The 57,671-nt window shown below is 37.0% G+C and carries 57 protein-coding genes and 1 pseudogene; 51 read left to right on the top strand and 7 right to left on the bottom strand.

What is annotated here, in order from left to right; all coding sequences use genetic code 11:
- The first annotated feature begins 21 nt into the window (after window positions 1-21).
- The 31 genes from DFQ00_RS05050 to DFQ00_RS05195 all read left to right on the top strand — a co-directional run bounded on the left by DFQ00_RS05050 (window position 22) and on the right by DFQ00_RS05195 (window position 36,801).
- Window positions 22-2,598 (top strand): RNA dependent RNA polymerase, encoded by a 2,577-nt coding sequence (locus DFQ00_RS05050; RefSeq protein ID WP_110895100.1) that lies wholly within the window; start codon window positions 22-24, stop codon window positions 2,596-2,598.
- A gap of 191 nt (window positions 2,599-2,789) precedes the next feature.
- Window positions 2,790-3,113, top strand: a complete 324-nt coding sequence (locus DFQ00_RS05055) for an HU family DNA-binding protein (RefSeq protein ID WP_110895102.1) — start codon at window positions 2,790-2,792, stop codon at window positions 3,111-3,113.
- 125 nt (window positions 3,114-3,238) lie between these two features.
- Entirely contained in the window at window positions 3,239-3,433 is a 195-nt protein-coding gene (locus DFQ00_RS05060) for a YonK family protein (RefSeq protein ID WP_110895104.1), read from the top strand.
- Window positions 3,434-3,444: 11 nt separating this feature from the next.
- A complete protein-coding gene (locus DFQ00_RS05065) occupies window positions 3,445-4,731 on the top strand; it encodes a hypothetical protein (protein WP_110895106.1) in 1,287 nt (428 codons plus the stop codon).
- A gap of 169 nt (window positions 4,732-4,900) precedes the next feature.
- Window positions 4,901-5,542, top strand: coding sequence for an AP2/ERF family transcription factor (locus DFQ00_RS05070; RefSeq protein WP_167433608.1), 642 nt, complete (start codon window positions 4,901-4,903; stop codon window positions 5,540-5,542).
- Between the two features lie 191 nt (window positions 5,543-5,733).
- Complete coding sequence (locus tag DFQ00_RS29760; RefSeq protein WP_244213691.1) at window positions 5,734-6,789, top strand: hypothetical protein; 1,056 nt, start codon at window positions 5,734-5,736, stop codon at window positions 6,787-6,789.
- 168 nt (window positions 6,790-6,957) lie between these two features.
- Entirely contained in the window at window positions 6,958-8,658 is a 1,701-nt protein-coding gene (locus DFQ00_RS05080) for a terminase (protein WP_244213692.1), read from the top strand.
- A gap of 16 nt (window positions 8,659-8,674) precedes the next feature.
- Window positions 8,675-10,252: a hypothetical protein gene (locus DFQ00_RS05085; RefSeq protein ID WP_110895110.1), complete on the top strand. Its 1,578-nt coding sequence runs from the start codon at window positions 8,675-8,677 to the stop codon at window positions 10,250-10,252.
- A complete protein-coding gene (locus tag DFQ00_RS29055; RefSeq protein ID WP_167433609.1) occupies window positions 10,249-10,425 on the top strand; it encodes a hypothetical protein in 177 nt (58 codons plus the stop codon). Before DFQ00_RS05085 ends, DFQ00_RS29055 begins: the two co-directional genes overlap by 4 nt.
- Window positions 10,412-11,851, top strand: a complete 1,440-nt coding sequence (locus DFQ00_RS05090; protein ID WP_110895111.1) for a coiled-coil domain-containing protein — start codon at window positions 10,412-10,414, stop codon at window positions 11,849-11,851. Before DFQ00_RS29055 ends, DFQ00_RS05090 begins: the two co-directional genes overlap by 14 nt.
- A gap of 25 nt (window positions 11,852-11,876) precedes the next feature.
- Window positions 11,877-12,326, top strand: a complete 450-nt coding sequence (locus DFQ00_RS05095; protein ID WP_110895113.1) for a hypothetical protein — start codon at window positions 11,877-11,879, stop codon at window positions 12,324-12,326.
- Window positions 12,327-12,353: 27 nt separating this feature from the next.
- Window positions 12,354-13,343: a hypothetical protein gene (locus DFQ00_RS05100; RefSeq protein ID WP_110895114.1), complete on the top strand. Its 990-nt coding sequence runs from the start codon at window positions 12,354-12,356 to the stop codon at window positions 13,341-13,343.
- Between the two features lie 65 nt (window positions 13,344-13,408).
- Window positions 13,409-14,083 carry a hypothetical protein gene (locus DFQ00_RS05105; RefSeq protein ID WP_110895116.1) on the top strand — a complete coding sequence of 225 codons (675 nt, stop codon included), beginning with the start codon at window positions 13,409-13,411 and terminating at the stop codon, window positions 14,081-14,083.
- A gap of 53 nt (window positions 14,084-14,136) precedes the next feature.
- Window positions 14,137-14,583: a hypothetical protein gene (locus DFQ00_RS05110; RefSeq protein ID WP_208643748.1), complete on the top strand. Its 447-nt coding sequence runs from the start codon at window positions 14,137-14,139 to the stop codon at window positions 14,581-14,583.
- A 5-nt stretch (window positions 14,584-14,588) separates the two neighbouring features.
- A complete protein-coding gene (locus tag DFQ00_RS05115) occupies window positions 14,589-15,797 on the top strand; it encodes a hypothetical protein (RefSeq protein ID WP_110895120.1) in 1,209 nt (402 codons plus the stop codon).
- Window positions 15,798-15,809: 12 nt separating this feature from the next.
- Complete coding sequence (locus tag DFQ00_RS05120) at window positions 15,810-16,319, top strand: hypothetical protein (RefSeq protein ID WP_110895122.1); 510 nt, start codon at window positions 15,810-15,812, stop codon at window positions 16,317-16,319.
- A 19-nt stretch (window positions 16,320-16,338) separates the two neighbouring features.
- Window positions 16,339-16,809 (top strand): hypothetical protein, encoded by a 471-nt coding sequence (locus DFQ00_RS05125; protein ID WP_110895124.1) that lies wholly within the window; start codon window positions 16,339-16,341, stop codon window positions 16,807-16,809.
- Window positions 16,810-16,820: 11 nt separating this feature from the next.
- Window positions 16,821-17,537 carry a hypothetical protein gene (locus DFQ00_RS05130; protein ID WP_110895126.1) on the top strand — a complete coding sequence of 239 codons (717 nt, stop codon included), beginning with the start codon at window positions 16,821-16,823 and terminating at the stop codon, window positions 17,535-17,537.
- Window positions 17,538-17,546: 9 nt separating this feature from the next.
- Complete coding sequence (locus DFQ00_RS05135; protein ID WP_110895128.1) at window positions 17,547-18,356, top strand: hypothetical protein; 810 nt, start codon at window positions 17,547-17,549, stop codon at window positions 18,354-18,356.
- Window positions 18,357-18,411: 55 nt separating this feature from the next.
- Window positions 18,412-19,191 (top strand): glycosyltransferase family protein, encoded by a 780-nt coding sequence (locus tag DFQ00_RS05140; protein ID WP_110895130.1) that lies wholly within the window; start codon window positions 18,412-18,414, stop codon window positions 19,189-19,191.
- On the top strand, window positions 19,154-20,161 hold the full coding sequence (locus DFQ00_RS05145; protein WP_110895132.1) for a glycosyltransferase family protein: 1,008 nt from the start codon (window positions 19,154-19,156) through the stop codon (window positions 20,159-20,161). Before DFQ00_RS05140 ends, DFQ00_RS05145 begins: the two co-directional genes overlap by 38 nt.
- Entirely contained in the window at window positions 20,151-21,122 is a 972-nt protein-coding gene (locus DFQ00_RS05150) for a CgeB family protein (protein ID WP_110895134.1), read from the top strand. The genes DFQ00_RS05145 and DFQ00_RS05150 overlap by 11 nt, the downstream gene beginning before the upstream one ends.
- Window positions 21,123-21,136: 14 nt before the next feature.
- Window positions 21,137-21,619 (top strand): hypothetical protein, encoded by a 483-nt coding sequence (locus DFQ00_RS05155; RefSeq protein WP_110895136.1) that lies wholly within the window; start codon window positions 21,137-21,139, stop codon window positions 21,617-21,619.
- The gene (locus DFQ00_RS05160; protein ID WP_110895138.1) at window positions 21,609-22,034 is read left to right on the top strand and encodes a hypothetical protein; all 426 of its coding nucleotides are present in this window, start codon (window positions 21,609-21,611) and stop codon (window positions 22,032-22,034) included. Before DFQ00_RS05155 ends, DFQ00_RS05160 begins: the two co-directional genes overlap by 11 nt.
- Window positions 22,035-22,103: 69 nt before the next feature.
- A complete protein-coding gene (locus tag DFQ00_RS05165; protein ID WP_244213693.1) occupies window positions 22,104-23,105 on the top strand; it encodes a tyrosine-type recombinase/integrase in 1,002 nt (333 codons plus the stop codon).
- A gap of 50 nt (window positions 23,106-23,155) precedes the next feature.
- The gene (locus DFQ00_RS05170; protein ID WP_110895140.1) at window positions 23,156-23,569 is read left to right on the top strand and encodes a hypothetical protein; all 414 of its coding nucleotides are present in this window, start codon (window positions 23,156-23,158) and stop codon (window positions 23,567-23,569) included.
- 82 nt (window positions 23,570-23,651) lie between these two features.
- Window positions 23,652-25,103, top strand: a complete 1,452-nt coding sequence (locus DFQ00_RS05175) for a phage tail tape measure protein (protein WP_110895142.1) — start codon at window positions 23,652-23,654, stop codon at window positions 25,101-25,103.
- 473 nt (window positions 25,104-25,576) lie between these two features.
- Window positions 25,577-26,617 carry a PDDEXK family nuclease gene (locus tag DFQ00_RS05180; protein ID WP_110895144.1) on the top strand — a complete coding sequence of 347 codons (1,041 nt, stop codon included), beginning with the start codon at window positions 25,577-25,579 and terminating at the stop codon, window positions 26,615-26,617.
- 617 nt (window positions 26,618-27,234) lie between these two features.
- Window positions 27,235-32,415, top strand: a complete 5,181-nt coding sequence (locus DFQ00_RS05185) for an NlpC/P60 family protein (RefSeq protein WP_146236109.1) — start codon at window positions 27,235-27,237, stop codon at window positions 32,413-32,415.
- A 48-nt stretch (window positions 32,416-32,463) separates the two neighbouring features.
- Window positions 32,464-35,964 (top strand): phage tail spike protein, encoded by a 3,501-nt coding sequence (locus DFQ00_RS05190; RefSeq protein WP_167433610.1) that lies wholly within the window; start codon window positions 32,464-32,466, stop codon window positions 35,962-35,964.
- Between the two features lie 90 nt (window positions 35,965-36,054).
- The gene (locus tag DFQ00_RS05195) at window positions 36,055-36,801 is read left to right on the top strand and encodes a stalk domain-containing protein (protein ID WP_244213694.1); all 747 of its coding nucleotides are present in this window, start codon (window positions 36,055-36,057) and stop codon (window positions 36,799-36,801) included.
- A 36-nt stretch (window positions 36,802-36,837) separates the two neighbouring features.
- On the opposite strand, the gene DFQ00_RS05200 is transcribed toward DFQ00_RS05195, so the two are convergent.
- Complete coding sequence (locus DFQ00_RS05200; protein WP_167433611.1) at window positions 36,838-37,089, bottom strand: helix-turn-helix domain-containing protein; 252 nt, start codon at window positions 37,087-37,089, stop codon at window positions 36,838-36,840.
- Between the two features lie 136 nt (window positions 37,090-37,225).
- Between DFQ00_RS05200 and DFQ00_RS05205 the strand changes: the two genes are divergently transcribed.
- Together DFQ00_RS05205 and DFQ00_RS29060 are read left to right on the top strand one after the other, a co-directional pair.
- Window positions 37,226-37,600 (top strand): hypothetical protein, encoded by a 375-nt coding sequence (locus DFQ00_RS05205; protein ID WP_110895150.1) that lies wholly within the window; start codon window positions 37,226-37,228, stop codon window positions 37,598-37,600.
- On the top strand, window positions 37,597-38,412 hold the full coding sequence (locus tag DFQ00_RS29060; protein ID WP_167433612.1) for a phage antirepressor N-terminal domain-containing protein: 816 nt from the start codon (window positions 37,597-37,599) through the stop codon (window positions 38,410-38,412). Before DFQ00_RS05205 ends, DFQ00_RS29060 begins: the two co-directional genes overlap by 4 nt.
- Before the next feature lie 55 nt (window positions 38,413-38,467).
- On the opposite strand, the gene DFQ00_RS05215 is transcribed toward DFQ00_RS29060, so the two are convergent.
- Window positions 38,468-38,965 (bottom strand): hypothetical protein, encoded by a 498-nt coding sequence (locus DFQ00_RS05215; RefSeq protein ID WP_146236110.1) that lies wholly within the window; start codon window positions 38,963-38,965, stop codon window positions 38,468-38,470.
- Window positions 38,966-39,359: 394 nt separating this feature from the next.
- Here DFQ00_RS05215 and DFQ00_RS29065 point away from each other — a divergent pair, with 394 nt between their 5' ends.
- The 18 genes from DFQ00_RS29065 (at window position 39,360) to DFQ00_RS05295 (ending at window position 53,997) form a co-directional block, all read left to right on the top strand.
- On the top strand, window positions 39,360-39,527 hold the full coding sequence (locus tag DFQ00_RS29065) for a hypothetical protein (protein ID WP_167433613.1): 168 nt from the start codon (window positions 39,360-39,362) through the stop codon (window positions 39,525-39,527).
- A complete protein-coding gene (locus DFQ00_RS05225) occupies window positions 39,527-39,955 on the top strand; it encodes a type II toxin-antitoxin system PemK/MazF family toxin (protein WP_091014540.1) in 429 nt (142 codons plus the stop codon). Before DFQ00_RS29065 ends, DFQ00_RS05225 begins: the two co-directional genes overlap by 1 nt.
- An 81-nt stretch (window positions 39,956-40,036) precedes the next feature.
- On the top strand, window positions 40,037-40,651 hold the full coding sequence (locus tag DFQ00_RS05230) for a phage tail domain-containing protein (RefSeq protein WP_244213695.1): 615 nt from the start codon (window positions 40,037-40,039) through the stop codon (window positions 40,649-40,651).
- A gap of 15 nt (window positions 40,652-40,666) precedes the next feature.
- The gene (locus DFQ00_RS05235) at window positions 40,667-41,302 is read left to right on the top strand and encodes a hypothetical protein (RefSeq protein WP_110895156.1); all 636 of its coding nucleotides are present in this window, start codon (window positions 40,667-40,669) and stop codon (window positions 41,300-41,302) included.
- A gap of 8 nt (window positions 41,303-41,310) precedes the next feature.
- Window positions 41,311-41,949 (top strand): phage tail family protein, encoded by a 639-nt coding sequence (locus DFQ00_RS05240; RefSeq protein WP_110895157.1) that lies wholly within the window; start codon window positions 41,311-41,313, stop codon window positions 41,947-41,949.
- Window positions 41,950-41,957: 8 nt separating this feature from the next.
- Entirely contained in the window at window positions 41,958-42,431 is a 474-nt protein-coding gene (locus tag DFQ00_RS28725) for a hypothetical protein (protein WP_146236111.1), read from the top strand.
- A 12-nt stretch (window positions 42,432-42,443) separates the two neighbouring features.
- The gene (locus tag DFQ00_RS05245; RefSeq protein WP_110895159.1) at window positions 42,444-43,598 is read left to right on the top strand and encodes a hypothetical protein; all 1,155 of its coding nucleotides are present in this window, start codon (window positions 42,444-42,446) and stop codon (window positions 43,596-43,598) included.
- Window positions 43,599-43,624: 26 nt separating this feature from the next.
- Entirely contained in the window at window positions 43,625-44,167 is a 543-nt protein-coding gene (locus DFQ00_RS05250) for a hypothetical protein (protein WP_110895161.1), read from the top strand.
- Window positions 44,168-44,243: 76 nt separating this feature from the next.
- Entirely contained in the window at window positions 44,244-44,855 is a 612-nt protein-coding gene (locus DFQ00_RS05255; protein WP_110895163.1) for a hypothetical protein, read from the top strand.
- Window positions 44,856-45,422, top strand: a complete 567-nt coding sequence (locus DFQ00_RS05260; protein ID WP_110895165.1) for a hypothetical protein — start codon at window positions 44,856-44,858, stop codon at window positions 45,420-45,422.
- A 13-nt stretch (window positions 45,423-45,435) separates the two neighbouring features.
- A complete protein-coding gene (locus DFQ00_RS28730; protein WP_146236112.1) occupies window positions 45,436-45,696 on the top strand; it encodes a hypothetical protein in 261 nt (86 codons plus the stop codon).
- A 28-nt stretch (window positions 45,697-45,724) separates the two neighbouring features.
- The gene (locus tag DFQ00_RS05265; RefSeq protein WP_110895166.1) at window positions 45,725-46,414 is read left to right on the top strand and encodes a discoidin domain-containing protein; all 690 of its coding nucleotides are present in this window, start codon (window positions 45,725-45,727) and stop codon (window positions 46,412-46,414) included.
- Between the two features lie 58 nt (window positions 46,415-46,472).
- Window positions 46,473-47,732, top strand: coding sequence for an SPRY domain-containing protein (locus tag DFQ00_RS05270; protein WP_110895169.1), 1,260 nt, complete (start codon window positions 46,473-46,475; stop codon window positions 47,730-47,732).
- 47 nt (window positions 47,733-47,779) lie between these two features.
- The gene (locus DFQ00_RS05275; RefSeq protein ID WP_110895171.1) at window positions 47,780-49,876 is read left to right on the top strand and encodes an SPRY domain-containing protein; all 2,097 of its coding nucleotides are present in this window, start codon (window positions 47,780-47,782) and stop codon (window positions 49,874-49,876) included.
- A 32-nt stretch (window positions 49,877-49,908) separates the two neighbouring features.
- Window positions 49,909-52,173 (top strand): DNRLRE domain-containing protein, encoded by a 2,265-nt coding sequence (locus tag DFQ00_RS05280; RefSeq protein ID WP_110895173.1) that lies wholly within the window; start codon window positions 49,909-49,911, stop codon window positions 52,171-52,173.
- 56 nt (window positions 52,174-52,229) lie between these two features.
- Entirely contained in the window at window positions 52,230-52,676 is a 447-nt protein-coding gene (locus DFQ00_RS05285) for a phage holin family protein (RefSeq protein WP_110895175.1), read from the top strand.
- A 4-nt stretch (window positions 52,677-52,680) separates the two neighbouring features.
- The gene (locus DFQ00_RS05290; RefSeq protein WP_110895177.1) at window positions 52,681-53,595 is read left to right on the top strand and encodes a peptidoglycan recognition protein family protein; all 915 of its coding nucleotides are present in this window, start codon (window positions 52,681-52,683) and stop codon (window positions 53,593-53,595) included.
- Between the two features lie 24 nt (window positions 53,596-53,619).
- Complete coding sequence (locus DFQ00_RS05295) at window positions 53,620-53,997, top strand: hypothetical protein (RefSeq protein WP_110895179.1); 378 nt, start codon at window positions 53,620-53,622, stop codon at window positions 53,995-53,997.
- 42 nt (window positions 53,998-54,039) lie between these two features.
- On the opposite strand, the gene DFQ00_RS05300 is transcribed toward DFQ00_RS05295, so the two are convergent.
- The 5 genes and pseudogenes from DFQ00_RS05300 to DFQ00_RS05320 all read right to left on the bottom strand — a co-directional run bounded on the left by DFQ00_RS05300 (window position 54,040) and on the right by DFQ00_RS05320 (window position 57,578).
- Window positions 54,040-54,768 carry a hypothetical protein gene (locus tag DFQ00_RS05300; protein WP_110895181.1) on the bottom strand — a complete coding sequence of 243 codons (729 nt, stop codon included), beginning with the start codon at window positions 54,766-54,768 and terminating at the stop codon, window positions 54,040-54,042.
- Between the two features lie 63 nt (window positions 54,769-54,831).
- Window positions 54,832-54,963, bottom strand: a pseudogene (locus tag DFQ00_RS05305) (GerW family sporulation protein); the annotation flags it as partial.
- 188 nt (window positions 54,964-55,151) lie between these two features.
- Entirely contained in the window at window positions 55,152-55,934 is a 783-nt protein-coding gene (locus tag DFQ00_RS05310; RefSeq protein ID WP_167433614.1) for a DUF2953 domain-containing protein, read from the bottom strand.
- A 179-nt stretch (window positions 55,935-56,113) separates the two neighbouring features.
- Window positions 56,114-56,809, bottom strand: coding sequence for an SMC-Scp complex subunit ScpB (scpB, locus tag DFQ00_RS05315; RefSeq protein WP_244213696.1), 696 nt, complete (start codon window positions 56,807-56,809; stop codon window positions 56,114-56,116).
- Window positions 56,778-57,578: a segregation and condensation protein A gene (locus tag DFQ00_RS05320; protein ID WP_110895184.1), complete on the bottom strand. Its 801-nt coding sequence runs from the start codon at window positions 57,576-57,578 to the stop codon at window positions 56,778-56,780. Before DFQ00_RS05320 ends, scpB begins: the two co-directional genes overlap by 32 nt.
- Window positions 57,579-57,671: the final 93 nt, after the last annotated feature.

Here is a 57,671-nt window from a genome sequence, read left to right on the forward strand (position 1 = left end):
AAATCAGCAAAGGGTGTTTGAATGGCATTGGATAAGCAAGTCTACATATATAGCGTTGACACAAGCGCTTTCTTCACAAGAAAGGAAAGCTTACTTCGTAAAGAAATCAACAAAGCAAAATTAAAAAAAGAAACAGAGAAAGTTAAAGAGCTTGATAAGAGTTTTCGTAATATCATCGATTCTAATGTACATTTAAAACGTAAACTTAATCCAAATAGTTTATCCATAGCCAATAAAGTCTCATTATTTGAGTCCTCACTCACAAGAACGCTGGGACTTAAAGAAAACAATACATACGAAGATGTAATTATTGTAGAGACACACTACTACAGCATCTTTGACAGTCTCATTGAGAACGGCTTTACTCTTAATGATGAAGAGTATGTACCATTTACAGCTTCAGCAGGACAAATTAGAACTAAAAAAACCGTATTTATGAAAAAAAACACTTGGGATGAGGTTAAGCAAACTCTGATGTGTGGTCTCTCAGAGGACAGAATTAACAATCATTACGATATTAGCAAGAATGATAAAAGACTATACGGTGTAAGTATAAATAAATACTTGGCATATTTAGCGCTATGCTCAAGCGCAACTGACTTATGGGAAGGATTCAACATAGATCGTTCAATTGTTGTAGATGATTTCGAAACTTCGATCAATACAACAGTTGATTATGTAGATGATGTCACCTACACAGTTAGTCGCAGAAAAATGGATGTACCCATAAATCATACCGATGGTTGCGGAATGATTTTACCGAAGAAAAGTAAAAAAGCATTCATGGTTCGCCTACCATGGGTTAAAGGATTGCTAGTCCCATTCCCCTTCAATAAATTCGTCGATGAGAAGAATAGGTTCTTGATAGACATTTATGGTAAGAAACACGATGTAATTAAAGAAAAAATAGAGGTTATTTTTACCAAGAGTCAATTTAAGATGTGGAAGTATTATCAAAGCTGGGATGAATATAAGTCTCTATATAAGCAACACAATTGTCATGCAAGCTTAACCAATACAGAAGAGGATGAATTAAGCTCAGCGCGACTTTGCTATCAAATGTTGCAAACTCTGACCCTTATCTCCGAAGAAGAATTAGATAAATTAGTATCAGTTACGCGTAATGAAATTCAAGAAACGGTCAGCAATCCAGAGGAAATGCTCAACTTATTGGGGGCAACTAAGGGAAAGTTTGAAGATAAAAACAATTTACAACAATCATTATACATATATCCTGAACTTTTATTGGACCCACATGTAAAAAACAAACTTAAGGAAGCAAAAGCTAGTTTGATGAGGAAGGTGTATACAGGAAAAGTTAAGGTCGATGGTTGTTACACTTTTATCGCTCCAGACTTGTATGCTTTTTGTGAGTATTTATTTGAGGGAAATAGCAATCCAATGGGTATCTTGAAGAATGGAGAAGTGTCATGCGTTGCAATTCAGAATGGCGAGAAAGTTGATTGTTTGCGGAGCCCTCATCTTTATAAGGAGCATGCTGTTAGATTAAATGTTAAAAATGATCAAACTCAAGAATGGTTCATTAGCAAAAGCGTTCATACCTCTATTCACGATCCCATCAGTAAAATACTTATGTTTGATTGTGATGGTGATAAGGTAACAGTAAGCAATGATAATACATTAGTAAGTGTTGCCGAAAGGAATATGGCAGACGTTGTACCTCTGTACTATGACATGAAAAAAGCGCCAGCAGAAAAAATCAACAGAAATAGCATAAAGCAGAATCTAAAAAGAGCCTTTAGTGGCAACATTGGTATCATTAGTAATGATATAACGAAACTCTGGAATAGCGATTCCGTAGATATTGATCTTGTTAAAATTAGAACGATGGAAAATAACTTTGAAATTGACGCTGCTAAGACAAACTATAAGCCAGTTCGACCAAAGCATATCAAGCAATTATTTAAACCATTCAATAAAATGAAAATGCCACACTTCTTTTCTTATGAAAAATACAGACTCAAACCACAGGACAGAAAAAACAAGAAATCTAAGCGAACCACTGAGCCTTGGACTAACACTACAACAGTTAACAGACTTAAAGGGATGTTTCCAGATGTCCGTATTAGATTTAAAACAGTGTCCGACAAGTATGAGTTCGACTATAAGAACATGATACACCAAGAAAGAACAAAGGATGATTTATACTACACCATACTAGATAAGTATAAAGAGTTAAATGATATTAAGTGGATGCTGTCTTCTAGAAATAAAAGTAGTGACATTAACAATGCCGACCACCTCCCTGTTTATAGCTACATAAGAAATGAGCTTTTGAAAATACATAATGATCCATACTATATTGCAGATGTAATTATTGAATATCTCTATAGTGGATCAAACACAGGATATAAAACAACTCTTTGGTCTAGTTTCGGAGACATAATTGTCGATAATCTTAAAAAAAATCTTGAGTCTAGGATAAAAACATGTGAAAGATGCAATACAGTTTTTTCAAATGTACGAGACAAGAGCACAAACTCTAGGAAGTATTGTGATTCATGCTCTTTGGATGTAAGAAAAGATAAAGTTAGAGAAAATGTGAAAAATTTAAGAAATAAGAAGAATATCATATAATTATTTTTGTGTAATCATTTCAAAGAACCACTATTTCTGACAAACCCTTGATACATAAGGGTTTTCTGAAAAACACGACTATTTTAGATGGGTGTTTTAGGGAGGGTATGCTATTGCAGCTTAATGACAAGTAATAGAAGTTTTAACTGGCATACTTTCACCAAAAAAACAATTACAAGGGAGATATTTAAATGAATAAATCAGGATTGGTAAACGCAGTAGCAGAAAAAACAGGATTGACTAAAAAAGATACGGAACAAGTTATTAACGAAACTCTAGCAGCTATTACTGAAACTCTAGCAAATGGAGATAAGGTTCAACTCATTGGATTCGGTAATTTTGAAGTTCGCGACACAAAAGAACGTAACGGTGTAAATCCGAAACTCTTGAAAGAGCTAAAAGAACAAGGCGTAGATGAAGCGACCGCAAAAGCACAGGCAAGTGTATATATCCCTGCCTCCAAGAAACCCGCCTTCAAAGCCGCGAAAGCACTAAAAGATACTGTAAAAGAGTAATTCCATACAATATCATATAATTTTAACAATAAAAAAATACATAAATATACTTATCGGATGGGAGAGGTAATTCCTCTCTCCTATCCTCTTTCTATTACAATAAAATAATTTGGGGGCAATATAATATGGCAAAGAACAAGGATAGTAAAACAGTTAATCGTACGGGTACGTTTGATATGGATAAAATGCAAATCGTAGCCGAAAGTAAGGATGGATTTCAAACATATGACCTAAAGGCTCTACTTCAAGAATTTGATGGTGAGCAACTTTCTTTCACCCTTGCTTCAGATTTTAACCCGAGTCATTTAGTTAAAGAATAAGGGGTGATTAAATGACTACAACCCCAGAAAAGCTTCTTGAAATTGGGATTAAAAAGAGAAATGGAGATATTGTAGATAGTTGGTCTTCCCTTGCAGAAAACTTTGGTGACGGAATGTTTTCTGATGGTGAACAATATCGTTTATGGGTTAAGAATCGACTCAGGAATGAAGATAGAAATAAAAATAAAACTTTGTCTATTAAAGAAGACTTTAAAGAGTCTATTGAGATCAACAAAGATGGTTCACAAAGCAGCATTAAGCTCATCAAAATGTCTATTGAAGACTCTAAAGATGTAAATTATCTACTAAAGGCACACGGCTATGATACTGACCTGTGGGAGCTGACTTCTGCACGTTCGAATATTTGGAATTCATATTCTAAAAAAGATGGAATTATGCAACTATACTCCAGTAAAATATCCGTCAAGCCTAAGAAAGATGAACTATCGCTTGAGTCAATTCGTTCTGTATTCAAAGAAATGTCAGATATGTACGTTCGACCTTCACACAATCCTGTTCGTTATAACAAGAATGGTATGATGCTCGAAGTCTCCATTGCTGATATTCATCTTGGAAAACTAGCTTGGATGGGTGATTCAAATGATACATATAATTGGGAAATTGCGAGAGAGCGATTCTTCCATATCATTAATGATGTTCTAACTAGGACACAGACTTATAAATTCGAGAAGATTCTATTCTGTTGGAGCAATGATTTCTTCCATTACGATGGTTTAACTAAGACTACAACTGGCGGAACTCCTCAAGACACTGATTTAAAATTCGCACAAATGTATAAAATCGGAACCCAGATGTTGATTGAAGCAGTTGATTTGTTATCACAGTTTGCCCCAGTAGAAACTTTCTATGTCGGAGCCAATCATGATAAGTTGACAAGTTATGTCGCAACTGAGCATCTTGCTGCATGGTTTAGGAATGATACAAATGTAAAAGTGGACACTGACCCTAAGATTAGGAAATATATTGAATTCGGTAAATGCCTAATTCAATTTTCCCATGGACACGCTGAGGGTAAGCGAATTGGCGAAGTGATGCCCGTAGAAGCCAGAGAAGCGTGGGGAAGAACTGTTTATCATGAGGTTCATGCTGGACATTATCACTCAGAAAGAACTGTTACAAAAGATAATGGAGTAATTGTTCGCTATCTGAATTCACCTACTGGAGCTGACACTTGGCATTACGAGTCAGGATACGTTGGGGCATTAAAGGTTGGTCAATCGTTTATTTGGGACAAAGAATTGGGTCTGATGGATGCAATCTATACAACCGTAGAATAGATATAATTGGGTGACTCATTCTAGGGTGCACTCCTACTACCCTCCTATTTAATTTGTTTAGGAGGACGTAATCATTAAAAAGAATTATCGTATTGGTGAAATTGGTTACACAAACAATGGACAGAAAATGATAATAGTCTCATATAACAATGCGAAGAGTATTGGAGTAATGTTCGATGATGGATTCGTTTTGGAAGATGTATATTACGTAAATTTCAAAAGGGGAAGTATTACAAACCCGTACACTCCAAGTTTGTGTGGTGTTGGATTTATGGGATATGGAGAATTTGATTCAAATTACAAAGCTCACAATATATGGCGAGGGATGATAGAGAGATGTTACGGTACTAATAAGACTCGCGTAAAAGATACATCGTACTCTGATTGTAATGTTTCATCCGACTGGCATAATTATCAAAATTTCGCAAGATGGTATAACGACAATTACTATCAAATTGATGGACAAGTGATGATGCTAGATAAAGATATATTAACTAAGGATAACAAAACATACTCGGAAAATCATTGTATAATTGCACCAAATTCTATAAATATGCTGATCAACGGAAGAACAAGAACGGATAGTGGTGATACACCACTGGGTGTTTCGTATCATAAAAAAACAAAAAAATATCAAGCTAGTTGCAATAAAAACGGAAAACCGATTTATCTTGGGATATACGATACGCCACAAGAAGCACATACAGTATATAAACAATACAAAGAAAAATTAATTAAAGATATTGCCATCTCACTGCAAAGTAAAATTCCAGATAAACTATTTTCTTCTCTTATGGAATATGTAGTGTGATCTCAATTCTTATCACCTATAACATTAGATTGTAAACTATAAAAGAATACATAAATCGACTACCTGATTAAGTAAAGAATCGGGTTTTTTCTTATTTATTTTTACATGGGGAGATCCTGCCATAAGGTTCTTTAAACCGGACGCTCCCTCCTACCCCATGGTTTTTTAATCTACCTCAAGGAAGGTGAAATATGGGAGACACGAAAAAGACATGTGCATCTTGTAAAAGAAATATCACTATTTCGTCTAATTTTTATAAATCATACAGTAAATTCGATGCCGACAATCATATGCAAATCTGTCGCAAGTGTCTACGTGAAAGCATCGATTACAATAATATTCAGACAGTTAAAGACACTCTAACACAGATAAACCGCCCATACATTCACTCTATCTGGATTTCATCATCAGAAGAGGCTAAAAATAAGAATCAAGATCATTTTGGATTGTACATTAAAACAATTCAGATGAAAGATTTTCGAGATTTGACATGGAAAGATAGTGATGATGTTGAGGCGACTAAAAAAGCTTCCTCTTCTCCCACTCCCTCGAAAGAAAAAGAATCAGTTAATGATGAACTAAAAATTGAGCAGATTGAATCCGAACTACAAGACAATAATCGCCTCGATGTTATCAAAATGCTTGGTTATGACCCTTTTGAATTTGAAAATGATAGAGATAGAAGACACCTTTATAATAAGTTAGTCGATTTTCTTGATGAGGGAACATTGGAAGACGGCTTTAAATTACCTACAGTTATTGAAATTGTTAAAACTTTTAATCAACTCGATAAGATAAACAACACCATATCAAACATGACCACAGATGTTCAATCACTAACAACAAATGCAGGAACAATCAAATCACTCATCGACGCCAAAGATAAACTATACAAATCTGTACTTGCACTTGCCAAAGATAATGGAATTTCTGTAAACCACAATAACAATAAGAGCAAAGGTTCAGGAACGCTTAGCGGTATTATCAAGCAACTTCAGGAAAAAGGATTTGAGGAATCTAGCGTCAACTTATTCGATATAGAGACTTGTGCAGGGATGAGTCAAGTTGCTGATATTAGTAATGAAAGCATCTTCAAACAGCTTCAATTTGATGAAAATGACTACTCTGCAATGCTAATAGAGCAAAGAGAAATTATAGGTGATCTGAGTGGGAAAGTAACCAAATACGAAGAGGAAATAAGAGTTTTGAAAAAAGAACTTCTAAAGTTAACAGAGAAAAACATTTGACAATTACAGAATGAGGAAAGAATCTCCCTGTAATATTGGGGGTGATATGCTCTATGGATAATAAAAATATGTCTACACGTAAAATTGAAGGCTACTTAAAACTAGCTCAGATTATTCAATGGGGACGATAGCAAGAATCCTGTACGTTTTGTTGAGAGATTTTTCGGCATGGAGCTATTGGACTATCAAAAGTATGTATTTATGCAAAGCTGGTCTACTCCATTTGTATTGTGGTGCATGGGTCGTTCGAGTGGTAAAACCACTTTGGGTTCCCCGTTTATTATGGCAAAATCATTGCTAATTCCTAATTTTGAAGGATATATACTTGCTGGTGTAGGTTCACAATCTCAAGAAATGTTCATGAAGATTGAAAAGATTGCAAAACGCGAAATCGCCTCTTTTACTGGACTCACTGATATATTCTACAATGAGACAGTGAAGAGCTCTGCTAATACGGATGGATTCACTCACAATCCCGCATCATTCTCGTATAAGCTCTATAACGGTAGTGTTATAAGATCTCTAAATGGTTCCTTTGATAATAACAGGAGTAAGCGTAGTAATTTAAACTTTTACGATGAATCTGGCTTTGCCCCTGATGAGTTATTTACTACTTCTGAGCCATTTACCACACAAAATAGTGACTTTAGACTAGGTGGAGATGTAGACGTTACTCTCCTACCTAAACAATTCCCCAATCAACTGATATACGCCTCCTCTGCATCCTCTACTGACACATACTTCTATAGAAAGTATAAAGATTTTGCTAAGAAGATGTTTCTGGGTGACAAGCGCTATTTTGTTGCAGATATTAGCAGCGATGTTGTTATTAGCGCGACCTACAACGGCATTCTATACCCAGTATCCCTCCTCTCGCAAGAAAAAGTAGATACAGCCATGAGAGACAATAAAGAAAAAGCTATGCGTGAGTATAAAAACATTTTCACAACCGAGGGCTCCGATCAGCAAATTATTAAACGAGCAGCTATCATACGAAATTCCAAAGTGAGTGTTCCCGTGCTTGCAAATGAGGGGAAGAAAAAATTCGTGCTTGCTGTTGACCCTGCAAGACAACACGATAATTCGATCTGTACCCCTGCTGAGTTCTATTTTGATGAGAATGTTGGTTGGAAGATGAGTTTAAGTAACTCGGTAAGCTTTGTAGATATCGCCAAGAAGAAGAAGACACCAATGAAAACACCGGATCAAATCAAACATTTCAAAAACTTATTGCTAGATTATAATGGCAAGCAAGCTGCTGATTATGAAAATGTTATGCAAGTACTCATTGACTCTGGTGCAGGTGGATCTGGCGTTTCCTCTTGGGCTGATGGACTATTGGACGACTGGATTGATGAGCGAGGAGTTACCCATAAAGGACTAATCGACTCGAAGCACGATGAATACAAGATACATAATAGTAAATATCCAAACGCAAGCGAGATTTTAACTCTGGTTTCTCCTCAGAAATTCAAGAAAGACATGTTTGATGCGCTAATTGAAATGATGAGCTTAGATTTAATTACATTTACAGAGACGTACGACAACAAGGGATTTTTGACTCTTGTTGATGAAGATGGGGAAAGTAAACAATATAAACTTTCTTCAGATGAAGAAATAGCATTGGTTAATGTAGATATTGCTAAAGAAGAACTCGTAAGTATCTACTCCTTCAAGAGCACAAACGGCAGTGTAAGATATGATCTTCCTCCTGATAAATTAAATAAAATCGGGGATGACAGAGCTTATACAATTGCGATGTTGGCGTGGTATTTGCGGAATCTTAGACGTGAAAGTATTACTAAGAAAACTACAGAAAAAGTTGATTGGGCTAATGCACCATCTTTCATTTCTGCTGTTAATTTTTAAAGTATGGAGGTGAAAAATGTCCACATCCAGTGAAGACTTTGAGGTTGTTTATGCATCAAAGCCTGATGATGATACTGTTGTTTTAACTTCTCAAGACAAAGGAAAAGTTTGGCTTGAACAGGCCATGTTTCAATTTGGGAATAATTATAATCAGTATTCTTCTTTTCTTAATGAAAATTCGCTCAATCGAACTCAAATTACTCCTGAAGAATTAGATATGCTTGCAGATAATGCGCAGAACGATTTAGAGAAGATTAAGAAGATTAATTCTATTATTCGTTTTTACATCAATAAGGACGATCTAATTGGCCTAGTTTATGAAACGATAGAAAGTAATATAAACACAGATTATAGATTGTCTTTTCCAGAAGTTGACGGTGAAATAGACAGCTCAAAAAGGGCAAAAGATATCATCGAAAAGTTCAATTCACAGATAAATCTAAAACATCTGATGCGCAAGTCCATTCCACTTGCTTATTCCGAGGGCAATTACCCTATGTATTTGCGTTCTAAGAACAATAGTTATGTAGTCGATCATTATCCGCTAGGAGTCGTAGAGGTTAGTGATTACGAGATTGATGGCGAACCTGTTTTATTAATTAATATGACCGAACTTAAATCAAGATTACAAAAAACAAACAAGAAAAGTAAAAAAGGTAAGAGTCTTTTCTTTGATAAGCTTGAGGATGAAATTAAGAACAATTATCCTCCAGAAGTCTATAAAGGTCTCCAAGAAAAAGATACATATGTCAAACTAGATATTAAGAAGTCTGGAATTATTCGTTTGAACAACATGAACAGAAAGTATGGTCTAACCTCAATTTTTCGCGCGCTAAAATCCTCTCTCATGCTTGAAACATTTGAGCGTACAGATCGAATAAATGCTAAAGCAAAAGCCAAGAAGATCATCTTTCAAAAACTCCACAAAGAAATATTGGGTCAAGATTACAATAAACAGGCATTTGAAGAAATGGCATATGCACACACCAACCTTATGTCTGCTTGGAAAAATGAGACAGTAGTTTATACTGGAGCTGCCTTTGTTGAGGACGTTAAATATGTCGAACCTAAGACGGAAAATATCAATATTGAGAATGTAAATTATCATCGTAACAAGCAGATGACTTCATTAGGTATTAACTTCCTTAATGTTGGCTCAGGACAATCTTACACCACAGCAAATATCTCAATTACTGAACTGATGAAGACCATAAATAAAATATCAGAGCAGTTAGAAGATATTCTTGAAAAATGGTACAAAGTAGTCCTTGAGACCAACGGCATCTCTCTAGAACATTGTCCTTCCATTAGGTTAATTGATTCCGAAGAGTTAAATAAAGAATTAAAACTTAAACTTGCAGAGTTGTTATATAGTAAATTCAACTCCTCTTATGAGACTGCTTATGGCCTTTTGGGAATTAACGTTGAAGATGAAAAACAACGAAGAATTAAAGAGAACGATGAGAATTATGATGACATATTCACGCCTCGTTTAACCGCCTATACCAATTCAGGCGATAAATCTTCTGGCAGACCTGTTAACAATAAAGATCCAGATAAGCAATTGCAAGATCAAGATAGGAGAAATTCATGATTGATCAGATTGTAACTTGTCCCTGCTGTAAACATAAGTTTCCAACTAATGATCTGATGCACCCTGTGCCCAAAGTAGACGAAAATAATATTGATTTAATTAAAGAAATTTCTAAAACTTTCAATATTGAATTAGCTGAAGGAGGTGATAAGAAAGAAAATGGAAACAATTAAGTTCACAAGCCAATTTAAATTAGAAATTAGTGAGTCTGGGGCAGACACCCTAGATGGAAAATTTATTATTTGCGATTTCAACCCAAATGATAATGATGTTGCTCTCACTCGTGACACCATCGACACATGGATTTCAACGCTAATTAACAAGCCGCTTGTTGGGAAAATAATTACGACCACAAACGGAGCTGATTTTTCTGGACACAACATGAAAATTGTAGAAAAGGTTGATGACAACGGCGATAAGTATCAAGAAGTTGAATTTGACACATCTGCATTTGGCAGTTTCTACAAAGTTGAAATCGAAACTATCGATGATATTGAGTACATAGTTGCTTACGCAAAGATATGGAAGAGATTTAGTCAGGCTTGCGAAGTGATTACAAATAGGATGTCTTCTGGGGATGGTATTAAAACGTCTTGGGAAATTCAATCACTGGAAAGTCATTATGAAACTATAGATGGAAAACAGATCAAATATATCGACAACGGTAATTTTATTGGTCATGCCCTACTCGGTTCTACAATTAGACCCGCCTACCCTTCTAGTGGACTTCTTAATGTCGCCTCGCAAGATACAGATAATGAGCTATCCAAAGCTCTAGTAAATGATATATCCGAACACATAAAAAAGGAGGAAAATGAATTGCCTAAAAAAGTAGTCCATGTCTCTGCGCTTACTACTAGGGACTTGCATCAAAAAGTTTATCAAGCTTTAAACCCGAAGGGCTGGAATAGTAATCCTTACTACAGCATTTGGGAGATATACCCTGAAGAACATAGAATTCTGGCTTATGATATCGAACGAGAATCAGAAGATGATTATTTGGTCGTCAATTATACAGTCGATGAAGATACCGTTGTTCTTGGTGAGATCAAAAATACGAAATTAAGTACTTTGATTGCAGAAAAGACTAATGTAAATATTAGCGTGGATTTAAATGAAGCAGCTAAATTGATTGCAGATAAAGAAACGACTAACAAAGAATTAAGCGAGTCGATTAAAGAACTTACTTCGGAGGTCGAATCTAAAACAGAAGCATTAGTTGAAGCGGCTTCAAAAATTACCGAGCTTGAAAGTGAAGTTAGTGAGCTTAAGCCTTATAAAGAAAAAGTGGAAGCCGCTGAACTTGAACAGCGTGAAGCAGAAACAGCTAGTAAAAAAGAAGAGCTCAAGACCCTTGCATCAACAGGCAATTACATCTCTAGCGAAGAGATTGAAACTTCAGAATTGATTGCAGAATTAATCGCTAATCTTGATGAAAAGGGTATTAAAGCTCTGATTGCAGAACGTATGATGCAGAAACTAGCTAAAGATCCTAAGCATATCGATGTTTCAACTGCCACAAGCACCAAAGCTAATATTCTTAATGATGATGAAGCACTTGATCACAGCAAAGTTATGGCTTCATTCTTTAACAACTAAAACATATATTTGGAGGATTTAATAAATGCTAAGACGACTAGAAGTACATGTACATAAAGCAGCAGACGCTACATTCCAAGCAGCTACACCAACAGTCCGAGGACGACTTGCTCAGAAGGATTTTTCCACAAAAACTATTGTGTCTCCAACATCACAAGAAGGTCTCTATTGGGTGAACAAAGATAACTACCCTACTGGCCTCCTAAGTCTCGAAGGAGAGCTTTCAGATTATGATGTTCGTTTAGAGAATGTCAAAGCTGGCGAATTTGTTGTACTTGAAAAACCACTTCCGGGCGAAGTGTATGCTACCGACCAAATCGCACTAACTGGACTTGCAGAAGGAGACTACCTCGAAGTTGAAACGTCAGGAGATAATGCTGGGCAACTAAAGAAAAGTGCGGCTACATCGCAATTTAAGTTTCGAGGCACGAAGGTTGATAACGGTCACACACTCGGACGAGTAGAAATTCTATAATACATACTATTGGAGGAAAACAACAATATGCTACATACTGAAATTGCAAGTTTGATGAATGAAAAAGGTAAAATGTACGAATGGGCGTCAAAAGTGGATTACAAGAAATCACTTTCTGCCGAAGATAAAGACATCTCTCAAGTTGTTGATGCTTGGGCAAGAAACATTGGCGAAAAAGGATCTGATCCAAATCTAGAACTCTCAAATTTTATTGTTAAAATTGTAAATCCAGAGATTTACGATGTTCCAGATGAGTTGCTCGATGCTATGTTTGACCGTGGTTCTATTGGTGAGTTTGATGATTACAAAATGAACGAAAATCCAAAAAACACACTTGTTGCTCACGATGCAGCTAAAGGTGGTAACGTAGAGAAATCATACATTGATGTTAAAGCGGCTGCCCCAGTTTGGAAACATAAGCAAGTTGAGACTGAAATTTCTTACGCAGACCTACGTAGAAATGGATTTAAAACAGTAGCTAATTTAACTGTATTTGCGAAAGAAGCTCTTCAGAATAAGATGTTCTTTGATATCTTCTCTCAAGTCGATGCTGCAATTGCTGGTGGTGAGCAACTAATTAATGCTGGTGGTTCAAATTTGACAACTACGGCTATGGATCAATTGTCTCTATATTTGATTGATCGAGGAGAAAATCCATTCACAGTTTCTTTGTCCAAGTACGCTCAACAAATTGCGCGTATGAGCGGTCATGCCCCATACATGAGCGAAGAAATGAAAAATAACTTTAACCGTTATGGCCTTGTAGACTTCTACAATGGTGTTCGTGTTGGTCAAATTTCTGGAGCTAAACGTACTGGTGACGACATGCAGCTCCTACCTGATAAGCGCGTGTTTGGTATTGCAGGTAAAATCGGTGCACTAGACATGCGCGGACAAGTTCGTGTCTATGAAACATTCGACAACCAACGTGAACAAGTACAGCTTAAAATTACTGGATTTGAGTTTGGTACTGCAATCAATAAAATTGATAAGATTGCCAAAATCGTTTTAACATAAAAATAATAATATTGGCGGTGGAGAGTAAATTCTTTACCGCCTTTTCTTTTTGGGAGTGAATTAATATGGATGTAGTTGATAGTTCAATTATTGATGTTCTAAATTATTCGGATAGTTGTGTAGTGGTCTCCACTCACATTAAACCTGATGGCTATTTGTTTGACCCTGCTATTGATGATCACCCCTTTGCATTACAACTTTCATTTGCCGAGATCAGAGGAATCAACAGCCAATCGAATCTCTTTCGTGAGGGCTTTTTGAGATTTCGAGAAACCGAACAAAAGAGTATCTATGAAAAACTTGGAATTAGGAATTATGAGTCTATCCTGACTGACGAAGATATCAGACATAGTATCCTAAATCCAACTAAAGATGGACTTGAACGATTCTTGAAAATTCAATCATCTTCTATGTTTGAGCGTATTAGAGGCATGCTTGTACAGTTAGAAAATTCGAATAAGTATGATATCTCGACTCGTGTGAAAAATGTCATTACGGAACGATACAAAGAACTGTATAACGGGAAGAAAATTACTGAAATTGTCATTAGGCCTACTGCATATGAAACTGCGAAGGTTGAAGAAAATGACTCAAATAGTAAAGTGAATGAACTTGAGTCACAAATTGCAGAACTTAAGAAATTGTTGGAGCTTTCTATTAAAAAAGATAGTGATAAAAACGATATCGCAAATGAAGAACCTAAGACGACTCGAAAAACTCGAAATCAGAGTAGTGAGTAGAGGTGTAGCACATGCCAACTCCTTTTGATACTTTATTCAACACCTTCTTTAGCATGATTGAAAAGGACTTAGACTTCTTTAGCTACAGCAACGTAAGTAACGATGAAGCAATGGTTATTGCAAGATCTCGTGCTAGGGACTATCTTCTGGAAGCTGCTACGAAAATAAAGCTGACCACTAGTTCAGATATTGATTTCAACGTAGATGTCAACAATGAAACAATGTGCGACGATTTAACTATGACAGAGATTAATCTCTTAGCTTCGCTCATGAAGGAAAAATACTTTGAGCGTGATTTTTCTTTACTTAAAGCATTTCAGATACAATTTAGCCCTAAAGATTTACAGGTATTTAGTCCAGCCAATGAGAGAAAAACCTTTATGGATATGTTCGAATCAATTAAGCGTGATAATGCTGTACTGATGGACAATTACTCTTCTAGGGACAGATCGACGGGTAAGCTAAAAACAATTGACTATCAAGCTTATCAATTCGAGTGATAATTATGGATATCAACTATTTTCTGAAAATAAACAATGCTTTTGCGATAGAAAATAAAAGGGATATCGCTATCAATCGAACTCGAAATCAGATTTCAAGAAACTTCAATAGCAATGTTCAGACTATTAATGTCGAGATAAATGATGAGCCTCGCACAATATCGATAAGTTCAAGCACCAAAAACAACATATTAACTATATCTACGAGCCCTGATCAAAATGACCTTTTACCGGGAGATAGTGTTAGATGGGATAAAGAAATTTGGCTGGTTACTGAAAAGAAACCCAACAACATTTTTATTTCTCAGGCAATAATGGAAAAATGTAATTTTGACCTTAAATGGATTGATTCCGAAGGCTCTATACAAACTTACCCTTCTGTTCTATATTTTAATGCCCGTTCCAATTTTGGTACGGAAGAAGATAAGACTATGAATCTTCCCGCAGGTCGTCGACAAATCACTATACAATCCAATGAGCATACAGTCAAAATCAGGCGTGATGTAAGGTTTATTGTAGGCAACGAAGCATTCAAGGTAATCGATACGGACTTTATGTCTGATGATGGACTTGTCAATTTAAGTTTACAATCAGATCAAATTGATCCAGTCAAAGACAATCTTGAATTGGGTATTGCTGATTACCATAAGTTGAGCAAGTATGAGTTGCTTATCCTCAATGACAATCCACTGTCTTTAAGCATCAATCAAACCGCTAGAATCAATGTCCGAGTAATGAGAAATGGATCAGAAATAAGTGATCCGCAAATTGTATACTCTAGTTCGAATACTGATTTGATTAGTGTGGATGAGCAAGGAATCATTACTATCCATGAATCAGGCGAAACAAATGTTACTGTTTCAGCTTATGGCATTGAGAAACAACTGAATATTTATGTAGCACCCACCATCCATTATGATTATGCAGCTACAATAGACGGAGCAAATGATATTTACTTAAACCGTGAGTCTACTTATGTAGCTAGTTTTTATAATAATGGAATTAAAATTTCTGATGAAAGTTCATTTTCATTAACAAATTTGGATGGCTCCCCTACTCTCCTCGCATCAATATCCTCGCAAGATCCTATAGCAAATACATGTACAGTCAAGGCAAACAGTAACCGTAAATTGGGTACTGTTATTTTGCATGTCAAAAATGCTAATGGACTGTCCAACGGACAAAGAGAAATAAAAATTAAATCACTAATATAAAGGAGTGTGTTCATGGGTCAAAGTATTGTTCGCTTTGGTGAACTGAAACCAGAGAATTACACAGAGGGTTTGAATAACGCATGGATTACCTTCTCTGCTCTCCCCTACTCGCGTCAACATTCATCTGGTATTGACGGTGACATTGTAATCAGTGCTACGCCAACCGTAGAAATCGTTGATGTTGACTTGGATGTAGCAATCAATTCACAATATGAATTCGCTTATTCAATTGGGACAGATAACAAATTGAAGATGGCTTTTGATAAGACTAAGTATAGTAAAGCATCGGCAATCGAAACGCTCAAATGCATCAGCATCACTTATGAATTGGGACATCTTGAAGCAAACGGTGGACTATATGTGGCGATTGCCAGAAACAGTCTAGGGGAAGAAGTGCATCGTACTGTTCCACAGACACTAGATCAGCTAAAGAACGTTATTTCAACTTTTGATGACACACGTTCAGTTGACGTGAGTGGATTCTTGAGTTATCAAATTGTACGGGATTATCGGGTTACTTAACCTCTAAGGAGGTGTACACATGTCAAGGTTTGAAAGTTTGGCTAGGGATAAGATTACGGTGATTGAGGAAATTGCCTCATCGCAAGAAATTTTAAAAGCTTTAGTACATAATGAAGGCAATTTCTTAGACAAAGAAGACGTCGATGTTGACTCAGTTATGTACAAACATATCTTCCCTTATAGATTTATTCCGAAAACTTCAGAGAAAATGAAGACCTATATAACCATCTCATTCGGTAGGTATAAAAATGTTGAAGGGTCATTTAAATCTGGGATAGTAAAGTTCAATGTTTTCACTCATCAGGATCTTTTCTGTACAGACTACGGAACATTGAGAACCGACTACATAATTATGAAATTAGATGAGTTGTTCAATAAGAATAAGAAGTTAGGTATTGGCAAAGCAGAGTTCTATGACATGGATGAATTGAGTGTCAATACTGATTATCATGGATCTTATGTTGCCTATAAAACATATGATTTTAATTGAAGGATATTGCTATGGATGAACAAGACATCAAGTTTAAACTTCTTGGTAATAGGAGTGTCACTATAGAGGGTGCTGGAAATATATATATTCCATCCATAAGAGATATTTTTGACTTAAACATGTCTATTTACAATGAATACCTTTCAGCCTTACTCATAGATAAGTCTGCCTTAGAAGCGGAGGTTGATGAAGACATTTCAAATTTTGATGTGTTTATAGTCAACTGCTATCACAATTATTCCTTCAAAGAAGTTTCATTTAAAGCACTAAATTTATTCTTTAAGTCAGAGCCGTCTATCGCTATGGAAGGCGATGATGTATTTGTAAAAATATCTGAAGGCAGAATAGACAGAAACAACTTCTCTCTGTTGCAAAAAGTACTAATGCTTGGTAATAACGTCAAACTATCATCTCCTGAATCAGAATATAAGCCAGCAAATTCCAAAGCCAGAAAAATGATAGAAATGATTATGAAGAACAAGAAAAACAAGCCGCCACCAAAAGAAAAGATGGATCTGTTTAGTATAGTATCGGGATTGATCTGGAAGGACAACGGTCAGAGTATCGACAGTATCTTAGATATGAATATCTTCCAAATTTACAACGGCCTACATACAACCGATAAGATCGAAAATATCTCCCATACTGTGACTGCGCTATATGCTGGCACTATTGATGGCAAAAAAATTAAACTGTCCGATATGCATTGGGCGAATAAGATGGAGTGATTATAATAAATGTCTACACCAAATGTATGGGCAATTCGTGAAGTGGCATTAGCAACCTTCTACGATAAGAAAACAAAAAAAGCAAAGATTCAACTCACAAACTTGAAGACATCTGGTATTGAAAACACCGCTGATATTTCATATGCGATGGGCGGTCAAGGTAATAACAAAATTGTAGGATTTTCTGGTAACCGTGGCGGTAGAATTGCATTGCAGGATGCCGTGTTTACAAATGAAGTTATTGCCATGATGACTGGTAATGATATTAAAAAAGGTGAAACACCAGTTAAATATCGCGATGTGCTCAAAGTAATGAATGATAAAGCAACACTTACATATACTCCGGCAACTCCTGTATTGGGAGCTGATGTCTTGAACTCCGTTTACACTTTAAACCCTGATCAGACACATGAGGAAGAAATTGTGGTCACATCAACTTCTACTGCTGGAACAGGTGAATATGCGATTGTTGGCAAGGAGTTGACATTTAATGTTGGTGAATTTGCCGATGGTACAGAAATTGTTGCTTACTACACTACTCAAAGTGGTGCATCTGCTAAGACTATTACTGTTTCCTCAGATAAATTTGCTGGTACATATGAAGTAGTATTGGATTGCTTGGTTCGTAATGTGATTGATAAACAAGACTATGCTGCTCAGATCCATATCTCCGATGCAAAAATGGAAGACAACTGGAATCTTGATATGGCTGCTGAGGGAGACCCTTCTGTCTTTGATATTCCAATGGAGATTCTCAAGCCAGTTGATAAAAAAGAGCTATATACTATGACGATTTATGATGCAGAAGAAATGGTTTAATTATTTTAGGGGCTGAGTCTAATTGGCTTAGCCCTATTTTTTTCTAGGAGTAAACATGAAAACAATTACAATAGCTGCACCAGTACGAAATAGAGAATGGATTCTTCCCCAATATTTATTGAAGATTTTTGAGATCAATTACCCCAAATCTTTAATCGATCTACATTTCGTTGTTAATGATAGTTTAGACAAAACATTTGAATTTCTGACAGAATTTAAAAAAGACAATAAAGGCTTGTACAATAACATTAGAATCGATGTAATTAACAATAATTCACCCGAAGATGAACGAGAGTTTTCGGTAAGAAACAAATACATATATAGAAGTTTGAGCAACTTAAAGAATTACATTATGAGCAAAGTTCGAACCGATAAATTGATTTTTATCGATACAGATATCCTTGTAAAACCTGATGTTATTACTAAGTTACTCAAGCATGGGAAAAAGATCATATCGGGATTGATTTACAATGGATATTTGACCAATAAAGATAAGCCATATCTATATCCAAATATTATGCAGTTGGATGATAATGGTCAATATCGGCATATAACAAACTATCATGTTAAGACTGCTCCTGCCCTACTCTGTTCTAAGCTGCAACGAGTGGACTTAACGGGAGCAGTCATTTTATTGGATAAATCAGTTTATAAGTCTATAAAATACGGATTTCATCCACAAGGCGAAGACGCATATTTTTGTAAGATGGCTCAAGACAATGGCTTTGAGCTTTTTTGTGATTTGTTTGCCTATAGTCAGCACATTATGTCTGAACAACAATTAAGGGAGTTTATGAATGAAGCAAAAAACAATACTCTACTTCCCCGTCCTTAACTGGGAATTTTTAAAACAACGTCCACAACAGATACTTTCACAGTTTGCACGTAACGGATGGACAGTTTACTTTTGCAATAACACTCAATCCGAGAAGCCTATTGAACAGGTTGAACCTAACATTTATGTAATCCATAATTTCGAATCCTTCATGAAAGATGTCAAACACGGGAAGTATAAAATCGATGTGGCTTATGCTACATGGGCAAAATCAGCCGAACACTTTGATAAGGTGAATGCAAAAATCAACATTTACGATAGTATCGACGAGTTTCCAGATTGGGAAATGTATGAAGAGTTTGCCGTAAACAGTGCAGACATAATGCTTACTTCAAGTCAGAGACTGTATGATATCAGAAGCAAAATGCACGACAATGTTCATCTTGTTCGCAATGCAGCTCCATCTGAATATATCAATAAACCATCTAATAAACCTAAGGAATATGAAGATATCGATGGCCCCATTGTTGCGTTTGTTGGTGCTTTAGGTTCGTGGACGAGTACATATTTGATTAAGAAAGTAGCTGAGAAATACCCTACTGTGTTTGTAGGATTGGAGTTTGGTAAGCAGTGTCCCTCAAATGTCATCAATCTAGGATGTAAGAATCATGATGAGCTATACGATTATTACGCTCAAGCAGATGTTTGCCTCATCCCCTTCAATACAAAAACAAATATTACTCAATCCGCCTCTCCGGTTAAGATGTATGAACACTTGGCTGCTGGAACAATTACTGTAGCAACAAAATGGCATGAAACAGATCTCTATCCATCGGCAGTGCTTACCGCAGAAAATGATGAGGACTTTCTCGCTAAGGTTGATGAAGCAATTGCCAAATCTAAAGTAGAAGGATTTAGAGATGAAGCTAAACGGATTGCATCGGAAAACACTTGGGAAGTGCGTTTCAAACAAATTGAAAAAGCTATTGAGGATTATACACTGAAAAGTGGTGTTGTGATTGGGTCTTAAAGTTTTATTTACGAACAATTCATCTCTGATCAAATATGGAATTGCTTCAGGCTTTAAAAATCTTGGACATGAAGTACATATTATGGATGGCAAATATCAATTATGGGACAAGGATAAGGAAACTCAGGTTGAACTTATTAAGAAATACATAGAGAACAATCATGTAGATATCGTATTTTCTGAGTGTTTCGCCAACTTTGCTGAAGGCATATTTGAACACACAAAAGAAAAGGGAATATTCCATGCATTTTGGGCAATTGAGGACACACCTTTTGATCATTGGATTGGTGATTATTGGTCTGATTATGCTGATTATATTTTTACAACAACTGCTGAGTGTCTTCCTAACTACTGGAACAAAGGTAAACAAGCTGAGTTGATGTTGTTTGGATGTAATCCTGACTTTCATAAGCGAGTTGATTCAGGAATACAAAGAGATATTGTGCTTATTGCAAATAACTATGAGCGCAGATTTGAACAAACTCGAAAGTTCATCATGCCAGTTGTTGAGCGTGGTTATGATGTGAGCATCTTTGGTAATGAGTGGTGGATGGATGAAGACCGCGAGGCAAATTTGCTAAGTCACCCTTCCACCTACAAGGGATACGGTGCATACGAAGATCTCCCCTACTTGTATTCAACAAGCAAGATAATTCTAGGACAAAATTTAGATGATAAGTCAATTACTCAAACGTCAATGAGACCTGCGGAAAGCTTAGGAATTGGAGGAGGTATTCTGATCTCCCCTTTTACTCCTGCTCAGCAATATCTATTCCATGATCATGTCTATTTGCCTAGGAATACTGATGAGATGTTATTAATGGTTGATGAAGTATTGGGTATGACAGATATACAACGTGAACAGAAGGCTAAAAAAGCACAAGAATTCGTGTACAAGTACCACAATTATAACTTGAGAGCTGAACAAGTGATCAATGCTTATCATGGCTACAAGCCATAAAGGGAGATGAATAAATGGCAAAATCAAATAAACTTACGATGGCAAAACTTAATGCTGTCGATAGTAAGAATAATCAGCGCAAAACAATCTATGTGACATCTGAGAACTATGAAGTAAACGTGCATACATATTTTCGTGAGTCGTTGATGGAAGATGCAGTAACAGAGTACATTGCTCTAGTTGAAGAATTGCGAACTCAGACAGAGCTAGACGATGTGTTAATTCGTGGAACATTGAGTTTATTTAACGTGTTAGTGATGAAAAAATTTACCGATCTCCCATTTCCTAAGCAAATGGACTTGGGAAGTCTGATTAGCATTTCACGAAAATTTATGGACAACGGGATTACTAATGAAGTAATCAACTCATTCCCTAAAGAAGAGCTGGACAAACTTGAACAAAGATTTAAAGCAGCTCAGCAGCAAGCAGCTAAAGTAATTGCTGAAATGGCTGTAGCTTCAGTTGCTCAAGCTCAGGAAATCTCAGATGCAGGTTAAGACACAACAGGATTTAATTAAGTTTCTACAAAAGTTGAATCAACCTATTGCAAAAGCATTGAGTGATGATGTAGCTAGGACAGTTAAGCAGACCATGAAAGAAAAAGTTAAAGAAGAAGTCTATGACGTGTATGAACCAACAATGTATTCACGTACTGGAGTATTGGGTAGTGAGGAAAGTATGAAGTCTGAATTGATTAATGAAACAACTCTAGTAGTTGAAAATGTACGTTCAGATGGAGACAGGAATGTTGCTGAAGTCGTGGAGAGCGGCCAGAATTATCAATTTGGATTTGAGTATGCAGGAGTACCACGTCCATTTACTGAGGCAACACGTGAAGAGTTGAGAAATACTGGTGCTCACAAAGCGGCTATGTATAAAGGTTTGAAATCTCAAGGAATTACACTGAAATAATAAAACACAGGGAGCGTGTTATTTATGGCATTGGAAAGTTACGATCAATATACATAAGGATGATGTTAATTGAGTAAAAAAGAAGTTAAGCAAAACACATTGCGTGAACCAGCTAAGAAACAAGCAGAAGTAACTGAGGAAATGTGGCTACAAGTAAATGAGGATTATAGATTAATTGTAGATGAATTTATCTCCGTACAAGATCTCTCCCCTGCTTCAAGAAAGCAATATACAAGTGTGCTTCGACAATTTGGTTGGTATCTTTTTAGTTCAATGAATGACAAGCCATTTTATAAGATCACTAAACGTGATTTCTTGCGGTATCTAAGTTTCATACGTGACAATCGTAAAATGTCCTCCTCAGCAATTAGTTTGAGAAAATCTGTTGTATCTAGTCTTTGCAACCACATTGAAAATATTATCGCAGACGAAGAAGAGAATTATAAAGGTTTTAGAAACTTTACTCGTGGACTCCCTGCTATCGCGCGGAATAGAGTTTATGAGAAGGTTAAAGTTACCAAAGATGAATATGACTCAATGATGAAGATTCTTGAAGAAGATCAAAACTGGCTAGGTATGGCATGGCTTGCTACAGCTTTCCTTGTAGGTGCTAGACGTTCAGAGATCATTCAGTTCAAGTCGGAAATCATGGACTATAAAGTTCCTGAAGGCCAGAACTATGTACTATCTCACGTAGTTCGCGGTAAGGGCCCTAGCACCGATGGTAAACCACTCGAATATATGGTTCCATTAGAGGTTTTACCATATTGGCAAAAGTGGATTGATACACGAGGTTACGAAAGCGAATTTGTTTTTACAACTAGATATGGCAATGAGATAAAAGCGATGTCTTCTGCATGGGCTAATGATTTCTGTACCAATGTTTTATCAGACATGTTAGAGCGTAGAATCAATGTACATATATTTAAAAACTCATGTATCACATATTTGCTAGAATCTGGCGTGCCGATGCATTTGGTATCTAAATATGTCGCCCACCACAATGATATTTCAACAACACAGATTTATGACTTGAGAGATTTCGAAGAAGAAAAGAATCAGATTTTCTAATTTAAACACTGTAAAATTACCATTTCATTTTGATTTTAAGGGAGCTAAAAATGAAAATATACAATCATCAACTTGAGAAATTAATTGTCTTCCTCCACTCGCTTGAGTTGGAACGGAAAGATTCTCGTATGAGAACACGCTTTAAGAATTTACTGATAGATAAACTGCAAACAGTTATGGATGAAACAGTTGAAATCAATAAGCAATACATAGCGCATGATGAAAATAATCAACCAATTAAGGAGAACGGTGATTATCTAATCAAAGATAATGTGAAGCGTGTAGCCGATATCAATGAGTTAATGAATGAAGCATATGAGGTTCCACAGGATATCAACAACAGAGAAATGTTATTGTCCATTAAAGATAGTGTTCTCAACCATTCCCCCGCTACATTTAAAGGTGATGAAGCAGACACCTATGATATGGTGTGTGAGTTGGTTGAACAAATTGAATACGAGTAAACATTAGGAAGCGATCATTTGAATCGCTTCTTTTTTATTTCTCTTTTAACACTAGAAGCAAAAAGGAAGTGATTTAAGTAATATGAGTCAAGATTTGCGTATCCTCATAGACAGTTCAATCAATGTCGGAAGTTCCATTAAGAACATAAATAACGATATCAAGGCTTTAGGGTCTCACCCCTCCCTCAAATCCTTAAATTTGAAAGTGGATATTGATAAGTCATTCGTTAAAGCAATGAATGAGTTTGTCTCGGCAACTAAAGTGTTGAGTAATGCACTCGAACAGCAACAAAAAGTTGTAAATGAATCAGTTAAGACAACTAAATTGTTAGATGGATCAATTGAAAAAGTAACACAGAAACAATTAGCTAATGGAACAATTATTACTCAGACAACGAAGAAGATTAATGAAGAAACTCAAGCCTATAATGAGCAGAAGAAAACACTACAACAGCTTGAGAAAGAATTAGATGGTTATTCTCTAGCAAGAACCAGAGCCAATAAAAATAAGTTAGGCGAAATCAATAGTACTACTAATACATATAAAAATCAGGCTGGTCAACAGGTCAATGTTAATGTTGATCGAGATGGAAATGTAAAGAACTATAGTCAAGTGACAGACTATCTAAAACAACAGCAAGAGGCGTTGCAAAAAGAGCAAGCGATTAATAGGCAACGTGAACAAGTAGCACAACAGGAATATGCAACCCGTAAGGCTTTAGCAGATAAGAATCTCAAAGAAGAAGAACAACGTAATCAACAATTTATAAATCAACTTAGAAATAGATTTGCTGAAGAGCAGCGTATTGCTCGTGATCGTAATGCATTAGACAGAGCACATTCAGCGGCAATCACGGAAGGATTAAATAGACAAAAAGCTGTTGCTGATATGCAAGCGAAAATTACTGCCGCTCAAACAAGATTTAAAGGCAATTCTTCTGCTGTTGCTGAGTTAAATGCATTAAATGCTCAGTTGAGCAATGTGTCCAAGGTGAGTAATTATAAGAATGCTTTGACAGAGTTGCAGACAAAACTTACACAGATTACTACTCAGGCAAAATTGGCTGGGAACGAGACTAATACATTGGCGCAACGTTTTGGTGCAGTGGCTTCTAAGCTGGCTATGTGGGCAGGTGCTACTTCGTCATTATACATGGTGACAAGAGCGTTAAGAGATATGGTTAGTGTGGTTATTCAAGTAGATAGCCAAATGACACAATTAAAACGTGTAATGGATGAATCTACTGACTTTGAAGGCATGTTGAGTCGCAGTATTCAGTTGGCGAATGAGTTAGGTAGAAGTATTACTGAAGTAAATGAGAATGCTATTGGATTTGCACGTATGGGATTCGATGAAGATCAAACGATGAACCTTGCGAAGACATCAACATTGCTACAAAACATTTCTGAATTAACACCACAAGAGGCAGTAGATACATTAACAGCAGCTATGACCATTTTTAATATTGAGGCAAGTAAGAGTATTGAAATTGCGAATAAGTTAAATGAGATTAAATTCGGTCTCCTCGTGTAGCAATGCACGTAGACAAACCTTTTCTGATTGACTTGGATATCCCACCGGGACAACAAGGGGCAAGTTTAAATACAGCCTGAACGACTGAGTGAAAAGGCTCCACTATTTAGTGGATGAAGCGACAGTCTGCACTCTGTAGTAATACAGAGAGAAGTACTCAAGTGTAAAGACACTTTTAGAAGAAGTACTTCCGCTACGAATATCGTAGTCAGTAGGACAATAATTGTCTGAAAGTAACAGATATAGCGATAACAATTTCGCAGTAACAACTCAAAACTTAGCCACATCAATGACCAGAGCTGGAGCAAGTGCAAATACATTCGGTGGGGTCATTACCCAAGCCGCCTAATCGAGTGATCGGTTAGTGAACAGTCAGCCATATCGGGAAACGTCTAGGGATAGAAAATTCCGAGGAAAGAACTTTATAAATTCGAATTAAATTGTATTAGTCATGTAGTAATGGAGGTTATTGCATGGAAGTAAAATGTGCACAATGTAGTGTGAAGTTAATCCGTAGACCTCACGAAATTAAAAGAAATAAAAATCACTTTTGTAATCCCCAATGTCACGGATTATGGAACTCAGCCAATAAATTAGGCAAGAACAATCCTATCTATAAGCAGCAAAAAGTTAACTGTGGAAACTGCAATGTAGGGTTTACTGTTCCAAAGTATAAGTATAATGATCTTCAATCTGGAAAAGTAAAAAATCTATTCTGTAAAAAGAGCTGTCTTCAAAAATGGCAATCTATGAACTTTACAAAGAAAGCAAAGAAAAAGAGTTGTTTGCATTGTAAGAATGATTTTTTAACTAAAAATGAGAAAATAAAATTTTGTTCTCTAGGCTGTTCCTCATTGTATCGAATGGTCGTCGTAGACTTAAACTGTGATTTATGTGGAACAGCGATAGTAAGAAAACCATCAATGATACATGACAATAATTTTTGCTCGGTCACCTGTAGATCAAAATGGAACTCAAAGACTAAAAAGTTACATGTAAAAAAAGAATGTGTAATTTGCAAGAATACATATAAAGTTAAAAATAATCAAAAAGATAGAAATAAATGTTGCTCAAAGAAATGCTTGAATATTTGGATAAGCACAGTATATTCAAAAACTGAAGAAGCACAGCAACATTTAATCAAAGGTGGGATCAAATCCACAATGTTAAAAAATTTCTCTGAAACTAAACCAGAAAAAGCAGTTAGAGAATATTTAGATTCCAATCACGTTACTTATGAGACTCAAAAATCAATGTATGATAAGTTCGTTGTAGATTTCTATCTTCCCAAAGAAAAGATAGTCATAGAAGTTTTAGGTGATTATTGGCACGCTAATCCCACCAAATACGGAAAAACAGATAATCTTATCCCCTTAACACCCAAGCAAGAAAGACAAATAAACAAAGATAAAGCTAGAAAGGCATATCTAGAAACATGTGGACACAAAGTTATTATGGCATGGGAATGTGACATTTATGAAGATATAAAAGGAACACTTAAAGAAATTATATAAACACTTGACTATTATATTTAATCGAATTTATAAAGTTATCCGTAACGACTAAGTAGTTATAATGGTGACATTATAATTCTACGCTGACTATCTTCCACCACCTCCTACGGAAGATAAAGATAGAGTCTGGTCTGCATCTATAATCCATTAAGTGATTACTTAATAAAGAAAATGCAGAGGCAAGCAGAAATGACTTGCCCCCTCTTTTACTTAGAGGAGTAACAAATCGGTATCAATGGAAGAACTTTTAGGACATACTACAGCAATTGCAACAGCCACTAGAGAATCAGGATCAGTGATCGGTAAACTTGTTGCCGCCTAATATGGGAACATATTAGTGAAAATCTCTTCTAATTGACTTGGAAACCCTAACGTGAGAACGTGGGTGACAAGGGGCAAGTTTAAATACAGCCTGAACGACTAAGTGTAGAGATGTCCAGAACGGACAAAGCGATAGTCTGCACATCTATGGAAACATAGAGAGGAATGCTCAAGTGTAAAGACACTTTTGGAAGAAGTATTCCCGCTATACTTTTAGTATAGTCAGTAAGATAGATAATCTATCTGAAAGTAACAGATTGAACTCACTGAAATCAATTTATTCTCGCATTACAACTATGAATAAGTCTGAAGATGTGCTAAACGCTGCTGGTGTCTCTATGAAAAATCTTAATGGTGAAACTCGCGATGTTTCCGACATCATGGATGAACTAGCAAGCAAATGGAATGGCCTATCTAAAGAAACACAACAAAATACAGCAGTTAATCTGGCTGGACGATATCAGCTCACCAGATTTTTGGCACTTATGCAAAATTACAATATTTCCCTTTCCGCTACAGAAACCGCACTTCACTCTCAAGGATCTGCTACACGAGAAAATGAAAAATACATGCAATCCCTTGAGGCACGAATCCAAAAAATGAAAACTGCATGGGAAACACTATCTATTGCCTTCGGTGAAGCCGTAATTTCAGATACAATCATCACCCTCACCTCTCTCTTCGCCAGCATGTTGAATGGTACTGCATCTCTAGTTAAAGAGTTTGGAGCACTACCTGTTGTACTTGGTGCTGTGGGTGTTGGCATTGCAATATTACGCCCTAAACTTGCAGCTTTAATTTGGGATTTCACCAAAACAAATATTACTATGCTTGCCACTTCCCCTGCTTCTGCTGCTGCATCTTTGGGTATGAAAACTTTGGCAGGTGCAGCTACTGTTGCTAGAGGTGCTGTGACAGCCCTGAAATTCGCACTTAAAGCCCTCCTTGCCTCAACGATTATTGGTGGTGCATTCGTATTGCTTGGCTCTGCTCTCGAATGGATAGTGGGTAAATTCTCGGATGCAACAACCGCTACTGAAGACTTTTCTGACAAAACCGAAGAGTTGAATCAGAAACAATATGATTTAGCTAATCTTAAAGCCCTTTCCAAAGAGTATAATGAACTGTCCAAAAAGACTGAGTTGAGCTTTCAAGAAAAGTCACGCTTAGCACAAGTCGAGAGCGAATTGTCTAGTAAATATAACATAACCACTAAAAGCGTTGATGGACAAACAAAGTCACTACAAGAAAATAATAAAGCAATTCAAACACAGATTGACTTACGGGAAGATGAATTAAAGGCTGCTAGGCTTGCTGCCGAAATTGAGTATAATTCCAATGCCGATAAGATTGATAAGGATATTAAGCGAGAGAAAGATGCATTAATTGAAAGAGAAAAAGCTTACGATGATGCACTTGCTAAATATGAAGCAAACAAAAAAGAGTGGGCCAAATATGATCCCGTTACACAAAGTTATGAATATGGAATGGGCAAGAGTGCTAATGAGAGTCTAGCTGCTAATTTAAAAAAAGAGTCTAAACTTCTAACTGATTCTAAAACTTCTCTTCAAACAGCAATGAATGCAAAGGTATTGGCTTACAAAAGCGCTTCTCAATCATTCATTGATGAACAAGAAGCCAACAATGTTAAAGTTAAAGGCTTAACTCGTCAATTTATGGACATTTATGCCCGTGCTGCTGCTGAGAGTGGTGTTTCAGATGATAAGCTGAAAAGCAATTTGGGCGAAGTATTTCGTTCTATCCAAGGTAAAGACTTGGCGAATGCAGAAGAAGGCATCAATCTTCTTAAGCAAATGCCGGGGATTATGAATCTAACATCTACTTCATATAAAGATATGATGGCAGCTATGTCTCAGTATAGCTATTCTCCAGTGGTTGAAGGTGTAGAGTCATTAGACGGTGCTTTTAATGACTTCAACTTAACCTTAGAAGAAACAGTTGAACGCACAGATGAAATGTCTCAGAAAATTAGTGAAACTGCAACTTTTGTGTCTGAAACTAAAAAAGAAATCAGTGTATTGAATACCGCGCAAGAAGAGTTAGCTAAAGGTAATCGCTTATCTACGGATACAATAAAAAAGATGAACGATAAATACGAAGATTTTATCAAAGTTACAGGATTAAGTAAAGATGCGATCAAGAAATATGTAGCCGCAAAAAAAGAAGAGCGCATATCTGTTGTAAATGAAGAAATCAATAAAACTAAAACGACTATTGAAGAGACAAAAAAAAGAATCAAGGCTTATGAAATTGAAATGGCTGCATGGGAAAGTAGACGCAAAGTTGAGGCCTCTGCTAAAATTGATGAACTAAATGCTCAACTTGAAGCTGGTCTAATTAATGAACAACAAGCTGAGCAGATGTTTGGAGTTTATCGAAGAAACCAGTCTGGAGTAGATTCCAAAGGTAATGTGATCAATAATAATACTACTTCAGCATATGCAATGGAACGGGTCGCACTAAAAGATTTAATGGCTGATCTTAGTTTGCTGGAAAGTGCTAAAAACGATTTAACTATTGCGTCTAACGAATCCAGTAAGGCTACCAAAGATGCAACGAAGTCTAATGATAAATCAAAAGAGTCTTATACTGACAGCTATGAAATCTTAACCAAAACACAGAAAAAACTACTTGAACTTGCCGATGCAATCAAAAAGGTTCAAAGTGAACGCAACACAATGGTTAAGGGATCAAAGCAATACATAGACAGCCTCAAGGAAGAGAAAAAATTAGTTGAACAACAAATTGCGGCTCAAGAAAAGGCTCTTAAGAATCCATCCGAGTTGGTTTCAACTAAAGTTAAGACTACAACTACCACTACTCCTAGTGATACTTCTTCCTCTACATCTTCATCTACTTCATCGAACTCAGGAACAAAACTAGACAATTTATTGTCTAATGCATTGGGACTACAAGGTAAATTCACCTATAAACAAGTGAGTGGCAAATTTAAGGGTACATATGATCAATTTGTCAAAGGTGCAATCTCTGACTGTTCTCAATTTGTTCAGGAGATGTTTGATGAGTTCCTTGGTATTAACCTCCCCCGGACTGCTGCTGAACAAGCCAAACAAGGTGTTGCGGTACAAAAGGCAGACCTTAAAAAAGGTGACTTAGTATTCTTCAACACTACAGGCAAGGCTAACAGTCATGTCGGCATCTACACTGGAAATGGTAAGTTTATTCAGATGGGTAATAGTGGCTTAAAAGAACAAAGCTTAGATAGTAGCTATTGGGCTCCAAAATACCAAGGTGCAAAACGAGTTAATGGTGTTGGTGAATCCTCCTCTCCCTCTACTCCTGCTTCAACTTCTAACGCATCCAAAACTAAGACTACAAGCTCTGATGGAAAAACTGTCACAGAGACAACTAAAGCGACCCAGAAAGAACTTGATGATGCTGTTCGTGATACTAAGGCAGATATATTATCTGGTAAATCACAAGCATATCAACTTGGTTTAGATATTGTTGATGCCGTTATTGCTGGAACTGACAATCAAATTGCCAAACTGCAAGCTAAACGTGATTTATCGAGTAATAAACAAAGTCGATTTACACAGGATAGCGCAGAGTGGCGAAAAGAGGAAATGTCTCAGAGCAGTCTATTGCAACAAGAACAGAAACTAATTGAACAGCAAAACAAAGATATTCGTCAACAATTGATGGAGCAGAAAATCACTCAAGGTGAATACGATGCCAAGATTGCTGAGAATAGTGCTAAGTGGTGGGACTATCAGTCTCAAATTGATGAGAAGCGTAAAAATGTGTTTGATAGTCAATTGTCAGCTTATGATAAACAAATTAAGACTGATGATGATTCCTTAGTGATATCTGAAGCTAAGTTAAAATTGATGACTGAAGGAACTGTTGAATACACCAAAGAACTACAAAACCAGATTCCTGTACTTGAACATAAAAGTGCTGTATTGACTAAAGAGATTGAATATACAAAGTCATTGATTGCCAATAACAAGAACAATGCTGTTATGACTGCTTATTACAATGAGCGCTTACAAGAGCTCAATTTGTCACTGTTAGATTCTAATTCTGCTCTTGCCGATGTAAATAAGACGCTCAAGGATATGCGGGAATCTGCTGCCGACAATATTATTGAAGAATATAAAAAAGTCATTGAACAACAACGTGATTTGGCATTGGATGCGCTTGATCAAGAGATTAAAAAAGAGAATGAACGTCATGAGGAACGCACAAAGAACATTGATGATGAGCAAAAACAATTTGAAAATTATATTAATGCTCGACTCAAAGCATTTGACCGTGAAAATGCATCTACTGATTATACAGAAGAACTTACGAAGAAAATGGATGAGCGTCAAAAGATTCAGGACAGAATTAATGTTCTCTCTGCTGATAATTCAATGGCTGGCAAAGCGAAGCGAAAAGAATTAGAAGATCAACTCGTTACTATTGATGAAGAAATTCGTAAATATCAACGTGATCGAGATCGTGAATTGGTCAAGCAGGGATTGCAAGATCAACTCGATGATCACAAAAACTACAACGATAAAATCAAAGACGGGGAAGATAAACTTCATGATGACACGCTTGATAAGTTAGATGAAGAAAAGAAGAAAACTGAGCGTAAATACAAAGACATCTTAGAAAATCAGAAATACTTCTATGATCTCAAACAGGGCTTAATGAGTAATGATGCAACAATAGTAACGGCAACTCTAGGCATAATTGGACGAGAATATGATAAGCTGTTTGCCACAATTAAAGATCATACATTCGAAACGTCTCAAGCAATGCAGAATATGGTCTATAACTTCCAAAAATCAATGGAGAGTTTGAATAAATATTCTAGCGGTGATTACTCTGCACCAGATTCAGGATCTTCCAGTGGCTCTAATGGAGGAACTACTGGCTCAACTGGAACCATTAAGGGGACAACTGCTGCCCGTGTGGCTTGGACAGAGTATTTGAGCAATAAACAGTCTGCTGAGTCGATTAAGGCTGAAATGTCTAAACTTGATAAAGCGTCTAGCCAATATAAGAATCTTACTCAACAGTTTGATTCACTCAAGTCCAAAAACGATCAACTTCGTTCAGTTTATGGGTTTCCTGATGGTAGTTTTAAGGATTTAGTGACACAAAAGATATTCTCTGCTGAAACTGGTGGTATGACCCCTGCTGGTATAGGCAAGGAAGGTAAATTCCTACTGGCACATGAGAAAGAATTAGTCTTGAACAAAACGGACACATCAAATGTATTGAAAATTGTAGATGTTGTTCGTGGGATTACAGATAAGATTAAAAACGGATTGGACTTTTCTGGTCTATTCTCGAAAGCAACACCTACTTCTTCAACAAATGATAACCGCATTCAAATAGAGAAGGTTGAGATACATGCAACTGACAAAGATACTGGCACGAGCATACTCAGTAAACTCGGAGACGCAGTAAACAAACAAATGAGAACTAGAATGATTTAAGGAGAGGGGTAACACCCTCTTCTTTTTATTTATCAGAAAGGAATGTGTATGTTAGGAGAAATTGACCGTAATAGGAAACCTATTAAACCACAATACTTTCTGGCTAAACCTAATCGTGAGATTATCAGTAAATTAAGCGAAATCTTCAACGACAACATGAATGTTAAATTGAATGATGTGAGCGAATTATCATTTTCCCTCCCCTACTTTATTGATAAGCATCACAAGTTGAAGCCGAATAAGAATGTGGAGTTAATCAAGGAACGATATTTAATCAAAGTTGTTACTGGGGTGAACATTGAGTGGTTTATCGTAAATGATATTAGTGATAATCTGGATGATTCGGACATTATGAACGTAAAGTGTTACTCGTTAGTACGGGAATTATCTGATAAGTTGATTAAGAGTTATGAAGTTGTGTCATATGGAGCAGATAAAGTAATTCAAGATATGCTTCGCATGGGAAATACAATTTGGAATATAGATTATATTGACGCAGACTTTAAGGCTAGTTACAGATCATTTGAATTCCCCTCTTCTACTGTTCTCGAAGCTATTTACTCCATTGCTGAAGTTTACAATGCTATAGTTACATTTGACACGGACACTCGCACTTTAAGTATGACCAAACCAGAGCTAACGGGAATCAATATGGGTCTAACTGTTTCATATGGCAAACTGATGAAGAGTATGGGTCGAAATAGAAGCTCAGAAGAAATGGTTACACGTCTCTCCGCTTCTGGTAAAGATGGACTTGGCATTCAAAAGGTAAATCCAACTGGTCAGAATTACATTGAAAACTATGGGTATTGGATTTATCCCTTTAAGCGAGATGCCAATAAAACAGTGATTTCATCAAGTCATTGGATGTCGGATTCACTGTGCCATGCGCTGTTGGATTACGAGGCGTTAGTTGAAAGTAAGACTGGATTGTTTAAACAATATCTTGAGGAATTAGAAGGCTATGAGACACAGTTAAATCAACTTAAAATTGATTTGAATAAGCTACAGCAAGATGAAAAAGTTGTACAGGAAGTAACACTGGCTCAACAATTTGGAGATAAGATGTTCTTTGAGAAGTATAGTCATAGTGGAAGCACATCGAGAACATTCAAGTTGAATAAGGGTTATAACTATGCAGCTATGATTAAGGTGGACTCCTCTTCTGGTGTAACTGTTGCATTGAATGGATCTGTTAAACCTGTGACTTCAGGCAGATGGACAATGTTAGGCAAGTTAAATAACCTTGAGACTACAACAATTACCGTTAATGGATCATCCACCGGTGTGTTCATGCAAGTTGCAACGATTTCAATTGAAGAGTATCAGATGGCTGGTAATGATGTAGCTATAGTTGAGCGATACAGTTTAGATAATAAGGAAAATCAGATCAACCTGAAACAAATCGAAGTTAGTAACAAGTTAAATCAAATTACAGATGTGCAGAATCGAACTAAGGCGTTGCAAGTATTGTTGGATTCTGAGAATAACTTTACCAGTGAACAACTGTATGAATTGAATCCTTATATGATCAATAAAGATTTTAGCGATGATGTGTACATAGATGAGCAAGATTTATATGATGCAGCAATGGAAAAGTTCAAGGAGTTGCAAGTTCCTCAATTAGCGGTAGAGATTGATATAGTCAACTTTCTGGAGATTATTGAGGAGCAAAGGAATTGGAAAAAGTTAAACCTTGGTGACTTCGTTAATGTAAAATATGAACCATTGGGCATTGAGTTAACAGCGAGGATAAGTGAGATTAGTTATGACTTTGGTGGATCGAGTATTAAGTTAACGTTGAGTAATGCTAAAAATGTTAACGATGAGAGTACAAGATTAGAGAAATACTTAAAAGACACTAAAAATACCAATGTAGTTGTTAGTAATGGAAGACCTGATTGGACTAAAGCTGTAGTTGATACTTCTGAGATGAGCAGATTGTTCGATAACTTTTGGAATAAGATTACCAATGAAATTAATATGGCGAGCAACGAATTTGTAGAACTTTCCCGAACTGGGCTTACAATATATGACCCCGATGATCCCCTCAGATTCCTGAGAGGTACACACGGAACTTTAGCACTGACACGCAGTGGTGGACTAAAGTATGAGACAGCAATTTCCGCTGATGGCGTTATCGCTGAGATGGTGCTAGGGAAAATTATTTTAGGCTCTAGAGTGGTCATTCAAGATGACTCAGGTGTATTTACAATCGAAGGCTCAAAACTTATGATTGATGATCGATGTGGTCGCCCTGTTCTACGTTTGGGGTTAACATCAGAACAACCTGATGTATTCGGACTGCATGTAAATCGATATGCTTCAAACAATTGTAATGATAGAACAATTACAAACATATCTGGTATGGATAATTCTAGAGGGTTCTACATCGATAAAATACGTAATGGAGTAACCTCTAATGTATTAGGATTGTCTTTAGATGGCAACTTCCGCTTGCGTGTAGGTGATGACAATGAAGTAATTGTCATTAACGAATTCGGACTAGGTATTGGATCTGAAATTTGGCAAAATTCTCCATTTCGTGTAAATTACCTCGGAGAATGTTGGCTCGAATCGTTGTGGGCTGAAAACGCATATATCACTAATTCCAAGTTCGAGAATGGTGAACTAAATGGCAACAAACTCACCCTTCGTGACGGTGGAAATTTGATGAAATTGTGGCCCCGCGAAGGATTCTGGGCGGGCTCAGAGGCTGAAGGTGCAGACGATCCAATGTTAGCACCAATGTGGATAAAGATGGATGGTACAGCAATCTTTAAGAAGCTTGTCGTTACAGACAAAAACAACACTCTCCTCATTGATTCCGAAAAGAAATACATCGACTTTGGCGGTTTTGATGCAATAGGTATAGGTGCTCTAGACGCTGAACTTATTGCTGCCAACATGCTTACTGCTCAAGATGGGATCATATCCAATCTCACTGCTGGCAAGCTCTCCACTCTTACTAATGCTGCAATTCAAGGTTGGTCAGACTATGTACGTATTGAGGGTAATTCGGTTAAATGGATTACTGGTAGGGTTACTGGTGCAGGATCACAAAAACAACTTTCAGATGGACGTAAACTCTATTGGACTACATCAGAACAAATGGGATTAATGACAGTTGAAGAAACTGCATGGCCTGTTATGGTCTATAATATGGAAGAGAAGATTAAGCGTGAAACGACCTTTGAGGGATCTGGTGATGCAGCTCAACCTGTCGAGAAAATTGGTACAGGTGATGGCGGTGCTGATGATCGAGCTAAAATGGTCAACACCAAATACAATGGCGGCTATAAACAGGAGTATAAAGCTTCAAATACAGCAAGATTAAGAAGTATTGATCTGCGCGATGACGGTATATCCCTTAAAAGTGAGGGCGGGGAAGTAAATATTACGATGGACTCGTTTAATGTTCTTGCTGCAAAAACAGTAAAAATCGGCACTGAGTCCGGATCTTACATTGAAATTACTCAAAACGGTGACATAAACATCAATTCAACAAGAAATGTGAAAATTAATGGTACTCGTATTGATCTGAACTAAACTTTTCCAATTAAGTTGCCGATGAATATAGTATAATCTATCTAGGTAAATAGGATAATTCTACTATAAAACTTCGGAGGTACATAACAAATGAAAAAAATACTATCTAAACTGCCAACATTCATGCTTGGGGCAATTGTAGGTGTAGCAGTAACTGCTGGATCTGCTGTCGGAGCTGCAACTTATCTGAAAGCAACGCAGTCCAATGTAAAGTTAATAGTTGACGGGTCTCAAGCAAAACTATCTGAAAGTCCTCTCAATGTTAATGGGAAACTTTATCTCCCTGTTAGAGACACGGCAAATGCCATGGGCTACTCAGTTGAATCTGTAACTAGTTCTCAAGTGTCACTAAAAGAATCGCAAAAAAACTCTAGCACAACTACATCACCTACGAATAACACATCTACCGCTCCGAGCAACCCAACAACAAGTACAAATACAATAGCAAGTAAAAAGGTGAAGAATTTGAAGGAAACTTATAGCACAGAAGGCAAATTGGATGCTGAAAAAATTCGTACAGCACTAAACAATGGCACATTAGACGTGAATGCCCAAGACAGTGAGTCGCTCAACTCTCTTCTTCATTATGTAATTGCAGAAAACAATTACGAAGCATTTAAAGCAATTAATAGAAATTCTTTAAATCCAGATCTGCAAAACAAGGATGGTAATACCTCCCTCCATCTCGCGATTCAAACTGAAAACATTTTTTACTTTGGGGAACTTAAGAAAATGAAAGCTGACCCAAATATTAAAAACTCCTCGGGCAAACTTGCGATTGATTTAGCCGACCCCAAATCAACAACTTATGATTCATTGAAAATCTATATGTTTTAATGCCATCCAACTAAGAAGCACCTAGAGATAGGTGCTTTATTTGATTTCATTTTTATTATAGTCATATTTCATTATATCTTGAATATCAAAAACAACTCCCAATTCTCTTTCGATTGCAATGTCATTTAGTGTCGTCAGTATTCTGTCGATTGTCTCAAAACTCACTTGCTTAGCTCTATTATGTTTAAGTTCGGTAAGTGTGTTTGGTCTGATTTTAGAACGTACCGCAAGTTGATTATATGAAACACCTAAACGGCTTAACACTTTATCTATATCGATTTTAACCATTTCATTTCTCCTTAATACACAAAGATAATACATATTTATTATAAATTATATTGCAATAAACTACAACACTCAATTGACTTTATCTATATATAGATGTATTATCTATCTATAAACAGATAAAGGAGATGAGTTAGTTTTGCGTAAAAGAATTCAGTGTATTGAAATAAATGAAGATTTCAATATCTATTACATTAGAGATATTGTTGGTAGAGTCTGGTATACGACAGGACACGATGAAGCAGACGCATATGACGCAATTTCCCATGGCGAAGGAATTCTTACGTTTATCTATTATAATCCAACAACAATTAATAGAAAACCACATTCTTACGACTTCAAGAATCTTGTACTGGATATGTTGGAGCAGATGGATTTGCAAGAAACAACTGAATATGAACTCGTCATTGGTTGGGATAACGCGGATGCATTTAGATTTATGAAGATGTCCACTTTAATGGCTTGCGACATTCTTCTTGATATCAATAAATACATAAAGGGGTCGGTAAAATGAGCATTGTGGAAAGTTATGAGCAAAAACTTGTCGAGTTCAATGGAAGTGAACTTCTAGGAGTGAAAACTGATGATGGTAAAGTCTATGTGGGTGTTCGATGGGTATGTGAGGGAATTGGTCTTACAGAAGATCAAATGAAGAATGAACGCAAAAGAATAAAGAACGATGTTGTACTTAACAAAGGGGGGTTAAATTTAACCCTCCCTACCAATGGGGGAATTCAAGATATTTTAACGATTGATGTAGAGTATCTCCCGCTCTGGCTTGCAAAAATAAGTATAACACCCACCATGAAAGATAACAGTCCAGAGGTGGTTGATAAACTTATTGAGTATCAACTTAAAGCCAAAGATGCTCTCGCTCAGGCATTTATCCATAATCCTGCGAATCAATACTTGATGCTATCTGAAGAGGATCGGGCTATTGCTTACTTTACTCAAATGAAAGAAAAGAAACTCCTAGAAGTAAAAATTGAGGAATATAAGCCACTCATTACTTTTGCTGAGACAGCTTTGAAATCCAGCGACAATATACTTGTTCGCGAATTAAGTAAGATTGTTCAAGATGAGGGTATTAACATTGGAGAAAAGAAACTCTATCAAAAACTTCGTGACTGGAAGTTGATTTTAAGCAGTCAACGTGAACCATCACAGTATGCAATGAATTTAAACTTGTTTGTGGTGGAAGAAAATACAGTAAACACACCCTATGGAGTAAAGTTGAGTACAACAATCAAAGTGACTCCTAAAGGTCAAGTGTATATCATTGAGAAGTTAAAAAAAGAACACTCTAAACAACTTGTAGCGAATTGATATGCTTTAGTTGAAGTATACAGCACCTAAAGAAAAGAGGGCTAAATTGCCCTCTCTACTCACTTTTCTTTTCATCTAAAAGCATATCTTCTTGTGTTACTGTAATTTCACTTCCATCATCAAACGTATACACATATTGAATGCCAACCTTTTTGATGTTTTCTTTCCACCGATCCTCTTCTTCTCGCTCTCTTCTTTTCCTATCTATCTTGGATAAGAAGAAAGCAGAAACCATATGTATTACAACAAATAATATTGACCACGCCATTATGCTTAATATTAATCCATCAAACATACCTTTATTGTACACAATTCTTCCATACTGTATCACCAACATAAACAACCATGCTGAAAAGTTGTACAATAATGAGGCTCTTACGAGTACTTTTTCTTCGGTAGCTGAATAGCCAACTATCGCACCCAGTATAGCGGTTACGCATAAGCTAAGCATCATACCAAAACTAGCCTTCTCAGTTGTGTAAAAGTTACCTTTATGCTCGACAGGTTGACTAATATCAGAGAATAGCACAAATGAAAGAATGGTCAAAGCCAATATTCCGACCCTAATAATTACTCTATCTATTCGAATTTATCCTTCCTCCCTCCTTTTTCTTATACAGGGGCTATAATCTTTATCGGGTTATTCAAACTCCAATTGTATAGTGATATTCCCATGAAAGCATACTTTTACCTAGTAAAAGTTCGTTTAACTCCTCTTATTGCACTTCGTATAGGTAAATTATAGTTGGTAAAAGTGTCGCATCTACATTGTATATGTTATATGAAATATGCTATATTGAATGGAAGCTAGTACTTTATTCAGCTTTCGCAAGTTAAGAATTTCCACTGTTCTGTTGGGCGATGTGTATATTCTGATTTTCAGGGTATATACTTTAACAACTAAGAATTTCGTGGAGGTGTGTAATATGTGTGAGGAGGAAAATAAGATGTCTACAATTCAAAAGGACAAAAAGGTAACAAATAAAAATTCGGCTGGTATTAGTGTGGGCTTTCTTAAAACCGCTAAAAGATTGCCAAGTAAAAATGGCAAAGTCACTTTAGATCGTAATAATCCAGACCATAAGGCTTGGGCTGAAGGATATGAGAATGACTGATGCTAATTATACCAAAAGACATTTACAATATTTATAGAGAATTTGTTGATATTCCAACCGAAGGTAAGCATAGACCCAATCTGGTTGTCCATATAGACGATGACGATATCTATTGCTTGCCTATTACTAGTTCTTCTCCTAATGATCCCCCGAAACATCTAAATGACCTTTGGAAATTGCACATCGATAAATGGCAAAGCGTCCCCCTGTCAAATGAATCATGGGTAATTATTAATCAGTTAAAAGTTATAAGTAAAAGTAGCGTAACTAGAGACGATTATTTAGGTGTTCTCCATGAAGATGACTGGAATAACGTTGTTCTAAAATCTGAGGAATTTGAGTACTATGACTCAAAAGAACAAAGAAGAAAGCAAAAAAGATCTCAAAATTCATCAAAAAGAAAAAATGCGATAAGAAATAAAACTTAAAATACCGATTTTACATAGAAATTAGCTACCAAAAAGCCTTATAAATAGGGCTTTTTTATTTGTCCAAATTTTATATTGGAGGTGATTTGGATTACAATACGTGACTCCCTCTACTTTTCTTTTGCTGGTGAAACATCTGTTAAGCATGGGCTCATCAACGTCAATATAAACAGTGGCATGCAAGAAGAGATATTCTTTCCTTCTAGAGAAATAGTTGAGGAAAAAGTTAAAGGTAACGACAAACCATATTTTATGAGGACTGAAACTGAGCCACTAAAGTTTTCGGTCTCTTTTGCATTTGAAGAAACTTGGAACACAGCAAAAATCCGAGAAGTTGCCCAGTGGTTGACTCAGCATGATTATTATCAAGAACTGTATTTTACTAATGATCTTGCAATAGGCGCTGAACGCATTTTCTATGCCATGGTTGTCGATGATTCTACACTCGTACACAATTGTCTTAAGCAAGGATATATCAACTTGACCTTTCGCTGCGATTCTCCCTACTCATACTCTCCTATCATGACTTCTCGTGTTTACAAGTGGAATTACACTCCAATGGAGATCAAGAAGAATACATACTCAACTGGAACACATCAATCAACAATAACTAATCCACAAGGAAATTTAATACTTAATCCAGCAAGGCCAAAATGGTCTGATTTTGAGGCTGGTACTAAATGGTCAGATATTTAAAGAAAGGAGAATCAAATGTCTACTGAATCAAATAAACTTAAGCTCAAGATACCCTCCTTTACAGATGAAATTGAAAATACCATCAGAGAACTTGGCGATAATTTCAATCTACTTGATCTCATATCAGATGATTATGTATCTGCTACCCCTACTAATGGAGATTACATAAGAACTAGGCGTTTATACAATAGCGCTCCAGTATACGAAGGTTACGTTGGTTGGGTAAATGTACGAACAGGTAAAGCAGCTCCATTTTGGCAAAGACTTAAGAGCTATACTGTTGGCGATTACATTATACCTAGAGTTGATAATGGTCATGTCTTTATTTGTGTCCAGTCAGGAACATCAGGTTACACGGAACCTGTCTTCCCTGTGTCTACTGATGCACAATTTAACGATACTCGATTAGCAAGTACATGGGCAGCGACTACACAATATAAGCTCAATGACATAGTGTTACCCACAGTTGATAATGGTCGATTTTACATATGTATTCAAGCAGGAGAATCTGGAAACACAGAACCACCTTGGCAAACCGTTGATGGTGCTACCACTTATGATAAGAATGCTTCATGGGCTACTTATAGAGTAACGAGGTGGAAAGAAGCTGGAAGTGCAGCATTATTCTATCCATTTGGTAAGATTGGTTAGGTGATGATATGACTACATGGCAATCAATTATCAATCTTAAAGGTAACTATACTTCTGAACCTATACCAATCCCAATTAGCGCAGATGGTGTGTTGAGTAAAGTGTCATGGGAATCAGTTGAGTCAATTGGCTCTAAAATTGTTGTTCAAACTCGCTTTACTCGTGACAATCTCAACTGGTCAGAGTGGCAGAATTGTATCAATGGCGCTCATATCCCAGATGTTGTTGAGGATGTGGGATTCTATAATGTCAGTATCATGTTTCGGATTTTGTTCATGAGAAATACTTACGATGAAATACCTGAATTTAGGGACATAACTTTTTACTTTGAACCAATCTTATTGTTTGACAATAAGGGAGATAAAAGTTGTTCCCCTGAAATATGGATAACCAAACAAGGTAACGGTGATTTCAGTATAATCAACACTTCTCACAACAATGAAGAGTTTAAGTTTAAAAGTCTCATTCATGGTGAAACAGTGTTTGTTGACAATGAGAATCAGGACATTGAAACATCTTTAGCGGTCACGTATCGTTATAAAGATTTCAATAACAACTATCTGTCGTTCCCTGTTGGCAAGAACATACTAAGGGTAACTGGTGATGCAGATATTAAATTCAGATATCAATTCACACTATTACAATAGGAGGCTATATGACCGGAGTAGCATATAAAGGATCAACACTTCAAGAATCAAATAAAAGTGGTCACGTGTCATATGTTGAGAGATATCAGAGTGGAACTGAATGTTCATCTTGGGATCAATTCGGCAACTGTACGGGTTATAGTCCTGTTTATAGTACGACAACTCACACAACTGGTGCAAAGATTACAGGTACAGTCAATTCAACATCTACTGTTTATGTCAACGGACAACCAATAGCTTCGGTATCATCACCCACACAAGAACAATGGGTAGCAGACCCATCTCCCTCCCCTAAGCTTGGCGGTTCAATTATTTCAATTAGTCCCGGTACATCTGGTTCAGGATCGGGTCAGGTTTCAACAGGAAGCTCAACTGTTTTTGTGGGTGGTAAAGCAGTATCGAGTATCACCAAAAACGTGACAACGCATCTAAGCACGACAACACCAATTACCTCTGGCAGCAGCAATGTATTCGTCAACTAAGGAGGTGAACAATTGCCGGATTTAAGTACATATCTACAATATAATGACCCCGTAACAATTATCTCCCGTAGCGGTACTCCACAAGATCCATTCATTGATCGTGCCGACTCTCTTCCTGTTATCAATGGAATCCTAACTCTTCTTGAACTACCCTCTTCTACTGATAAAGTTAACATTGCTGGATTCGTTGAAATTGATCAAGATGTCTTTGAGAATCGACCATATCTTAATGAACATGAATTTCTAGTTCACTATGGCATGGGTGTAATTCAGTTCCATCAGTCTCAAGAAGGAACCGCACATCTATGCAGGTACAAAGGTAGAGGATTAATTATGTATCCTGCATCACGTATCTATGCAATGGTGAGTCGTAATCCAGACGTGGTGGTTACATTGCAGGATTATATTGATCAAATCCAAGCGAAGATTAATGAGAATCAAATTGCATTGGGTAAGATCGAAGATGCCATTAGACAGTCTCAAGCCCAGACAGAACTATCAAAGTTGGCTACCGATAAGGCTAATTTAGCTGCTGAAGATGCAACACAGTCAGCAATTAAAGCAAAGGATGCCTACAATACTACCCGTCTCGTTTACAAAGAACCTGTTCAGGACTTAGCAGAATTGAGATTAAAATATCCATTGCCTGAAATTGGTTGGACAGCTCAAACATATAAAGATGGCAAACGATATCGATATGACGGTAATAACTGGATTGAAATTGATGTATTTGGGTCAAACCTTCAACCTGTTAATGAGTTTAAGGATGGATTGATGAGTGTTGCAGAACATCTCAAGCTCAAAGATATGCCATTGGAATTGCAAGACAGAGTAATTGTATTATGTAAAGATTCATATGTATTTCAGGAACCCATAGGAATTTTAGCACCCTTCCCTTTCAACGGTGAGCTAGTTGATGTTAAGGGTTTTTGTGGTGTCGCTGGAGAAACGGAAACAGAAATCGAGATTGAAAGAACACGTAATTTTAATACATGGCTAAATGTGATGAGTTCGAATTTAAAATTCAACCCACAGAGTCACTACGATAACAGAACGGCAGTCATACAAACAAAGCAAGTTCAAGCAGGAGATATTTTTAGAATTAACATTAAGAAGTCTGGATTAAACCTTCAGAATCTTACAGTTCACTTAACAATTAGAACCTAAAACACATTACAAAGGAGTTTTATCATATGGCTCAACCAATAGTAAGCTGGAGAAATTCGACTCACACACAGGAAATTACAGGTCCTTTTGATTACGGAGTAATTGACGCAGATGACAAGAGTCCCATTTATATTTTTAATGTTTGGAATAATTACAACGGAGCAACAGATGTCTCCAAGATGGAAGATTGCACAATCACTACTCGTGATATGAGTGGTGGTACAGGAGATACGGTAGGTAATGAAGTCGAAGTAGTTAAGAATAACTGGTTCCACGTACAAGTAGACTCTCTTGGTGAAACAGATATTGATGAGGAAAGCTCTCGTGTAGGTAAAGACTTTTCTAAGCCCATTGGTACAACAGGAACAACAAAGAAAGATCATTCTGGAGCAAATTACACTACGCCTATTAAACCGGGAGTTAAAGAAATTCTTGGAGTGAATAACAATGGTAACCCTGTTGACGCAGCGGGTAACTATGTAACTCTGTCTATTCAATGCGAAGTACCCCTAAATGCCAGCTCGGGACGACAACTGTTCAAGAAGAGAATCTCTTATCGTTTTGTATAATATTTCCAGTTAATAATGTAACCATTAGGGCAGAGCTATCTCTGTCCTTTTTTTAATTTCTAAAGGAGGTTTAATTTTGATTCTAGGAAACAGACAATTCACTCGTTCACCTGTTCCTCAAAAATTTATGTGGGTAGCGGATTACTATGATGGCACAAATCTAGTTGAATACGATTTTCAGACAAAAAAGTCTAATGATTTCTACAGTATTGACAGAGAAAAACTAATCAGTTTTGGAATTATTGGTCAAGGCTCACAGTTGTTTTATAACGTTGCCAATGGTGTGTTCAATATCAATCAAGATCGATTTTCAATCTCTTATATTGCCGAAGATGAAGAGTTCCCACTAACAGGTAGAGCGTATTTATATAATGATCACATTCAATTTAAGAATGGTTCATCTGATGCAAATTTAAATACACGAGCAAAAGAGGGGAAATTTAAGAATAGCATCGACTGCTTTAACTTTGGCTACAAAAAATCAATGAATCTAAATGATGTAAATATAAATTATCAATGCGTATTCTCTCTTCCCGATGTTGAAATTCCTTATTTTCAAATTAAGATCACTTCTGATAAAGATTTGAACGGTCGACTGATTATTCGAAAAAATGGTCTAATTGTTGATGAAATTATTGCCCCACTAAAAGCAAATCATTCAGGCAATATCAACTGGGAGTTGAGATAATTGTCTACAAAAGAAATTGGATTACCTATAGATCTGACACTTGGAGTACATAATGGCACTGAAATCAAAGAAGGAAAACTTCAACTTAAAGAAATTGCCATCGACTCTACTGGCAAATCTATATATGCTGCTAAGGGGACATGGGAGTCTTCAGTTATATCGATTGGTGATAAAGTAACTGCCTTTCAACGAGTGGTCAAAACTATGGTTGGCATTGGTTCAAATGTGGATTACAAGATTTTCACTAAGTCATCCACGGACAATATTACATGGTCAGAATATACAGAGATTACATATCTCGATGGAAAAATTAACAGTCCAGTTGGTTTATATGCTCGAATTAAAATTGAACTATCCTCTGCTTTGGTTCCAGCATTACTCACAGTGGATGAGTTTACTGATGGAAAATACAATACAGATTATGTTTCATCATCTGACGGGTCACTGAGATTGAAACGAAATATAACTCTCTCCCCTACTGTATCAACGCATGAAGATGGATTTCTTTATCGCACAAAGTTTGGGAGAAGCAAATTAAGCAAGATTAATGGAATAACGTTTCAATGATTGAGGTGATATCGTGGCTAATTATTCGCTAATTCAAGATTCAGTGAACTATAAAACATTTAAGAATAACACTTGGATTAATTTATCAACGACATTGCCTCTTAAAAGTGTATTTATTTCAGATGGCATAGTTGATCTCAGTGTATTAAATCGTAGCAGTAAAGTTATTGTGCAGAATATGACCAACACTGGTGCGCTTGGTTCAGGCAAAGTTTTTAAATCAACGGTAAATTTAAAGAAATATATTGAGATCACTAATTTGTCTGTAAAATAATGATTTCAATTAGAAAGGAGATGGACAGATGCTTAGTTTAATCCCCATTATGACATCCAATACAGCTCCATTAGGTGTAGCAAGTGCAAGCAGTGTCAGCAGTGCAAGTTATTCAGCGTTCTATGCATTTGTTCCCGACAATGGAAACTGGCTTTCTTCAACAACTACAGGCTGGATTCGCTATCAGTTTCCCACCGCTACTGCAATTAACAAATATAGTTTAATGCATTGGACTGCCGCTCTAAATGGAATGCCAAAGAGCTGGACATTCGAAGGCTCCAATGATGGAACGAATTGGAACATTCTAGACACAAGAACCAATCAAGACAATTGGCAGACTAAAGAGGAAAGAGTATACTCATTTTCAAATGTCACTCAATACCTTAACTACCGAGTGAACTGTTCCCTTAATAACGGTGGAGCAAATCTGTCAATAGGCTATCTTGCTATGAATTATCAAGCGCCACCAGTCAGTAAAATCTTACTTTCATCCTTTAATGGGGTTTACTCATTAAAGGATTCTTCTGCCTATAAGTTAAACACAGACAGTGAGAAAAACTTCATTAGTTATGGCGCAGACTCAACTTCAAGTTTCAATGGCTACTTAACAAAAATGAAAGACATAAAAAACACAAGCACTGCTCTTGGTTCAAGCAAAACCTACGAGCACTCAATTGATATGTCAAAACTCCGAGTGGATAAAATTGTATTAGGCTAAATTTATGAGGAGCACATCTATATGGTGTGTGCTATTTGTTTTGAAAGGAGATGGTTGAATGATAGATGTTTTTAATGTAACACTTAACCCTAGTGATATGGGTCCCAGTAATACCTTAAGTAATGGCAACTTAACGGTTGTTAGTACTGCTGGTAATACTTCAGTCAGAGCAACACATGGTAGATCGTCTAAAAAATGGTACTTTGAGACGAAAATTGACAGTGGTAGTAACAGTATTGGAATTGGGATATCTAATAAAAACATGCCTGTTAACTCAAATATACTATCAAATATGAATCAAAGATTATATTATTGCGCCAATGGTAATAAATATCCAGATGCAGTCCTATACAGTGAGGCATCAGCCATTGGAGATGTAGTGGGGGTACTAATTGATTTAGACAATGGTGCTCTGGAGTTTCGAAGAAACAACAAAAGTTTGGGCATAAGCAATACTGACATAAAAACATTGGGGGAAATATACCCTTTCGTTCTAAGTGGAATTGCAACCTCCAAATCAGTAACATTTAATTTCGGAGCAACACCATTTAAATATCCTTTACCAATTGGATATAATTCCTACGATGGTAAACAGCTTAATTCCAGTAAATTCTTGATTGTATCAGGAGATAAGTATTACTCTGTTCCTTACGTTCCAAAAGAAACTGCTGTCCCAATACAGACTGCTCCTTCAACAAAAGTTTTTTCAAGTCCTTTATTTCAAAACTCTGTATATTTTGCTTATCGGGCTTTCGATGGAATAGACAGTGTTACTCCTTTTTTGGGTGCAGGAACAAATGGATTTTTAGGATATGAATTTGATGAACCAATTATAATTCGCGGCTATGCCATTAAAAGCTATGTTGCAAGCAACTCAGATCTAAGAACGGCAGTGCCAAAAGATTGGACTTTTGAAGGTTCTAATGATGGAGCCAATTGGACTGTGTTGGACGCAAGAGTAAATCAAATCTGGTCAATTCCTGCGACAGAAGAAAAAGAGTTTGCAATTAATCCATCAAATCAAAAGTCATTCAAATTTTACAGGATAAATTGGACGACTAACAATGGATATGCTAATTATACCGCTATAAATGAATTAAAGATGTATAAGTCAAGCAAACTGATTGAATGCACCTCGATAACAGATCGTATATTTGGGAGCTATGGAATGAATAAAAATGATTCGATAGATTTAAATGATGAACTGATATCTCGTCAGATCATTGAAACAAACTATAGCCCTCTTGGTTCAGGAAAAGTCTTCAGGCAAAAGATCGACACAACTAAGATACCAATTAAGAAAGCATCAATCACATAACTATGTAAAATGATTGTTTGATTTAAATTTAGAAAGGTGATGATTTGTTGGCGATATTGAATGTTACCCTTAATCCGAATGACATGGGTGCTGGTCATGTGTTGTCTAATAACAACCTTACAGACACAAGTACATCAACAACTGCCATTCGAGCTACTCATGGAAGATCATCAGGTAAATGGTATTGGGAAGTAAAATTGGACAGCGGCAACAATGAGGTACACGTTGGAGTATCAAATGCAACATTTGGGCTAAGTGACCCTGTAACAAATAATAATATTAGGACTTATTATGCCTACAATGGCTCAAAATTCCCCGAGAACGGTTCATACGGATCATCTACCTCATCTGGTGGGACAATTGGAATAGCTTTAAATCTAGATCAAGGAACACTTGAATTTTATCGCAATGGTGTGAGCATGGGAGTTTCACACACAGACATTAAAAATCTGGGCATAGTTTATCCGATTTATAGGCCGGGAGGTACGGCTTCGAAGAGAGTGGTGTTTAACTTTGGATCAACTCCTTTTACATACTCTATTCCCAACGGATATAGCGCCTATAATAATGTCATAGCTCAGAAAGCATTTATTTTCAACAACCCCGTCTACAAATATTATTCAGTTTCTAGTTGGATTACCCTCTCTTCTTCTAGCCCCACCGAGCAGGACTATTTAAACTATGGTATGGACGACATCTCCATCATACCTGAATCCGCATGGTCACAACTCACTGGCGAAATAGAACTATGTTACTACACGGATGATCCAACAAAAACAGAAGCATTCTTCAATATTGAAACCAATCCTTTCACCCTAGCCGAAGAATGGGAAGATAAAGAGATCAAAATCATCGAATACACTGATGACCCCAACCAAACTGAATCAACGATTACAATCGAAACCGAACCATTTACCCTCTACGATGAGTTGGGTGATAGTGTAGACGTTCTATACTACACGGACGATCCATCCAAAACATCAGCGGAACTAAATATCACGGCTAACTACTCCCCATTGGATGAACTTGAGGGAGATTTTGACGTGGTTACGTGGAGTGACAATAGTAATCCAAAAGCTGCATCTGCCTCTTCTATTCCCTCTCCTCAATCAATTATCCAAACAGATGATTATAATATGTATGGAGATCTACTTTCGATTGTAGATAAACTCAACTCAACAAACGGAACATTACGATATGCTGTCTCATTTAACGAGGGCAGTACATGGGAAGTGTGTAAATTTGGTAAGTGGAGAACAATTGATATCTCAAGTCAATTAACATTTAAGAAAAATGGAATGAGTCATTATGATATTTCACTGATTTACTCAACAGCATTGAAGGATAAAGGCAACAAGATTAGATTTGCTTATTATATCGAGGACAATGTACATAATTCAGACCCCGGGATCGGCATTGATAGCATGAAGTTAAATATCAACTCAGCTACGGAAACAATCAAAATGGACAATGTTGCTTTCTATGTATTGAACACTAATGCAACAATCCAACTTTCTCTGACAGGTAGTAAGTTAACAGGTATCTTAGATGATAGCGACAAAGGTAGAGTCCAATATCGAATTCTACTTAATGATAACCCTTATTATCCATCTGATGGCAGCTTCACACGCCTAGCGCCCTCTCCTCAAGATATTGATCTTAACATTTCTGATCGTGACGTAATATTTAATCAGCCGAATGTCCTTAAGGTAGAATTTCAAGATTATTGGGGCGAGACTGACTATTGGGAAACAACATTTGTAGGAACATATTCAGGGCTAATGTTTATGGATGAATCGGGTGAGTATCTATCCGATACATTTGGTGGAATTCTTAAGCAATTAGATTTTGGAGTTATTATTGCTGGACAAACCACATTGACTCAGAAGGTAAGAATCAAGAATCAGTTAGGTTATGTGATTGATAATGTCTATTTGGCAATGGATAAGAAGTATGAACGTGATGGTGTCGTGGTTGAGCTGTCCAGACAAGCTAATCCATTCCTTCCTATTGATTATCTAACTTATGGACTTACACAACCAGACGAAACGATTGATTTTTATGTTCGTATTGCTACAGACATGAGAGCACAGCCAAATCCTAATGGACTTTTTGAGTTAGTAGTTAACGCTGATCGTGTGTAAATCTCAATACAATGAGATGAGGAGTGACATTTTTGTACTATGACCATGATACGGAGGGGATTATATATGTAAAGAGTCCCTCCAACCGTTTTACAAGTAAGTATGTATTATATGCTCAAGATGAGACAAATTTAGAGTCTGAACTGGTTATAGCAACTAGACAAGAATCAACGTTAGAGTCAATCATTTCTATTAAGTCATCTATAAGAAACAAAGACATCTCAAGCGGTCTAGATGTTATGTATCGTGCTTATGGCGATCTAGAATCTACAATTGAAGCTATAATGTTCACCGAACTAGAAAGTTCGATTAATGTCAGACCACATAATAGAGCACAAGGTAGATTTGAATTAATCGAAGCTCCTCGAACTAACATTGAATTAAAACCAATTGGAGATGCTACAACACGTAGTCGTATTGATTTACAAACAATTAACTATGGCGATACTCAACGTATGATGATTGGTCATGATAATGTTGAGGAGTTTGAATCATTTGTTAAGTTTAGTGATTTAAAAGTTGCTATACCAGATCTATTGTATCTTGAGGATGCAAACCTAAGGTTGTATTACACGGGAACAATTAAATCTGGAGCCAATATTGAAATTTATCAACCGAGCACACTATGGCGTGAATATGGTATTACATACGCTAATAAACCAAGCGCTACAGAATTGCTTGCCTACCAGTACACCATAAATACAGTTGAGAAATATATTGAAATTAATGTATTGGATGTACTTAAGCGTTGGCAAGATGGAACTCTGATAAACTATGGATTAAACATTAAATCAAGCGATAATACTCCTATCTACTTCAATACTCGTGAATCTTCAAAGCCTCCACTCTTACAGGTTAGGTATATTACTTCAGCCGTACAATCTCATGGTCGATCTGAAATTGATTCTGCCTTGTTTGTCTACAAAAAAGGAAATAAAGATTTAAGCTCGTCATTAACCATTAAAAGTGATCGTGGATGGAATTATCTTGAATCATCTTTGTATGTTCATAGATATGAAGACCCAATGTTTAAAGAGTTTGACAGTTCGATTGGGGTTAGTCGCCCCGATGTTAACTCTTCTCTGACTGTTGCAATACGTACTTACAATGATTTGAATTCTTATATATCTATCATAGAGGATGGAATTACGGAGTCAGACAGTTCATTGACTATTTCTACACCAGATCTTTTGTCATCGATAACTGTTGACCCTAAGATGAGTTTGGCGAGCGAGATTTCAATTGCAAACAGATCTTATGTAGATTTAACTGGGAGTATAGTTGTTTCAAGCCCAGACTTACCCTCTTACTTAGATGTCTCAGATTATAACCGAATAAGGTTAGACTTTGATGCTGAAGTATCAATTAGAAATGAAATCTACGATGACTTCGATTCTTTTGTGGGGATATCTAATCCAGATTTAAATAGCGGATTAAATGTACGTGAAATAGATCAATATGACGTAGAAGCCTTCATAAATGTTACTGAACGTCATTATCAAGATGCCTTTATAAATGTGAGTCGTCCTGATCTACTGGGTGAGTTGTATATTCGTGGCGTGTACTATGAAGATTTAGACTCATATATAAACGTAAAAGCGAATCATGATACTGAAGGTTCCGTATCGTTATCTAGACCTAATCTTAGTGGATATTTTAATGTAAGGGCTATCGAACATTCAGATTTAGAATCGTATGTAAATATTAGAGCAGCCTTGGATTATGATAGCTCCCTTGCAATTTCAAGGCCAGATATAAATTCAAGTATTCAAGTCAGAGCTATTTCAAATAAAGATTTGGACTCATATATAAATGTAAAAGCAAATCTAGACTATGATAGTTCTATTGGAATTTCAAGACCCGATTTATCTTCAGCATTGTACATTCGTGCAATCGAAAATTGTGATTTAGGTTCCTATATTAACGTTCCAGCGGTAGAAGATTATGAAGCATCTGTGGGAATATCAAGACCAGATCTACACTCTGTTCTCACTGTTAAGTACATTTCAGATCAAGATAGTTATATTTACATTAAAGAGCGTGAATATCTTGACAGTGTTATTGATATTAGACAGATTAATGATTTAGAGTCTACCATCATGATTAAACAAATCAAAGAAGTCGAGTCCAGTATGTCAATATCTAGACCCGATCTCACAGGATTCCTATATCCAAGAGTTGGTGGCTTGCATGATACTGATGCTATTGTTAGCATTCGCAAACGTGACGTAAGCGACATGAATTCATCTATTCTAATTAGAGGTATCTCTTCAGGTGCTTATTATTACATACTTTAAATTTCAAGACTCTCCATTTTGGGGAGTCTTATTTCAATTGAGAGAAGGAAAACAATGTGTCAGACAAATTTTTAAACTTTATTGTGGGGGTGGTTGGTGCAATAGTAGGTTATGCATTTGGTGGTTGGAATGAAGCTCTTGCTTTACTTGTAATCTTTACGGTTTTAGATTGGATTACTGGATTGGCTGCATCTGCGTATGAAGGCTATAAGAATCCAACTCGTGACGATAAGGGATTAAATTCGCGTAAGGGCTTCTTTGGAATCCTAAAGAAAGTACTAATGTTTACGGTTATTGCAGTTTTGTTCCGTATAGATACTTTGCTGGGATTGAACGGTACATTAAGTTTGGCTGTGGGCGCTACATACTTCTACTTAATGAATGAATTCATTAGCCTTTTAGAAAATTACGGACGATTAGATCTTCCTTTACCCGAGCAGGTGAAAAAAGCAGTTTCAATTTTAAAAGAAAAAAGTGGTCATGAAGATAAAACAAAGGAGTGATTGAATGATTCAAAAAGGAAATTTTCTACTACTTGATATTGATGAGTTTCGCCCATGGTTGCAAAAGCAAACTATAACTAGGAATATCAATAGACTTCAAGTACATCACACAGCTTCACCGAATTATACAACCAGACAAGTAATCAATGGAGTGGCTAAACAAGATATCTGGAAGTGCTTAGAGGGAATGCGAACATATCATTTGTCTCAAGGCTGGTCAGGAACAGGTCAGAATATTACGATTGCTGAGAATGGTCAGATAGCTATAAGCCTAGATAGAGATTTAAATAAGGCTCCTGCTGGAATTGCTGGCTCAAATACTGGTGCAATTTGTGTAGAGATTGTCGGTAATTTTGATAAGGGTGGAGATAAGATGACTGACACTCAAAAGAAATCCACCATCCATCTGTATGCCTGTCTCGCTGATAAATTAAACTTGAAAGTAAATACCGATACAATTGTATATCACGCATGGTATAAAGCAAAAACAGGTGAAAGATTGAAAGATTTTGTTCCGGGTGTGTCTAGTAAGACGTGTCCGGGAACAAACTTTTGGGGTGATGGCAACAGTATTGCCGCAGCTAATAGAAACTTTCTACCTCAAATAAAAGCTGAATTAGATCGTTTAAGAAACAATATCCCAAATGCCACTCCAGTTCCAATTACAAAACCAAAGGATGATGAACCTATGACCGAAGCTGAAAAATTACAAGTCGCTACTCTTGAGAAAACAATTCAACAACAAGCAGACTGGATTAAAGCAGAGAAATTAAAAGCCAATATGGAATGTCCAACATGGGCACAAGAAGCCTACAAATATTATAAGGATTACATCTCTGACACCACAGGTAGTTATGACTTCTGGAGACAACTCGTGATTAATTACCGCAAAGACAATAACATCAAAGTAAGTAAGTAATTATACATAAAGGAGATAAGATACATGGACAATTTATATGTAATTGCAATCATCCTTGCTGCTGTTGTAGGAGGGTTATTTGTTATTCCCTTTGCTAAGAAAAATGGATGGATTACGAAGTATAAAACAGATGGCATGAAACAAATGTTATTAGTAACTCGTCTTGTACTTGATGTGATCAAGACAGATAAATTAGATAAGACAAAGGCCACATTTGCGTTAGATATTGCAGATAGGGTTGTAGATTATGTAAATGAGCACATGGATGACAATGTTGATAAAAGGGCAATTTCATTAAGAATTATCGAAGATTTGCTTGCAAAAAACGCTGTCATACCAACGGATTCTGAACGTCAGTTAATTGAGATTATAATTGATGAGGCATTGAAGCGAGTAAAATAGTGCAAATATTAAATTAAACACAAAATAGCCCCTCTTGAGATATTATTCTCTTGAGGGGCTATTTTTTTCTTTTTCTGATACTCCTAAATTTTGTTCTTCCCATTCTTGAAGTTTCCTGATTCTTGAATCTCTAAGTTTCTCTCTATTTCTGTCTCCTCTACATCTAGAACATCTCGTTCCATTTCTAAAGTCCTTGATTCTAGTTTTACTCGGAAAGCCACAAGAACAAATATAGTTAAATGTTTTCAGTGCACCTCTATACTCACCAACCAATTGACACCCTTCCAAATCAAGCTCTCTCCGTATCTCTTCCGTGTCTTTTCTAACTCTATCTTCAAAACACTTCTTACATCTTTTTCCTGAAGACCATGAATTCCAAGACACTTCCCAATCATGATTATTGGGACAAATTACGTTCAGTTTTGTTATATTGTTTTTGTACTTTTCTACATCATCATCAAAGGTATATCCTTCATTGGTCAATTCAGTTTTAAACTTAATATCCATTTCACTGCAATGCACATCTCTACTTTTACCTTTGAAGTTTGGATTATCATTAGCCATGTTTTCATGATGACACTTGATACATCTTGCGCCTCTTTTAAAATTAGGCCACTGTACCCTGTAGGAATGATTTCTGGGACACTCTACATCATAGTAACCTCTGAACCCTTCCCATTGCTTAGAGAGCAATTTGTATCCCTCTGATTCGATAATTGACTTCATTTCTTGATACTTTATAAGTGCCTTTTCTGCATTTAGTTTATTCATGAAATCCACCTCAATATAAATCTTATCATATATTTATAAACATTAGGGATTTAATGCAGCTTTTCTGGTTATTATATTAACAACACACCCATCCGGTGTCTCTACAGCATCGCCAACGATTGTATTGACATCCACCATGGCCTTGATATTTTCCATTGCAGTTTCCATTAAGCCTTGAATTGGATGATCTGACATCTGTATTCCCTCCAGTTTCAATGTAAACTATACAAGCTGAACTTAAAAAAGAGATGTAAAGCATCCGTTCAACTTGCAGGTTTTTGATCTAACCATATCATCCCCAAACTTCAGGGACTTATGTAACCAATACAGGGGAACACTGCTTATTTTAGCTGTTCTATCGCCAAAGCATGTCCGCAGAACCTCTACTTTTCGGAGAAACGCGGTTCTTTATCCACAATATGCTTGTACTTCTTCTTTTCCTTGAACTTGCGACGCTGCTCTTGAATAAGCTTGAGCCACATGCGCCAGCCCCCTTCAACCTGAAGCACTCGTGTCATTAACCTCATGCCTGCGGTCAGGATTGCCAGCATGCGCATACGTAGCTTCAACTCCAATTCTGTTCGAAACTCCGGTTCATCCGCCCAGAAAGGATTCACTTCCAGTACTGGCGCCGTTCTGAATCGCATCTGATAGGTCAGGAAACCGATCATCATCGACTTCACACTCCACAGCATGCCTGTCAGCATCGCCGTGTAGGCAGCATCTCCCGTACCTATAGTTGTAGACCAGAGCAGCCTTGTAATGTGCACACGCTGAAGAGTTTGTTTAACCCACAGCTTCAAGGCCTCGGTTGCTCGCAGCATAACCTTGACATCTTTGGCCCAATTTTTCACTTTGCGTTTGTTCACTTGCTGACTCCCTAGCACTTCACCTCTCGAATGATTCATGGACTGCTCTGTTTTGAGCAGGAACCCCTCTTTCATATTTCGGAAAACAATGCTCGGAATCTCGTAATTGAAACGTACGATGCCATATAACAGCCGAATATTAATATTCGCATAGTCATCGCTCTTATGTTTGCGGAACACAACATGTACATGAACATTTGAGATGAGGACTGCGGCAATCAGCAGTGCGATGAACAAACCGATTCCTCCAAGCCAGATCCACACAGGCCTTACCTCCAAGCCCTCAATTCTTTTCATGTTTAGTATGGCATTCCTCATTGGAAAAAATTCACGATTCGTTTGAAAACTCCAACTTTTTCCTAGGCTCACATGCCCTTAACGGGGCATCCCCCGCTTGCAAGCATACAAAAAAGACGAAGCAGGACCAACCTGCACTTCGTCTTGGCAGTTCTTTTATTAATTAAATGTTATATAATCTACTTGGATGAATTCCACGGGTCCTCGTCTTCTGTATGTCCAGCAAAATCCTGCTCATTGGATGACCCTTCGTCTTCAAAATCAAACACACTCTGCACATCGTTCTCTGGAGCATCAGGCTGCTGCATATCCAGCTTGTTGAATAACAGCTGTGTTTCCTCCTCCAGATTTTCAGAGTCTTCAAAGAGGCCCGGTTCCGGGAGATCTTTAATCGAGGCAAGCCCGAAATAATCCAGGAATGACTTCGTCGTTCCATACAAAATAGGGCGTCCAATGGCTTCCGCTCTTCCTACTTCGACAATTAAATCCTTGTTCACCAAAGTATGAATGGCTCGTTCCGATTTCACACCACGAATCTCTTCAATCTCTACCCGAGTGATCGGCTGACGATAAGCGACGATGGCGAGCGTCTCCAGAGCTGCCTGGGACAAAGAGCTACGTGCAGGGGAATACGCCAGCTTCTCAAAGTACGCCGCATGCTCTGGCAGTGTGCCAAGCTGCACCACTCCCGCAATCTTCATAATCTGCACACCGCGTCCGTGACGTGAAAACTCGCCTATCATCTCCTCGATTGCATCCGTAACCAGCTCTGCACGCTGATCGACGATCTCGGCAATTTGTTTGATACTCAGGCCCTCTTCTCCGGACAAAAACAGCAGGCCCTCAATAATCGACTTCAATTTCGGAAAATCCATGATTCTTTGCTTCCCCTCTCCACTCCATAACGATATCCTCAAACAATCGCTCCTGATAACACACAATCTGCTTCATCTTCATCAGCTCCAGCACTGCCAGAAACGTCACTACAATCTCATGCCGGTATATCTGGTCATCCATCAGCTTCGAAAATAACAGTCGTCCCCCAGGACCCACACGCTCCAAGGCACCGATGACTTCTCTTATACGATCCTTGACCGATATTTCATCACGTTTGATCCGGGTGACTGTTGTACGCTTGTCAGCCTTGCGCAATGCCTTCTGGAAGGCCGCAATGAGATCAGAAGTATGCAGACCCTGTACCGGGTTTAATTGCTCTTGTGCAGGCATGTAGGGCCGCAAATCCTCAGGTTCCTTGGAGAAAATAAGACTTCTCTCCCATTCCCGTTCATGGAGATGTCGTGCAATTCCTTTATACTTGCGATATTCAATCAGCCGTGCAATCAATTCAGCTCGTGGATCATAATCCTCATCTTCCATATAATCATAATCCTCGAAATCCTCGATAACCGGCGGTTTAGGCAGTAAAAGCTTGCTCTTGATAGACAACAGCGTAGCCGCCATCACCAGAAATTCGCTCGTAATATCCAGTTCCAGCTCCTGCATGGAGTGCAGATACGCCATGTATTGATCGGTAATATCGCTGATGGGAATATCCTGGATATCAATCTCAGCCTTATCAATCAGATGAAGCAGCAGATCCAAAGGCCCTTCAAAAGTCTCCAGTTTATATGTAACTACCGTCACTAGACGAATCCTCCCGCCAGAAAAATACAAAACCCTGCCAGCCGTACGAAATCGATCTCTCGATATCGTCTGCGCAAAGCAGGGCACTACTAT

The organism is Paenibacillus barcinonensis (assembly GCF_003217495.1).
Taxonomy (GTDB): Bacteria; Bacillota; Bacilli; order Paenibacillales; family Paenibacillaceae; genus Paenibacillus; species Paenibacillus barcinonensis.

Bases quoted from the DNA above. Each gene is read 5' to 3' on its own strand.
- DFQ00_RS05050 (WP_110895100.1), top strand. From the start codon at position 22: ATGGCATTGGATAAGCAAGTCTACATATATAGCGTTGACACAAGCGCT.
- DFQ00_RS05055 (WP_110895102.1), top strand. From the start codon at position 2,790: ATGAATAAATCAGGATTGGTAAACGCAGTAGCAGAAAAAACAGGATTG.
- DFQ00_RS05060 (WP_110895104.1), top strand. From the start codon at position 3,239: ATGGCAAAGAACAAGGATAGTAAAACAGTTAATCGTACGGGTACGTTT.
- DFQ00_RS05065 (WP_110895106.1), top strand. From the start codon at position 3,445: ATGACTACAACCCCAGAAAAGCTTCTTGAAATTGGGATTAAAAAGAGA.
- DFQ00_RS05070 (WP_167433608.1), top strand. From the start codon at position 4,901: ATGTTCGATGATGGATTCGTTTTGGAAGATGTATATTACGTAAATTTC.
- DFQ00_RS29760 (WP_244213691.1), top strand. From the start codon at position 5,734: ATGGGAGACACGAAAAAGACATGTGCATCTTGTAAAAGAAATATCACT.
- DFQ00_RS05080 (WP_244213692.1), top strand. From the start codon at position 6,958: ATGGAGCTATTGGACTATCAAAAGTATGTATTTATGCAAAGCTGGTCT.
- DFQ00_RS05085 (WP_110895110.1), top strand. From the start codon at position 8,675: ATGTCCACATCCAGTGAAGACTTTGAGGTTGTTTATGCATCAAAGCCT.
- DFQ00_RS29055 (WP_167433609.1), top strand. From the start codon at position 10,249: ATGATTGATCAGATTGTAACTTGTCCCTGCTGTAAACATAAGTTTCCA.
- DFQ00_RS05090 (WP_110895111.1), top strand. From the start codon at position 10,412: ATGGAAACAATTAAGTTCACAAGCCAATTTAAATTAGAAATTAGTGAG.
- DFQ00_RS05095 (WP_110895113.1), top strand. From the start codon at position 11,877: ATGCTAAGACGACTAGAAGTACATGTACATAAAGCAGCAGACGCTACA.
- DFQ00_RS05100 (WP_110895114.1), top strand. From the start codon at position 12,354: ATGCTACATACTGAAATTGCAAGTTTGATGAATGAAAAAGGTAAAATG.
- DFQ00_RS05105 (WP_110895116.1), top strand. From the start codon at position 13,409: ATGGATGTAGTTGATAGTTCAATTATTGATGTTCTAAATTATTCGGAT.
- DFQ00_RS05110 (WP_208643748.1), top strand. From the start codon at position 14,137: ATGATTGAAAAGGACTTAGACTTCTTTAGCTACAGCAACGTAAGTAAC.
- DFQ00_RS05115 (WP_110895120.1), top strand. From the start codon at position 14,589: ATGGATATCAACTATTTTCTGAAAATAAACAATGCTTTTGCGATAGAA.
- DFQ00_RS05120 (WP_110895122.1), top strand. From the start codon at position 15,810: ATGGGTCAAAGTATTGTTCGCTTTGGTGAACTGAAACCAGAGAATTAC.
- DFQ00_RS05125 (WP_110895124.1), top strand. From the start codon at position 16,339: ATGTCAAGGTTTGAAAGTTTGGCTAGGGATAAGATTACGGTGATTGAG.
- DFQ00_RS05130 (WP_110895126.1), top strand. From the start codon at position 16,821: ATGGATGAACAAGACATCAAGTTTAAACTTCTTGGTAATAGGAGTGTC.
- DFQ00_RS05135 (WP_110895128.1), top strand. From the start codon at position 17,547: ATGTCTACACCAAATGTATGGGCAATTCGTGAAGTGGCATTAGCAACC.
- DFQ00_RS05140 (WP_110895130.1), top strand. From the start codon at position 18,412: ATGAAAACAATTACAATAGCTGCACCAGTACGAAATAGAGAATGGATT.
- DFQ00_RS05145 (WP_110895132.1), top strand. From the start codon at position 19,154: ATGAAGCAAAAAACAATACTCTACTTCCCCGTCCTTAACTGGGAATTT.
- DFQ00_RS05155 (WP_110895136.1), top strand. From the start codon at position 21,137: ATGGCAAAATCAAATAAACTTACGATGGCAAAACTTAATGCTGTCGAT.
- DFQ00_RS05160 (WP_110895138.1), top strand. From the start codon at position 21,609: ATGCAGGTTAAGACACAACAGGATTTAATTAAGTTTCTACAAAAGTTG.
- DFQ00_RS05170 (WP_110895140.1), top strand. From the start codon at position 23,156: ATGAAAATATACAATCATCAACTTGAGAAATTAATTGTCTTCCTCCAC.
- DFQ00_RS05175 (WP_110895142.1), top strand. From the start codon at position 23,652: ATGAGTCAAGATTTGCGTATCCTCATAGACAGTTCAATCAATGTCGGA.
- DFQ00_RS05180 (WP_110895144.1), top strand. From the start codon at position 25,577: ATGGAAGTAAAATGTGCACAATGTAGTGTGAAGTTAATCCGTAGACCT.
- DFQ00_RS05185 (WP_146236109.1), top strand. From the start codon at position 27,235: ATGAATAAGTCTGAAGATGTGCTAAACGCTGCTGGTGTCTCTATGAAA.
- DFQ00_RS05190 (WP_167433610.1), top strand. From the start codon at position 32,464: ATGTTAGGAGAAATTGACCGTAATAGGAAACCTATTAAACCACAATAC.
- DFQ00_RS05195 (WP_244213694.1), top strand. From the start codon at position 36,055: ATGAAAAAAATACTATCTAAACTGCCAACATTCATGCTTGGGGCAATT.
- DFQ00_RS05200 (WP_167433611.1), bottom strand. From the start codon at position 37,089: ATGGTTAAAATCGATATAGATAAAGTGTTAAGCCGTTTAGGTGTTTCA.
- DFQ00_RS29060 (WP_167433612.1), top strand. From the start codon at position 37,597: ATGAGCATTGTGGAAAGTTATGAGCAAAAACTTGTCGAGTTCAATGGA.
- DFQ00_RS29065 (WP_167433613.1), top strand. From the start codon at position 39,360: ATGTCTACAATTCAAAAGGACAAAAAGGTAACAAATAAAAATTCGGCT.
- DFQ00_RS05225 (WP_091014540.1), top strand. From the start codon at position 39,527: ATGCTAATTATACCAAAAGACATTTACAATATTTATAGAGAATTTGTT.
- DFQ00_RS05235 (WP_110895156.1), top strand. From the start codon at position 40,667: ATGTCTACTGAATCAAATAAACTTAAGCTCAAGATACCCTCCTTTACA.
- DFQ00_RS05240 (WP_110895157.1), top strand. From the start codon at position 41,311: ATGACTACATGGCAATCAATTATCAATCTTAAAGGTAACTATACTTCT.
- DFQ00_RS28725 (WP_146236111.1), top strand. From the start codon at position 41,958: ATGACCGGAGTAGCATATAAAGGATCAACACTTCAAGAATCAAATAAA.
- DFQ00_RS05250 (WP_110895161.1), top strand. From the start codon at position 43,625: ATGGCTCAACCAATAGTAAGCTGGAGAAATTCGACTCACACACAGGAA.
- DFQ00_RS05265 (WP_110895166.1), top strand. From the start codon at position 45,725: ATGCTTAGTTTAATCCCCATTATGACATCCAATACAGCTCCATTAGGT.
- DFQ00_RS05270 (WP_110895169.1), top strand. From the start codon at position 46,473: ATGATAGATGTTTTTAATGTAACACTTAACCCTAGTGATATGGGTCCC.
- DFQ00_RS05290 (WP_110895177.1), top strand. From the start codon at position 52,681: ATGATTCAAAAAGGAAATTTTCTACTACTTGATATTGATGAGTTTCGC.
- DFQ00_RS05295 (WP_110895179.1), top strand. From the start codon at position 53,620: ATGGACAATTTATATGTAATTGCAATCATCCTTGCTGCTGTTGTAGGA.
- DFQ00_RS05300 (WP_110895181.1), bottom strand. From the start codon at position 54,768: ATGAATAAACTAAATGCAGAAAAGGCACTTATAAAGTATCAAGAAATG.
- DFQ00_RS05310 (WP_167433614.1), bottom strand. From the start codon at position 55,934: ATGAAAAGAATTGAGGGCTTGGAGGTAAGGCCTGTGTGGATCTGGCTT.
- scpB (WP_244213696.1), bottom strand. From the start codon at position 56,809: ATGGATTTTCCGAAATTGAAGTCGATTATTGAGGGCCTGCTGTTTTTG.